Source organism: Herpetosiphon sp. NSE202 (assembly GCF_042688385.1).
GTDB lineage: Bacteria > Chloroflexota > Chloroflexia > Chloroflexales > Herpetosiphonaceae > Herpetosiphon.
In genome coordinates, this window is sequence record NZ_JBHUPY010000023.1 from 57,672 (window position 1) to 115,342 (window position 57,671).

46 protein-coding genes (2 of these 46 cut by a window edge) are annotated in these 57,671 nt (G+C 52.6%); 19 read left to right on the plus strand and 27 right to left on the minus strand.

Annotation, left to right across the window (positions count from 1 at the left end; translation table 11 throughout):
* Positions 1-139: the 3' end of an ATP-binding protein gene (locus tag ACFMKP_RS22290; protein ID WP_382295294.1), read on the plus strand. It extends 1,328 nt beyond the left edge of the window; only the last 139 of its 1,467 coding nucleotides appear in the window; its start codon lies beyond the left edge, outside the window; the stop codon is at positions 137-139.
* Positions 140-518: 379 nt separating this feature from the next.
* Here the strand turns inward: ACFMKP_RS22290 and ACFMKP_RS22295 are convergent, their stop codons facing one another.
* From ACFMKP_RS22295 to dprA, 17 genes are all read right to left on the minus strand, one after another.
* A complete protein-coding gene (locus ACFMKP_RS22295) occupies positions 519-2,459 on the minus strand; it encodes a protein kinase (protein ID WP_382295297.1) in 1,941 nt (646 codons plus the stop codon).
* Between the two features lie 132 nt (positions 2,460-2,591).
* Positions 2,592-4,541 (minus strand): protein kinase, encoded by a 1,950-nt coding sequence (locus ACFMKP_RS22300; protein WP_382295300.1) that lies wholly within the window; start codon positions 4,539-4,541, stop codon positions 2,592-2,594.
* 94 nt (positions 4,542-4,635) lie between these two features.
* Complete coding sequence (locus ACFMKP_RS22305) at positions 4,636-5,958, minus strand: glycosyltransferase family 87 protein (protein ID WP_382295303.1); 1,323 nt, start codon at positions 5,956-5,958, stop codon at positions 4,636-4,638.
* 107 nt (positions 5,959-6,065) lie between these two features.
* A complete protein-coding gene (locus ACFMKP_RS22310) occupies positions 6,066-8,198 on the minus strand; it encodes a serine/threonine protein kinase (protein ID WP_382295306.1) in 2,133 nt (710 codons plus the stop codon).
* A 15-nt stretch (positions 8,199-8,213) separates the two neighbouring features.
* Complete coding sequence (locus tag ACFMKP_RS22315) at positions 8,214-9,101, minus strand: zinc ribbon domain-containing protein (RefSeq protein ID WP_382295309.1); 888 nt, start codon at positions 9,099-9,101, stop codon at positions 8,214-8,216.
* A 72-nt stretch (positions 9,102-9,173) separates the two neighbouring features.
* Positions 9,174-10,268, minus strand: coding sequence for a histidinol-phosphate transaminase (hisC, locus tag ACFMKP_RS22320; RefSeq protein ID WP_382295311.1), 1,095 nt, complete (start codon positions 10,266-10,268; stop codon positions 9,174-9,176).
* A gap of 78 nt (positions 10,269-10,346) precedes the next feature.
* Positions 10,347-11,138 (minus strand): inositol monophosphatase family protein, encoded by a 792-nt coding sequence (locus ACFMKP_RS22325; RefSeq protein ID WP_382295314.1) that lies wholly within the window; start codon positions 11,136-11,138, stop codon positions 10,347-10,349.
* A gap of 86 nt (positions 11,139-11,224) precedes the next feature.
* Positions 11,225-14,425, minus strand: coding sequence for a hypothetical protein (locus ACFMKP_RS22330; RefSeq protein ID WP_382295317.1), 3,201 nt, complete (start codon positions 14,423-14,425; stop codon positions 11,225-11,227).
* A gap of 474 nt (positions 14,426-14,899) precedes the next feature.
* A complete protein-coding gene (locus tag ACFMKP_RS22335) occupies positions 14,900-15,361 on the minus strand; it encodes a nucleoside 2-deoxyribosyltransferase domain-containing protein (RefSeq protein WP_382295320.1) in 462 nt (153 codons plus the stop codon).
* Between the two features lie 2 nt (positions 15,362-15,363).
* Entirely contained in the window at positions 15,364-16,158 is a 795-nt protein-coding gene (locus ACFMKP_RS22340; RefSeq protein WP_382295323.1) for a DNA adenine methylase, read from the minus strand.
* A 54-nt stretch (positions 16,159-16,212) separates the two neighbouring features.
* Positions 16,213-16,761 (minus strand): DUF1349 domain-containing protein, encoded by a 549-nt coding sequence (locus tag ACFMKP_RS22345; protein ID WP_382295326.1) that lies wholly within the window; start codon positions 16,759-16,761, stop codon positions 16,213-16,215.
* A 56-nt stretch (positions 16,762-16,817) separates the two neighbouring features.
* On the minus strand, positions 16,818-17,717 hold the full coding sequence (locus ACFMKP_RS22350; RefSeq protein ID WP_382295329.1) for a hypothetical protein: 900 nt from the start codon (positions 17,715-17,717) through the stop codon (positions 16,818-16,820).
* Positions 17,714-18,553, minus strand: a complete 840-nt coding sequence (locus tag ACFMKP_RS22355; RefSeq protein ID WP_382295332.1) for a PHP domain-containing protein — start codon at positions 18,551-18,553, stop codon at positions 17,714-17,716. The genes ACFMKP_RS22350 and ACFMKP_RS22355 overlap by 4 nt, the downstream gene beginning before the upstream one ends.
* Before the next feature lie 76 nt (positions 18,554-18,629).
* Positions 18,630-19,757 (minus strand): DUF4349 domain-containing protein, encoded by a 1,128-nt coding sequence (locus tag ACFMKP_RS22360; protein ID WP_382295334.1) that lies wholly within the window; start codon positions 19,755-19,757, stop codon positions 18,630-18,632.
* Positions 19,758-19,885: 128 nt separating this feature from the next.
* A complete protein-coding gene (locus tag ACFMKP_RS22365; RefSeq protein WP_382295337.1) occupies positions 19,886-21,031 on the minus strand; it encodes an AI-2E family transporter in 1,146 nt (381 codons plus the stop codon).
* 30 nt (positions 21,032-21,061) lie between these two features.
* Entirely contained in the window at positions 21,062-21,505 is a 444-nt protein-coding gene (locus tag ACFMKP_RS22370; RefSeq protein ID WP_054534714.1) for a Fur family transcriptional regulator, read from the minus strand.
* Between the two features lie 20 nt (positions 21,506-21,525).
* Positions 21,526-22,635, minus strand: a complete 1,110-nt coding sequence (dprA, locus tag ACFMKP_RS22375) for a DNA-processing protein DprA (protein ID WP_382295340.1) — start codon at positions 22,633-22,635, stop codon at positions 21,526-21,528.
* A 147-nt stretch (positions 22,636-22,782) separates the two neighbouring features.
* Between dprA and ACFMKP_RS22380 the strand changes: the two genes are divergently transcribed.
* Positions 22,783-25,668 (plus strand): PAS domain S-box protein, encoded by a 2,886-nt coding sequence (locus ACFMKP_RS22380; protein WP_382295343.1) that lies wholly within the window; start codon positions 22,783-22,785, stop codon positions 25,666-25,668.
* 36 nt (positions 25,669-25,704) lie between these two features.
* Positions 25,705-25,911 (plus strand): hypothetical protein, encoded by a 207-nt coding sequence (locus ACFMKP_RS22385; protein WP_382295345.1) that lies wholly within the window; start codon positions 25,705-25,707, stop codon positions 25,909-25,911.
* A 259-nt stretch (positions 25,912-26,170) separates the two neighbouring features.
* Here the strand turns inward: ACFMKP_RS22385 and ung are convergent, their stop codons facing one another.
* Positions 26,171-26,848 (minus strand): uracil-DNA glycosylase, encoded by a 678-nt coding sequence (ung, locus tag ACFMKP_RS22390; RefSeq protein WP_382295348.1) that lies wholly within the window; start codon positions 26,846-26,848, stop codon positions 26,171-26,173.
* 147 nt (positions 26,849-26,995) lie between these two features.
* On the opposite strand from ung, the gene ACFMKP_RS22395 reads away from it, so the two are divergent.
* On the plus strand, positions 26,996-29,242 hold the full coding sequence (locus tag ACFMKP_RS22395) for a CHRD domain-containing protein (RefSeq protein ID WP_382295351.1): 2,247 nt from the start codon (positions 26,996-26,998) through the stop codon (positions 29,240-29,242).
* A 49-nt stretch (positions 29,243-29,291) separates the two neighbouring features.
* Here ACFMKP_RS22395 and ACFMKP_RS22400 read toward each other — a convergent pair whose 3' ends face one another.
* The gene (locus ACFMKP_RS22400; protein ID WP_204755715.1) at positions 29,292-29,486 is read right to left on the minus strand and encodes a hypothetical protein; all 195 of its coding nucleotides are present in this window, start codon (positions 29,484-29,486) and stop codon (positions 29,292-29,294) included.
* A gap of 411 nt (positions 29,487-29,897) precedes the next feature.
* Here ACFMKP_RS22400 and ACFMKP_RS22405 point away from each other — a divergent pair, with 411 nt between their 5' ends.
* The 4 genes from ACFMKP_RS22405 (at position 29,898) to ACFMKP_RS22420 (ending at position 33,144) form a co-directional block, all read left to right on the plus strand.
* Positions 29,898-30,488, plus strand: coding sequence for a hypothetical protein (locus tag ACFMKP_RS22405; RefSeq protein ID WP_382295354.1), 591 nt, complete (start codon positions 29,898-29,900; stop codon positions 30,486-30,488).
* Positions 30,485-31,177 carry an HAD family hydrolase gene (locus ACFMKP_RS22410; RefSeq protein ID WP_382295357.1) on the plus strand — a complete coding sequence of 231 codons (693 nt, stop codon included), beginning with the start codon at positions 30,485-30,487 and terminating at the stop codon, positions 31,175-31,177. The genes ACFMKP_RS22405 and ACFMKP_RS22410 overlap by 4 nt, the downstream gene beginning before the upstream one ends.
* A complete protein-coding gene (locus tag ACFMKP_RS22415) occupies positions 31,161-32,000 on the plus strand; it encodes an SDR family NAD(P)-dependent oxidoreductase (RefSeq protein ID WP_382295360.1) in 840 nt (279 codons plus the stop codon). The genes ACFMKP_RS22410 and ACFMKP_RS22415 overlap by 17 nt, the downstream gene beginning before the upstream one ends.
* A gap of 436 nt (positions 32,001-32,436) precedes the next feature.
* Positions 32,437-33,144 carry a class I SAM-dependent methyltransferase gene (locus ACFMKP_RS22420; protein WP_382295363.1) on the plus strand — a complete coding sequence of 236 codons (708 nt, stop codon included), beginning with the start codon at positions 32,437-32,439 and terminating at the stop codon, positions 33,142-33,144.
* 241 nt (positions 33,145-33,385) lie between these two features.
* Here ACFMKP_RS22420 and ACFMKP_RS22425 read toward each other — a convergent pair whose 3' ends face one another.
* Positions 33,386-34,951: a CHAD domain-containing protein gene (locus ACFMKP_RS22425; protein WP_382295366.1), complete on the minus strand. Its 1,566-nt coding sequence runs from the start codon at positions 34,949-34,951 to the stop codon at positions 33,386-33,388.
* Positions 34,952-35,143: 192 nt separating this feature from the next.
* On the opposite strand from ACFMKP_RS22425, the gene ACFMKP_RS22430 reads away from it, so the two are divergent.
* Positions 35,144-35,863, plus strand: coding sequence for a twin-arginine translocation signal domain-containing protein (locus ACFMKP_RS22430; protein WP_204755709.1), 720 nt, complete (start codon positions 35,144-35,146; stop codon positions 35,861-35,863).
* A gap of 162 nt (positions 35,864-36,025) precedes the next feature.
* Complete coding sequence (locus ACFMKP_RS22435) at positions 36,026-37,042, plus strand: hypothetical protein (RefSeq protein ID WP_382295370.1); 1,017 nt, start codon at positions 36,026-36,028, stop codon at positions 37,040-37,042.
* Between the two features lie 44 nt (positions 37,043-37,086).
* Here ACFMKP_RS22435 and ACFMKP_RS22440 read toward each other — a convergent pair whose 3' ends face one another.
* The 7 genes from ACFMKP_RS22440 to ACFMKP_RS22470 form a co-directional block, all read right to left on the minus strand.
* The gene (locus ACFMKP_RS22440) at positions 37,087-37,551 is read right to left on the minus strand and encodes a barstar family protein (RefSeq protein ID WP_204755707.1); all 465 of its coding nucleotides are present in this window, start codon (positions 37,549-37,551) and stop codon (positions 37,087-37,089) included.
* The gene (locus tag ACFMKP_RS22445) at positions 37,548-38,138 is read right to left on the minus strand and encodes a ribonuclease domain-containing protein (RefSeq protein WP_382295373.1); all 591 of its coding nucleotides are present in this window, start codon (positions 38,136-38,138) and stop codon (positions 37,548-37,550) included. The genes ACFMKP_RS22440 and ACFMKP_RS22445 overlap by 4 nt, the downstream gene beginning before the upstream one ends.
* 70 nt (positions 38,139-38,208) lie before the next feature.
* Positions 38,209-39,285: a sugar ABC transporter substrate-binding protein gene (locus tag ACFMKP_RS22450; protein WP_382295375.1), complete on the minus strand. Its 1,077-nt coding sequence runs from the start codon at positions 39,283-39,285 to the stop codon at positions 38,209-38,211.
* A 37-nt stretch (positions 39,286-39,322) separates the two neighbouring features.
* A complete protein-coding gene (locus ACFMKP_RS22455) occupies positions 39,323-41,146 on the minus strand; it encodes a M3 family oligoendopeptidase (protein ID WP_382295378.1) in 1,824 nt (607 codons plus the stop codon).
* Between the two features lie 54 nt (positions 41,147-41,200).
* Entirely contained in the window at positions 41,201-42,895 is a 1,695-nt protein-coding gene (locus tag ACFMKP_RS22460) for a peptide ABC transporter substrate-binding protein (protein WP_382295381.1), read from the minus strand.
* A gap of 4 nt (positions 42,896-42,899) precedes the next feature.
* Positions 42,900-43,127, minus strand: a complete 228-nt coding sequence (gene secG, locus ACFMKP_RS22465) for a preprotein translocase subunit SecG (protein WP_054534693.1) — start codon at positions 43,125-43,127, stop codon at positions 42,900-42,902.
* A gap of 368 nt (positions 43,128-43,495) precedes the next feature.
* A complete protein-coding gene (locus tag ACFMKP_RS22470; RefSeq protein ID WP_382295384.1) occupies positions 43,496-44,563 on the minus strand; it encodes a deoxyguanosinetriphosphate triphosphohydrolase in 1,068 nt (355 codons plus the stop codon).
* A gap of 227 nt (positions 44,564-44,790) precedes the next feature.
* Here ACFMKP_RS22470 and ACFMKP_RS22475 point away from each other — a divergent pair, with 227 nt between their 5' ends.
* The 9 genes from ACFMKP_RS22475 to ACFMKP_RS22515 form a co-directional block, all read left to right on the plus strand.
* Positions 44,791-45,588, plus strand: a complete 798-nt coding sequence (locus tag ACFMKP_RS22475) for an NYN domain-containing protein (RefSeq protein WP_204755701.1) — start codon at positions 44,791-44,793, stop codon at positions 45,586-45,588.
* A gap of 12 nt (positions 45,589-45,600) precedes the next feature.
* Complete coding sequence (gene fni / locus ACFMKP_RS22480) at positions 45,601-46,635, plus strand: type 2 isopentenyl-diphosphate Delta-isomerase (protein WP_382295387.1); 1,035 nt, start codon at positions 45,601-45,603, stop codon at positions 46,633-46,635.
* 21 nt (positions 46,636-46,656) lie between these two features.
* Positions 46,657-47,166, plus strand: coding sequence for a GNAT family N-acetyltransferase (locus ACFMKP_RS22485; RefSeq protein ID WP_382295390.1), 510 nt, complete (start codon positions 46,657-46,659; stop codon positions 47,164-47,166).
* A gap of 141 nt (positions 47,167-47,307) precedes the next feature.
* Positions 47,308-50,397: a transglycosylase domain-containing protein gene (locus ACFMKP_RS22490; protein WP_382295393.1), complete on the plus strand. Its 3,090-nt coding sequence runs from the start codon at positions 47,308-47,310 to the stop codon at positions 50,395-50,397.
* 114 nt (positions 50,398-50,511) lie between these two features.
* Positions 50,512-51,279, plus strand: coding sequence for a 5'/3'-nucleotidase SurE (gene surE, locus ACFMKP_RS22495; protein ID WP_382295396.1), 768 nt, complete (start codon positions 50,512-50,514; stop codon positions 51,277-51,279).
* On the plus strand, positions 51,280-53,871 hold the full coding sequence (locus ACFMKP_RS22500) for a hypothetical protein (protein WP_382295399.1): 2,592 nt from the start codon (positions 51,280-51,282) through the stop codon (positions 53,869-53,871).
* Positions 53,872-53,884: 13 nt separating this feature from the next.
* Positions 53,885-54,967: a redox-regulated ATPase YchF gene (gene ychF / locus ACFMKP_RS22505; protein WP_382295402.1), complete on the plus strand. Its 1,083-nt coding sequence runs from the start codon at positions 53,885-53,887 to the stop codon at positions 54,965-54,967.
* 284 nt (positions 54,968-55,251) lie between these two features.
* A complete protein-coding gene (locus ACFMKP_RS22510; RefSeq protein WP_382295405.1) occupies positions 55,252-56,841 on the plus strand; it encodes a leucine-rich repeat domain-containing protein in 1,590 nt (529 codons plus the stop codon).
* Between the two features lie 92 nt (positions 56,842-56,933).
* A protein-coding gene (locus ACFMKP_RS22515) for a leucine-rich repeat domain-containing protein (protein WP_382295408.1) crosses the window boundary here: on the plus strand, positions 56,934-57,671 show its beginning. 852 nt of this gene lie beyond the right edge of the window; 738 of the gene's 1,590 nt are visible here — the first part of the coding sequence; it begins with the start codon at positions 56,934-56,936; its stop codon lies beyond the right edge, outside the window.

Here is a 57,671-nt window from a genome sequence, read left to right on the forward strand (position 1 = left end):
CTTGGTCGAAATGAATCATGGCTCGATTTATTTCGAGAGCATTGAAGAAGCAGGCACAACGTTTTATGTGGCCTTTCCGCTGGCCTTGGTATGCGAACCCTTGCCCCACAATCCTGCCAGCGGCGGTGAAGTTGTTTAGTTCCCTCACCCCAACCCCTCTCCCGTGGCGCGGGCGAGGGGCTTTTGGTTGGATGGATTTGGCATGAATGGTGGTTGATCGATGATTTGTGGTTCTCCCATCGAGCTCCCCCTCACCCGCGTTTTCGTGGGAGAGGGAGTTCTTACAAGGGTCGGTTGTTAAGATCCCCTCACCCCAACCCCTCTCCCGTGGCGCGGGCGAGGGGCTTTAAACGGGTGGTTCTGACGCAGTTCTTGGTACCACTGGTCGGCTCCCCCTCGCCCGCGTTCAGTGGGAGAGGGGGCTGGGTGGGTGAGGGAATGAAACATGCCACATACTTTTACATTTGTTAAAAACCTACCCTTGAAAGGAGAGGGGTTGGGGTGAGGGGCTTTTAACCTTAGCGTGGCCCCCAACCAAGCCCAAATTTATTCGCATCGGAGATCGTAAACGGTTGCGCAGGCCCACCCTTGGTCGAAACAACCCACAAATTGAAGCGCGGGCGATTATTTTGCAGATCGTCGGGCATGCCCCACTTGGCCAAAAAGACAATCCATTTGCCATCGGGCGACCAACGCGGCTGGGTTACGCCGCCAATGCTCTTGGTCAGCGGGTGCGGATTTGAGCCATCGGCGTTCATCACCCAAATTTGGCGCGTGATTGTGCGCTGACTATCGCCAGCAACATAGGCGATTTGCTTGCCATCAGGCGACCATTCGGCATAATGTTCATCGCGATCACGGGTTGGGTTGATAATTTTTAGCTCGCTGCCGTCGGGCTGAATAATCGCCAAGCCCAATTGCTCGATATTCTCGACAATATCACGGCTGGTGAACACGATGCCTTGCTCGCCCCAAGTTGGCATTGTGCCCCACATTTTGCTTACTTGCTGGCCTTCAGCTTGGTCAAGCCGTTGGATGTAGATCGTTGAGCTATTTTCCTTCAAATCGTCCAAGCGGCGGTGGGCGTAGGCTACACTTTGGCCATCTGGCGACCAACTAGGGTATTCGCAACGCCCAACATCAGTCGTAATGCGCCGTTGATTGCTACCATCAACATTCATCACATACACTTGCTCGCGGCCATCGCGCTCGGAAGTAAAGGCGATTTGTTGGCCATCAGGCGAAACCACCCCACCATAATTTGCGCCAAGCGTGGTTAATTGCTGCGGCTCGCCGCCCATCGCCGGAATTCGATAGATTTGATATTCGCCATCTTTGGCGCGCATACCAACAAAGAAATAGCCAGTTAGGCCAGCAACCAAGGGTTGCACTGTCGAGGTTGGGGCTGGTGTGCTAGTTGGCGCAGGTGTGCTGGTTGGCGCTTGCGTTGGCGTGAACAACGGGGCCGAAGTGGCACTATTATTTAACAATGCAGGAAAATAGATTTGCGAATTGGGCGAAGCTTCAGCAGCATTTTGTTGTCGAACCAGGCTCCAAATTGTGGCACTAAACCCGCCCAAACTCAGGCTGCCAATCAAGCCAAGCCCAAGCCAATGCCGCCACGTGCGTGGCTGAATCAAGGGTTGGGTGCGAATGAGTGGCAATTTGGGACTAGCTGGCTGAATCGAACGCCACGCGGTCATCAATTCTAAAGCCAATTGGCCAGCAGATTGCTGCCGATCCTCCGGCTCCAAAGCTAAACCGCGCAATAATGGCTGATCCAACACGCTTGGCAGGCTGGGCCGCAGGGCAGAAGGAGCTGGTAAGGCTTCGCCAATTAAGCGGGCTGGGGCTGCCAAAGGAGCGCGGCCAGTCAGTAAGGCATAAATCGTTGCCGCCAGTGCATAAATATCCGAGCGCGCATCAGTCTGGCCGCGATATTGCTCTGGCGGCGAATAGCCAGCAGTTACCGCACGCCGCAAGCCCAAGCTCGAAACCTTGAGGTCGCGGGCAATCCCAAAATCAATCAGCACCAAGCGCCCATCAGGCGTGAGCTTAACGTTCGATGGCTTAATATCGCGGTGCAGCACTGGTTGCGGCAGGGTGTGAATATATTGGACGGCGGTGCACAATTGTTGCGCCCATTCGACAACCCGCTTGGGAGCAATGCCATCGTGCTCGGTAGCCAACAAGACATTCAGATCAACGCCCTCGATGTAATCCATCACGACACAGGCATGGCCTTCGTGCACAAAGTGATCGCGAATTCGTGGCAACGATGGATGGGCCAGCCCAGCCAAAATCGTGGCCTCTGCTTCCAACATCTCAGTAACTTCTGCTTCGGCGGCAATACTTTGTTTAACCGCGCATAGCCCACCGATTTGTTTATCGTAGGCGAGCCAGACGGTCGCAAAACCACCTTTACCAAGTTGTTCTACAAAGCGATAGCGTTCACGCATAGTCAGTATTGAAGAGCATAGAACATACAAATTATGATTCAAACTCTAAGCCAATATAATAGCCTTATCTTCGTGCTCTTCGTGCTCTTCGTGGTTTCGTTTCCCTTTCTCCTGAAAGCTATTATACTCGCATTACCATGAAGGCCAGCGATCGTGGCGCGTGCCATCGGAGAGCGCTTCGACTTTGCCAGTCGCCAGATTTTGCAAATAGATGCCCCAATGTTCGTTACGATAGCTCTCAAAAGCCAAATAGCGGCCATCGGGAGACCAGCGCGGCCAGCGGTTTTTGCCATTGCCAAGCGTGGTCAGTTCGCGTGGCTCGCCGCCGCTGGTTGGCACAGTATAAATTTTGGTGCGGCTATCGTTATCGCCAGTCATAAAGGCAATCGTTTGGCCATCGGGCGACCAATCGGCCCAAAAGGCGCTATCATCGACGCTCGCCAACAAATATTGCTTGTTGCTGGTTAAATCAAGCACCACAATTTCATATAAATCGCTGGTTTGGCTATGAAAAGCCAGCTTGCTGCCATCAGGCGACCAAGCAGGGCCGCCTTGCCAGCCACCTTCAGCAGTCACGCGCTGCACATTCGAGCCATCTGCATCCATAATATAAATATCGAAGCTGTTGTTAGTGCTGCGGTCGCGATCGCTTTCAAAGGCGATTTTGCTGCCATCAGGCGACCAACGTGGAGCGCGGCTTTCGCCTGGAGCCGAGGTTAATTGCTGCTCATCAGTGCCATCGCCATTAATCGTAAAAATCTGTTCAAGCCCATCAACGCCATGCGAATAGGCCACCCGACCATCGCTGCGGCGACGCGAGGCAATTGCATTATCATCGTGATGCGGCACAACCGCGCTCACATTGCCCGACGGAATATCCAAACTCAGCACATTGTATGCGCCACTGTTGCCTACGCGCGAAGAAATAATCAAATCGCCAGCAGCACTATCAGGCAAGGCACTGAGTTGGGTTGGCACCAGCGGCGTTTGCAGTTGATTAGAGCGATTCAGATACCACCAGCCTGCGCCACCACCAACCACCAGCACCAGCAGCAGCACCCATGGCCAAACCAGCGTTTTGCGCGCAGCAGGCACAGTTGGAATTGGCGTTGCTTGGATCGGCTGGGGCGTAGCAACATCCTGGCTATAGCGTGGTTGGGTTTGTACCTGAGGATTGACTCGCGTTGGCGCTTCGGCTCCGCGATAGGGCGCGGCTTGCGGCAAAATCGCAAATGGATCAGCGATTGGTACAATTGGCAAATCGCGAATGCGCTCTAGTTCAGCGCGCACAACCGCTGCCGACGCAGGCCGTTCATCAATGTGCAGCGAGGTTAATTGGGTAATTAAGCTATCGAGAGCAGGCGAAACCCAATCGACGCTTTGGCTAACTGGCGGCAAGCGCAGGCCACTGGTTACGCGCTCGTTGGTCAACAGCACATACATCGTTGAGCCAAGGCTATATAAATCGGAGCGTGGCTCGGTTTGGCCGCCATATTGCTCAGGAGGAGCATAGCCAGGCGTGCCAATTTGAATCGTATCTTGATGTTGGCCCTCTTTGAAACGCCGCACAATCCCAAAATCGATCAAAAGAACTTTGCCTTCTGGCGTGCGCATAATATTGGCTGGCTTAAGATCGCGAAAAATCAGTGGCGGGCGTTGATTGTGCAAATATTCCAATACATTACATAACTCAATCGCCCAATCGACCACTTGTTGCTCGCCAAACGGGCCGTTGAGCCGTTTTTGCAAGGCCGCCAATGATTCGCCTGGCACATAGCCCATCACCAACATCCAACCATCGTCGACAGCAAAATAATCGAGCACTGGCGCGAGGTTGGGGTGGCTCAAACTGGCCAAGGTATGGGCTTCTTGCTGAAACAAATGGGCCAGCGAATCACGTTCTTCTGGGCGCATATGAGCCGTAGCAAAATATTTGATCGCTACATTGCGCTGCCCCAAGCGACCATCGGTGGCCAAAAAGACCGCTCCAAAGCCACCACTGCCCAAGGGCCGCACAATCGTATAGCGATCTTGAATAATTGTGCCACTTTTCAACATGCCAATTGCCTCACCACATTGCACTTAACCATAACATTGCTATTATAGTCGATTCATTGGGCAAAATATAGGTTATGTGCTGAGGCACAGCGCAAATTCGGCGGGCGGGTAAGAGAACTTATTCCTGAATTGAAGCCTTGGCTGGTTGATAGCGCATCAGCAACCACCACACAATCAACGCTCCACACAGGCCCCAGCCCAAAAAGAGCGGTGTGGCAGCGAGGTTGAGCAAAAAGCGCCAATAGCGCTCGAGCACAATCAAACCATAGCTCGCCAACAAACCAATAATCATAGAGGGTTTTTGCTTGGGTGTAAGTTGTTGATAGCGCTGAAGCAGCCATGCCACTGGAATCAGCAACAACACCAAATAATGGCTATGCACCACCGGCAACAGCAACAAGGTCAAAATAATAATCAAGCCATAATCAAACCATAAGCTGGCTGGTGTTGAAGCGCTGCGCCAACGTCGCACAATGCTGCGCCCTGATAAAAATGCAATTGCTGCCGCCAAACCAGCCGCCAACAGCTTGCCCAACAATGGCGCTTCGATCACTGGTTTAAGCGTTAGTTCAACCAAATTATTAGCACTCAAGTAGGCATAACGATAGGTATGCTCCGTAAACAGACGCTCGAAAACTGGCCAAATCGATTGGTCGGCGGCATTGGCGGGGCCGCGTAAACTTGGCAATACATCAGTAAAGAAATGCAGCGTCGTAGCCCAACCGCCACCTGCAAAAATACCGATGAGCATTGCACCCGCCACACCAAGCAGCACCCCAAGGCTGGCAATATAGCGCCGATGTAGCAGAAAAATCAACCCAAATGCCAAGGGATAGACTTTGATCACCGCTGCAACGCCAATCAACGCGCCTGCCAAAAGATCGCTGCGATTGCTTGGTTTAGCGCGCAACAACAGAGCTAACGCACCAGTTAATAAGGCCAGCAGCAATATATTGACTTGGCCCAAGAGCAGCGTATCGTAAAACGGCGGGGCTAGCAGCAACAGCCCTAAACCAAGTAAACGCTGTTGCCAAGTAAGCTGCGCCAAATGGCCAAGCAGCCACCACATTGCAGCAAATACGCCAATATTGGCCAAAAACCAGATCGTTTTGGCTTGGGCGAAGGGTAAGCTGGCCAATGGTCGCAGCACTGCTGCAAAAAATGGCGGGTAAATATATAACGGATGCGCCATATGTTGGCCATCAATTGTCGCTGCCCGTTGCATCGCCGCGCCATCATAGAGGGTTTCGTGCTGGTTCAAGGCCCGCGCAGCCACATAATAGGCCGCAAAATCATAATGATCGGGCACGCGAATTAAGCTTGGCAATACGCGCACAAAGCCAACTGCTGCCAAGGCCAAGCCCAATAATCCGAGCATTGCATACATTCCATACGGTCGAGCCAACCAACGCCGCCAATGTGTCCGCAAACCTTGTACCATCAGAATCTCCCTAGCAATTAAAGCAAACTGCCAGAGAGTGTACCACGCAACTGCTTAAACAAAAAAGCCTCTCGCTCGGTAACGAGAGGCCAATCAAGCGTGATTGCTTATGGTTCTTCGCGCAAATCAACGCTCAGAATATTCAGCACTGTCCATGGTGCGCCGATTGCTGTGCGGCTCGGATTACCAAACCACAACACTTTCGGCTGCGCTCCAATCTTTTCGGTAAATAGCTGATTGCCATCGAGAATGAAGGTTTGCTCGCCATTACGCTGTTGAATCGTCAAGTTGTGTTCGGTTGTATCAATTTGGCCGTTGGTATAGGGCAAACGAATATCTTTCAGCTCAGCATCTGCTGTTTGGTCACGATGGAATTCAACAATCAGGCCTTGATTTTCATCCTGCCAAATGCCGCTCCAGCTGGTGCCAGCCCGATCAGTTTCGCCACACGGCGTAGCCATTGCATCGGCCAGCATAAAGCCCGTACCCAAGGCCGTTACATCGGAATAGCGGAAGGTGATGTTGAGCGTAAAGTTGTTGGCCGGAAAGAGCGTATCGGTGATCGTGCGCACGACTGGATAGCAATTGGCACTAGTTGCAGCCAGTTGCAATTCACCATTATTCAACTGAATGCTGCCATCGCGGGTTTCGCTAGCCCACAAACGTGGGTCAAGCGTGCTGCCATTGAAGGTATCGCCAACAATCTGGCCAACTGGCGTGGCGGTGGGCGTTGGCGGTAATGCGGTTGCAGTTGGTTGGGCAACGGCGGTTGCCGTTGCCACCGCAACAGTGGTTTGTTGCACGTCTGCGGTAACAGTCGCATCAAGAAAAATCTTAATTCGGTCGCGCCGCGATTGGGTATCTTTATAAAATGGGTCTTGGCGCAAAATTTCGTCGTATTCGCTCAAGGCCAAGCCATATTGGCCGGTTTCTTCGTAGGCCGTGCCCCGCTGATAGCGCGCCTCTAAATCGACGTTAAACGCAGCTTCGGTTGCAGCAGTAAACGTCTGAATCGCATCGGCGGTAGCTCGCGGCACATCCAGGGTTGGAATTTGGGTTGCAGGTGGAATTGCCGCCAAAGCAGTAGCAGTTTTGGCACTATCGCTCAGCAAAATCCCTTCATCACGGGTAACGGTTGGCAAGCCATTGTTGGCAATTTCGGTTGCATTAACAAACGCATTGCTCTTGGGCTTGAAAATAAACCATGCTCCAGCCAACAAGGCTAAGCCAATAAACACACCTAGCACAATCAAGCCCGTACGATTGTTGCTTTCAACTGGGCGTTGCGGCAAGGCCGAGGTCGCTGGCCCAAGATCGCGGTCGGGCAAGAGCAATTGCTCAAGCATCGCCTGATCATATTGCGAGGTTGTGCCGCGGCCTGGTGGCACCGGAATCGGCGAGCTTTCCGAGGGCACATAGCGTTGGGTTGGGCCATCGGCTGGTGTGCTGGGCAACATCGAGGGCGTAAAACCAATCACAGGCAAATCGCCCGCTGATTCTTGGGTGCTGCTGGTTTGGCTCAAGGCCACCACAAATTGCTCAATAGAGGCAAAGCGTTGTTGTGGCTGTTGGCTGAGCGCTTTGACAATGGCGTTGGAAACCGCAGGCGAAAGATCAGGCCGCCGCACATCGGGCGGGGCAAAGGCCATCAAGGGTTGGGTGTTGGGGTCAGTTCCGGTCAACAAATGGTGTAGCGTCGCGCCCAAGGCATAAATATCCGAAGCTGGAGTAGCATTTGCGCCGCTCCAAATTTCGGGTGCTGAATAGCGCGAACCGGCATTTTTGGGGCAACCTGCTGGAAAGCCACCAAGCAATTTAATGCGGCGGCCATCTTGCAGCACAATATTTTGCGGCTGAATATCGCCATGCACAAAGCCTTGGCTATGCAAATAGCGCAGGCCTTCGGCAATTTGCTTGGCCCACGCCAGCACCACGCCTTCACGCAAGCGCGGCCCCAGCGCCACATCGGCTAAGGTCTGGCCACGCGGATACTCAAGCACCAAATAGCGCTGGCCATGCTCCTCAAACAGATCATAGACCGAAGGCAGCGCAGCTTGGTTTAACTGCGCCAAACGCTGCAACGAAGCTGGATCTAAAACACCATCATTGAGTTGGCGTAAGGCAACTTCGCGCCCTGCCATCTTGCCATCGACCGCCAAGTACATCACGCCGCATTCATCGCGAAACAGCTCGTTGCGTACTTGGTAGCGTCCTTGTTGAAACATGGCCTGTCCACTCATAGCTGCTACATCACGCTAGCGTTGCCATTGCAACACACATCGGCCAAAACGAATTTCATCGCCAACATTAAGATTAACAATTTGGCGAGCTTGTAAGCGTTGTTTATTGACGGTTGTTCCGTTGGTGCTATCGAGATCTTCAAGTTGCACCAGGCCTGCCCGCACAAAAATGCGTGCATGGCGACGGCCAACGCCATCAGCCAAGCCATTATGCGGATTCAAATCGACATCGGGATAGTTATTCGAAACTGCATCCTCGCGGCCAACCACAATATCGGCTTTGGCAGGAAGATTAATCCGCGTGCCAGCCGCTGTGACGAGCACAAACCCCGCCAACGATTGAATGCCAACCGGCGCGGCGGCAACTGGGGCTGCCACTGGCGGCTTGGGCGTAACTGGCGCTGGCGGCGTATAAACTGGCGCAGCTGGCACTACCGGCGCAGCCTGCACTGGCGGAGTATAAGTTGGTTGTGGCGCGGGAGCAACTGGTCGGGCGGCGGGAGCGGCGGCAGGTGCGCCAGCCAACAACGAAGCCCCACAGTTATCGCAAAAGGCCTCGCCAGGAATAACCGCTGCTCGACAGCTTGGGCAGGTTGGGCTAGCTGCGTTGGCAATCGGCTGCGGCGCAGGGTAATTTGGCTGCGGCGCTGGTTGGACGCTTGGCGCAACTGGCGCAGGAGCCGCAGGTGCGGCAGCCACGCCAACATTCAGCGGCGTACCACATTCATCGCAAAATGCCTCGCCAGCAGTCGCAATATGCTTACAGGTTGGGCATTGAATGCCGCCAGCAACGGCTTTGGGTGGGGTAACAGCCGCCGCCACGGTTGGCAAACGATGACCACACATTTCGCAAAATAAGGCCCCTGTTTGGTTGGTCGCATTACAGACAGGACAAGCAATCATACAACGATCACTCCACAATCATGAAACTCTGTGGCAACGATAGCACGCCGCGTTCCTTGATGTCAATGCAATTTAGCGATAACCCAAATCGGCTAACGCTGCAAGCAAGGCATCATGATGTTCTGGCAGGCCGATACTCACGCGAATACAATTGGCTAGCTCTGGGTTGCGATAGTAGCGCAGCAAGATTCCGCGCTTGGCAAGCTCGGCTTTAAGTTGGGCAGCGTCGCCACGCTCAACTCGGCACAAGATAAAATTTGCCTGCGAAGGAAACGGCGTTAGGCCATCGATTGCTTGCAGCGCAGCGAATAAACGCTCGCGTTCAGCCACCATTACCTTGGCGCGCGCATTCAGCGCCTCAGTTTCAGCCAACGATTGCAAAACCGCTACTTCTGCCGCCACATTGGTGTTGTAGGGTTGCTTGATTTTCCACAAGTGGGTAATTAACCACTCTGGAATCAGGCCATAGCCCAAGCGCAAACCAGCTAAACCAGCCCATTTGGAAAAGGTGCGTAAAACTACCAGATTGGGATAGTGGCCAACCAAATCGGCAACACTCCCCGAACTAAACTCGGCGTAGGCTTCGTCCAACACGAGTATTGTTGGTAATTCCAATAACCGTAGGACGTGCTCACGCGCCAAAAGGTTGCCCGTCGGGTTATTGGGCGAGGGCAAAAAGACCATTTTGGCTTGATGCTCAAGCACCGCGTCGGCTACTGCTTCAATATCAACATCGAAGTTGGCATCGCGCGGTACGGCCACAAAGCGCCCGCCAACCACCCCAGTATTGAAGCTATACATGCCGAAGGTTGGCGGGCAGGCAATCACCACATCGTTGGGCTGGACCAGCACTCGCATTAACAAATCGATAATTTCATCCGAGCCATTGCCACACAAAATCCGTTGAATCGGCTGGCCAATAAATGGGCTAATCGCCCGCCGCAAACGGGTCTGATCTGGGTCGGGATAAATTGCATAAAACGGGTGATCACGCAGCGCTTCGGCAACGCTTGGCGCAGGTCCGTAGGGATTTTCATTGGCATCAAGTTTAATAATTTGCTCAATCGGAATGCCCAATTGTTCGCTGAGCACATCGAATGGTTGAATCGGCGTGTAGGCTTCCAGCGCTGCAATATCAGGCCGCACAAACTTGGTTAAATCAGCCATCAGTTGGTTCCTTCGCTGCGGGGGCTTAATCTGGCCTATGATACCATGCCCCGATCAACGCTGCTGCTTGCTTGCTGTTTAAATTGCGCCCTTGGCAAGGTCGATCATGCCGCGCATTGTTGCATAATTATCATTGCTGGCAGCAAATAATGGTTCGTTGGCCGATGAGCCTTCATAGAAGCGCTGCCAATCGAATGGCCCGCCAGAGAATGTTGATAATTTGCCGCCAGCGCGCTCCAAAATTGGCCATGCGCCGGCAATATCCCACAAGCTGGCATTGCCCAAAATTGCGGCGCAAGCGCGACTGCTGGCCACATAGCAGACATTGGCGGCGGTGCTGCCTAGCGAGCGGGTTTTGCCTGGATAGCTGATTTTATAGCGCCAATGAGCATTCGATGGCACCGCCATCCACGACTGGCTATCGAGAAAATCGGGATTTTCGGCATGAATTGCTTGGCCGTTTAAGGTTGCTGGCCCAGTCAATCCCGCCAAATAACATTCGTCGAGCACCGGCAAATAGACGCAGCCAGCAGCAGGATAGCCATCGACCAACAAGCCAATCGAGACGCACCACACGGGCAGGCGCTTGACAAACGAACCAGTGCCATCAATTGGGTCGAGCACCCAAATGCGGCCACTGCTGCTGGCCTGGCCGCCGCCTTCCTCGCCCATAATCAGGTCATCAGGAAAAGCTTGGGCAATTTGTTGGCGCAGCATCTGCTCGATATTTTCATCGACCTCGGTTACCCACGAGTTATCTGCTTTGCGGCGGGGCGCGGCAGCAGCATAATCTTGAAAAATCTCAAGCGCATAGGCACCTGCTTGGCGTGCCCACGTTTCCATCAATTGGGCTTCGTCGTGTGATTGCATTGTTCTATCCTTTATTTGCGACCAACAAAGCTACCGCGATCAGCACAATGCTGGTCACGGTAGTGGCTTCGTTGTCACAGCTTTAATTATTCGTCGTCGTCTGCTTGAATCTCAGGGCGCACGATGCGCACAGCATTGACCGCTGGATCAACACGGAGATCACCAAGCTCTGGAAATTGTACCAGCAATAGTTCGCGGCCATCGCGAATGCGGGTTTTTTGCACCACGCCCTCGCCATAGGGCACGCAATGCACCCGATCGCCTTGTTTGAAGCGCGATTCAGTTGGCTCGGCAGCGTAATTCGTGCTATTTGGCCGCGTAGTTGGTTGGGCTACTCGCGCCTCTGCTTCGCGCTGCTCCCGCAAACGACGAGCTTTTTCGAGCATGGCCTGCGGATCGGCGTTGGCTTCTACGGGCTTGGCTGGTTGCTCATTGCGCTGATAAGGCCGCGCTGGTTGCTCGGTCAAGTTTGGCTGAATTGGCCGTTGATTGGGCTGCGTTTCGCGTGGCATCGGCTTGGTTGGCTGATCATTGCGCTGATACGGTCGGGCTGGCTGTTGCTCACGCTGGGCTGGCCGCTGATTCGGCTGCGTTTCACGGGGCATGGGCTTGGTCGGCTGATCGTTGCGCTGATACGGTCGGGCTGGCTGTTGCTCACGCTGGGCTGGCCGCTGATTCGGCTGCGTTTCACGTGGAGCAGGCTGTTGCTCGCGTTGCACTGGCCGCGAGATTGGGCGCTGGGCCGCAGGTTTTTCCTGCGCGTTGCGTTGCTGAAACGGAGGCCGCTCGTAGGCTGGCGGCTGGTTGGGCGCTGGAATCACCACCGAACCACGTTCTGGCGGCAACTGATTGGTTGGCGCAGCAGTTTTGGGCTGCACCAAGGGTTGAGTCGAACGCTGTGCTTCATTGCGTCCAACGCTGGCCTTGCGGCGCGGCGGACGGGTCACATTTGGCTTGGCTTTTTCGGGTGCTGGCGGTGCTGGTGGTGCTTCGTTGCGCACCGCTGGGCGTTGATTGGTAATCGGTTTGTTTGCTGGCGGTTGCTGGGCCTCCAAGCGCATTGGTTGCGCTGGCAAGGCTGGTTGGCTCGGCAAAGGCGTTGTTGGGCGTTTGACGGCCTCGCCTTGTTTGGGCAACGAACGGGGCAACGCAAAAACATTGCCGCGCCCCCGTCGGCGCGCATTCAATTCGTTCGTGCTAATTACCATCGATTGGCGGCTGGCGCGTTCGACGCGTGGCGGCGCAATTTGGGCTGGTTCTGGCGGCATATCAGCGCGCAACGGGGCGGCCAGCGGTACCAAAATATTTTCCAGCCAGCGCAATTCTGCTTGGGCATAACTGGCGTAGAGTGGGTCTTTGCTCAAGGTACGCGCCGCCAAGCCAGCCAAATGCAGCCATGCCTCAAATTGGCTATACAATTGCTCGACGATGCCGCGTCCGCCGGGCTGCGCTTCGACCAAATATAGCTGTTGTTCGCTCAGGCAAGCGACCATAGCATTTGGTTGGCAACGCAGCAACAATGGCAGCACGCCAAGCAGAATTTCGCCCAAGCCAGCCCCTGCTTCGGGAGCGCCAAGCCACAAGGCCGGAGCATTCCACTGCAATTGAATTGGTGGCTCGAACGGCACGCGCCGCATACTCCCATCATCTGCAAGGGTGCGCCGCGCCACAATTTCCTCAGTTACCACCACGCGACCAATTGTTAGTTCGATTTCGGCGTGTGCGCCATCCAACGGGCGTTGGCCAAATTGCTCGCGCACCGAGACGCTACAGCGATGTTCGGCCAAAGTTGGGGCAGCATCCTGCAAGCGCATACCCAACGAACCATCATCATTCCAGCCAACCACCCGCCCGCCAAGCACGCTCGCGCCGCTAAACAAACGCCGCTCAACCGTCACCGAATCCAGTTCGGCCAAAAATGTGCCTTCGTGATCGACGATTTGCACTGGCACATCGCTAATCGTGGTTGGATGCAGCGTTGCGTAAATATCGCTGCGCTGCTGCAAATTGGCGACTGGTTGCCAGGTTGGGCTATCGGGCAGTTGCGCCAATTGGTTGCGCTGAGTCAGACGCTCAACTAAATCGCTCACTTCCCATGCGCTGATTTCGCTCTGCTGGAGCGGACGCTCTTCGGCGGCACAGCGCAAATGGCCGCTGCTAATGTAGTTATTTTGGGTAGCAACTGGCAAAGCTGACGGCAAATTGGGCGTGAGCAAGGCAGGTTGGGCCAAGGCAGTCTGGGCCGCAATCGACTGATCGGTTACCAACACAACTGCCCGATGGCCGCTCGCCAACAAACTTGGCAGGCTGGTTGCATTCACGCCGCCCAACATTACCAACACATGGGCCGGAGCTGCTGCCCGTGGCACAATACTTAATCCTTGGGCTGCGCCGCGTTGGGCCAAAATTGCCCGTTCTAGGCTATCGGGCGCATCAAGCTGAACGCTTAAGCCTGCTTGGCGCAAGGCGAGGGCCAATTTCAGCGCTGCATCAACTGGCTGATTGCCACCATTCCACAATGCCCAAGTTAAGGGAATGCGGGCGGTATTGGCATAAACCAGCGGCGGCAGATGATCAAACACTCGCGCCAATAACTCGTCGATCTCGGCGACTGGCGCTAAACTGGCGTAAAGCGTCAATGGCCGCGCACGCGGACGTAAGCGTTCGACCCGTCGCAACAACCAACGGCAATGGCCAAAACTGGTGCTATTGGCTTGATCAAAGGCTGGCAGCACAATCCCACTCAACTGCGGCCACATATTCGACCAACCGCGATGGTGGGTGCGCAACATTCGTTGATGCAAGGTGGTGGGTGTGGTCAAAATCAGGCGCGGCGGGCTATGCGGCGGGCGGGTGGTTTGTTCAACCACAAGGTGCGGAAAACCGCCGCCCAGCAAAGCATCGATATTATTGGCAGTTTGCGCCAAATCGTGCAAGCTAGCAGCATCGGGCGCGAGTAACAACAAACTGCCTTGATTGGCGCTAATATGCTCGGCTGCCAAGAGCAACAAACAGGCTGGGCCAAGCGGCGCAGGCGCAACCAAGGCCAAACCCAACCCACGGCGCACAGTTGCCAACGCCTCTGCTTGCCACGGCCAGCCAGTCTCGCCCAGCAAAGCTCGCCATGCCACCGCTAATTCAGGAGCTAAGGGCAACGGCTGGGTGCTGGCATCGGGCAAGGCTAATTCACCGCTGCGCAACAAGGGCGAGCGGCTGCTTTGGGCGAAGCGTTGGGCAATTTGCTGCAATACGTCGCCGATTGGCGTTGAGGCAGACGATATACTCATAGCTCTATTTTAACATGATCCTAGCCAATTGAGCGAGGGGTATTTAGGCCGATTTTGGGTCTTTAATCTTCCCTCACCCCAACCCCTCGCCCACGCGGCGGGCGAGGGGCTTTAACGCTGTGGTTCTTGCACAATTCCTTGGTAAAAATGAGTGCTCCCCCTCGCCCGCGTTCACTGGGAGCTGGCATACAAGGGTCGGTTGTGAAGATACCCTCACCCCAAGTCCTCTCCCGTCCAACGGGCTTTAACGCTGTGGTTCTTGCACAATTCCTTGGTAAAAATGAGTGCTCCCCCTCGCCCGCGTTCACTGGGAGCTGGCATACAAGGGTCGGTTGTGAGATACCCTCACCCCAAGTCCTCTCCCGTCCAACGGGCTTTAACGCTGTGGTTCTTGCACAATTCCTTGGTAAAAATGAGTGCTCCCCCTCGCCCGCGTTTTCGTGGGAGAGGGGGCTGGGGGTGAGGGAATCAGCTTCACCCTAAGCGTTTGCAGGCCGCAATTAGTGCTTCAAGGCTGGCAACTTGGGGAATCTGGTAGCGTGCACAAACAATATCAACATTGCCTTTGCGCCAGAAGCCTTCATGGCAGCAAACCAAGAGCTTGCCGCTGCTGGCAAATAAGCCCAATTCAAGCAAGCTAATTGGCGATTGGGTTTGCGGCGCAAAGTAGATGATGATCAAATCGGCCAGCGCCAAACCATCTAATTCCCATTCAACTTGGCTGCGAAACAGTGGATTATCGATCGTTTGCGCCCACGAGCTATCCCAGGCATCGCGGCGCGGGTTGAGCAACAGCAGATCATCGGCAGCTAATTGTCGCGCGATTTCTGCTTGCCAATCAATCGCGCTGCCCATCTCGATCGAGCCAGCCAAAAAAATTGTGGGCACGGTTTTGGTGGTGGGCAAGGCACTTGGCGGCTTAAGCACAATCGCCATGATTAAGCTCCTTTGAAGGCCAACATTTCGAGGGCTGGCTGACGGTCGCCATTGCAGGCGATGCGGCGAGGCGCTGGTAAAATTTCAATTTGAAACCCAAGTTGCTGATAAAGGTCTAAAATTCGTTCAGTTGCTTGATTCGATGCGACGACTGGCCCGTGATGCGCCGCCAGCCACTCTGCCAGTTGCACTTGCTCTGACCAACTAAAGCCCTGTGAACTATAGGCGCGAAATGGCACATCATAGGGTGGATCGGCATAAATAAAGGCATTTGCTGGCAGCTGAATCGCCGCAAAATGACCTTGCTGAAAAAGCCATTGGCTTAAAAGTTCGCGATAATGGCCAAAATCATAGCAATAGCCAATTCGTTTGTAGCGCCCAAATGGCACATTAAACATGCCACGTTGATTAAAACGACACAGCCCGTTATAGCCAGTTCGATTAAGATAATAAAATAAACCAGCGGCCTCTGCGGTTTGGGTTTCGCCAATTCGAATTAAGTGATTGAATTGATCACGATAGCGATAATACAGCGCTTGTTCATTGCGTAATTCAAAATCAATTAGCAAACCTTGCTGCAACCAATGATAAAAATTAATCACATGCTGATTAATATCATTCAAAAGCGCGTGTTGGGGTTGTAAGCCTAAAGCAACAGCCAAACCACCAACAAATGGTTCCACCAAGGGCCGATTGTGATACGCCTGCCAATAATTGATTAAGCGTGGAATGAGCCAGCGCTTGCCACCGGCCCATTTCAACGGTGGTGTTAATTGCGGGAGAGCTTGGGTCAGCATAGGCTTCCTGTTGGTCAATATTCGGCCCAACTATACCATACTGACACAAACATGCTACTCTTGGGGCAGCGCTTCGAGCTGAAAATCGCGGAATTCGGCGCTAAAGCCTGTTTGGATTGGTGCGGCAGCCATCGGGCCAACCTGCACAGGCAAGGCGGGTGGAAAGTAGCCCAAGCGCACCATGGTTGGCGTGGCTTCAGCCTCGGTGGCATACAGCACTTGCAGCGTGTCGCCGTTGCGCGTGACCGTCAACCACAATTCTTCAGGCGCTTCAGCCAATTTCACCACCGACCAATCCGAGTGTTCAAGGGTCAACACAGCGCTTACATGATACACGCCATCGACATATTCGATGCCACATTTGAGCCAATTATATTCATCAAGCCGCACCATCAAGCCAGCTTGATCGTACTGGTTCTGGTAGTTGGCGCGCACTCGTACGCTACAACTAAAATTATTTTCGGCCACTTGATAGTAAAAATGGCCAGAATCAAAAATAAACCCATAGTGGGTGGTGCGCCAAAAATCGCTTTTGGTTTCAGGGGTTATGGTCAGCACATTGTCGTTGGCTGCCCATTGTTGCGGTTCGTTTAACCATTGCATCGCGTTTGCTCCTTCGAAAACTAAGCAAGATCTGAGCATGTTGGCCTATTATAGCGCTATATCTCAATGCTCAGCAGATCGAGAATTAAGGGCGTGATCTGGCTAATATCTTCGACCTTGGCGGCACGTTGGGCGTTGGCCCCAACCACCAACAATGGCACAGGGTTGCGGCTGTGGCTGGTGTGTTCGATCATCTCTAAGTTGCCATGATCGCTGACCACAATCAAGCTATCGTTAGTTTGCATTTGGCTGAGCAACGCGCCAAGCATGCTATCGATCAGTTCCAGCGTGCGTTCTGGCGTTTCGGCAATTCGCCGATGGCCTACGAAATCGGGCAGATAACACTCGTAATGCACAAAATCGGCCAAACGCAGCGCTCGCCCAAGCCGCAAGCCCGCTTCGTGGGCCGAAATCGTGGGCAAGCCAGCCAACGCGCCCCATTGTTGCAAATAAGCGCCAGTTATATCCCATGTCACTGCTTGGCCGTTGCGCCACTCTGGTGTAGCAGGCAGCGCCAAATCGACAACTTGGGCAGCAAAGGCGGCGGCGGTTGCCCGTTGCTCGCGCTTGGCGACCAAATCCCAATAGTTATCGCGATGCACGGTGGCAATCAGGCTGGTGCGGCCAAGCTGTTGCACTTTGGCAAACAGGCTTTGTTCAGCAATCATCGGGCGCTGCGATGGCGCGGGATAGGCCGGATAATGCCTGCCCAACAAGGCCGAAGCGTTTACGCCCGTCCATAAACTGGTGTGGCCGGTACCACTTTGCGGCAAGCCTTCAACGCCCAACGTCGCATCAATCGCCCGAAAATAAAGATTTGGCTGATCGATCAGTAAATTGCTGTGTGGCACAGCGCCAAGCAACTTGGTGAGGCTTGGCAAATGGGCAGTTGTCCAAGGCGGCGCTGGGGCTGGCAACAAGCCAACGCCATCAATAAAACAGACAATCACACTCATCGGACATCAATCCCAAAGCGAGCCAACAACGCGCTGCAACACTCGGCAGGCTGTGGGCTGAACGGATCACGCGGGCCATGCGAATCGCCGCCAGCGCTGATCAAAAAGCCATGCAAGGCCGCTTGCTGCTCGAAAAACGCCACTTGCTCAGGGCGATGCATTGGATAATAGACCTCAATGCCATCAAGCCCAACCGCCGCCAGCGCCGCCAAATCGTCGGCAGTAGCGGGGATGGCGTAGACGCTTTTTTCGCGGCCAGGATGAGCCAAAATCGCCACGCCGCCAGCAGCCTGCGCCACCTGCACAATTTCGGCCACACTCAACGGATTGTAGGCTTCAGGCTGGTTGGTCAACAAATAGGCCATGCCCGCCGATTCAGGATCAACCCCGGTTTGGCTCGGCCAGATCCCATCGCGCACCAAGGCATGCGCCACATCGGCCAAGTTGGCTGGGCGATCGACAGCAATTTGGCCAAGGCTTGGCAGCTCGTGGCCAGCAGCCTGCGTTTGCTCCAGCAAGCGTTGAGCATCGGCGTGGTTGCGGCTCACAACCGCCTCGCACAAGCCCAAAATTCCAGCATCGTTGGGGTTTGCACCGTAGACCAAGGTATGCCAAAGCTTGCCATTGAAGGCGCTATCGAACTCAACGCCGCCGATGAAATGCAGGCCAGCAACCTGCGCCGCCTCGGCAAAAGCGGTTATTTGGCTGGTCGTATTGTGGTCGGCAATCCCAATCACGCCAATTCCAGCAGCTTGGGCTGCCGCGATTAATGCGCTTGGTGTCCAATGTGAATGATGGGGCGTAGCAATTGTATGACAATGCAAATCGAGCAACATTTAACCCTCCCAACACAAAGGGCCAAGAGCACTAGCTCTTAGCCCTGCGATGGCGTTGCCAAAATGGTACCACAATTTAGGGTTGATTGACGGTCGGATTTGGCGTATTGATTGGGTTATTTTGGCTTTGGCTATATTTGCGCCATTTGCGCCAGCCAAACCAAGCAACCAACAGCAATGGCAACCAAATTGGAATCCAGACGGCCCAAACAACCAAGGTTTCGGCCAAATCTTTGCCGATTGCCAAAACATCGTCCCATGCGCCAGTCGCGGCAGCAAGCGGAGTCCAAGCTGGTTTTTCGGCGCGGGCAATTGCGTTGCGCACATTTTGGCCAATATCAAGCGTGGTAAGAATGTTATATTCGGTGACTTTTGGCCGAATCATCAAGGTAACTAAGCTCATTGAAGCGCTATCGCCCAAAAATTTCTGACGGCCCTTGATAACTTCGATTTGGCTTTCGTATTGAGCTAAAGTTTCGTTAATTTTAATCGTGTCGGCGATGGTTTCAGCTTTGGCTAGCAATTCGCGAATCCGGGCGGCGGTTGCTTCTAAATTGGCTAAGCGCGATTGATTATCGACAAATTCTTCGGTAACATCTTGGCCTGAGACTTCGCGGCGCACAACTTCCAGTTTATTTTCTTCAAAGGCATTCAGGGCTTTTTCAAATTGATCGGCGGGAACTCGAAATGCCAGCGAGATATAGGCTTGGGCTTCGTCATTGCTGCTCGCATCATCGGTCGAAACGATAAAGCCACCCAAACGCAGCACCATATTTTCAATTTGGGTACTGGCTAAGCGCATTTGCTTGTAATCGATCAGCGCTTCAACATTGGCATTTTTAATCACCAAGCGTTCAGTAGCTTGGCTTGGAGCGGCATTTTGCTGTTGTGGTTGCTCGCCCTTGCCTTCGCTCTCAGTTGGCGCAGCAGCCCCGCCAAGTGCATTCGAACCAGTGCCTTCAGGCGATTGCGACAATAACAAATCGGAATTGGCAGAATCTTTGAGACTCAGTTCTGGGGTAGGCATCGCACCTGAATACTGTCTTGCACTAGAAGCAGGTTCCTCTAAAGTACTGCCAACAGTCTGTAATTTTCGCCCAGCATTTCCCGAACCATTAAACATTTGCGTAACGATCAAAAAGACAACCAAAACAGCAGCGCCAATCGCCAATACACGTTTGCGTGAACGAATTTGAGCTAACATAGCTATTTCCTTTCGCGGAATGGGTCAAATTTTGGTTTGTCGCGACATTTCTATAGCATCAACGCCAGCAATGATTAATTTGTTCCCTTGATCAATAGCTATTTAGCGATCTCTTTAAAAATTGCTGCCTAGACTCCTTGGCGCTTGCGCAGATTTGGGCGGCGACGTAACTGGCTGCGCCGAATGAGGACTGGGGCAGCTTGCACGGGCAGCGATTTTTCAACAGTATTAGCTTCGCGAATCCGCTTAATCCAAAATTCTTCGACTAACGCTTGGCCAACCACCGCCAACGGAATCGCAATCACGCCGCCGATAATGCCAAGTAACTCAATGCCACTAAACAAGGCCAAAATCGTCACGACCGGATGGGTTTCGACCGCGCGACCCATTACCTTGGGCGCAATGATATGAACTTCGACATTACCAACAATTAGGTGCAACACCAACACCCAGACCGCCAGAATTGGCTGCACCGTAAATGCAACCAGCATGGTGATTAGGGTAGCCACAAAGCCGCCAACATAGGGAATTAGTTCCAGCAAACCGCCGATAACGCCTAGCGCCACCGGATATGGCACGCCCAACAGCCACAAGCCCATGCCAAAACAAACAGCATAGAAAGTTGCGACCGTCAGTTGTGCCCAAACCCAGCGCCCTAAGCGGCGGCCAATTACGTTCGTAACATTAATCAAGCGCTCTTGAAAGCGATTGGGAATCATCAATTTGATGAAATTGCTGGCCACATTGGCGCGGCTGACCAAGAAAAACGCCAACACCAACACCACAATAAAATTGATGATCACGCCCATCAAGGTGCGACCAAAGGTCAAGGCTGCGCCACTAAACCCGCCAACCATTGTGCCAGCATAATGGGCAGCTTGGCCCGCCAAATCGCCGGTTGGCAAGCTCTCGCGCAAAGTCGGAAACTGCTCGGCAATCCAAGCGCTTGCTTGTTGGGTTGGTTGGCGCACCAAATCGGGGAATTGTTGTGCCAGAATGCGCACCTGTTGATTGACCATCGGCACCAGTACAAAGCCCAAGCTGACAAACATCGCAATAATGATCGTGTAAATTACCAAAATTGTGATTGGGCGGGCAATTCGCAATTGTTCAAAGCGCTGCACAACCCCAGAAATGGCCACTGCGAGCAAGATTGCTACGAAAAACAACACCAGCACATGATGCAGCAGAATCGTAATCCAAACCCCTGAAAAAATCAGCAGAGTCCAGCCGACCGTGCGGGCACTGACGCGCACTGTTAGTTCTTTGGGCATAAGCCGCTTACCTTCCAGCGCTCCGAGAAGCTAGCCCAAACGTGGAGTTAGGCGCAGTTCTGGGCGATTATGTTGACATTGGCCACACAAGCCAAATGCTTCGAGCGCATGGCCATGAATCACAAAGCCTGTCGATTTGCCAAGTTGGCTCAAAATGCCATCGAGGTCGCAGGTGTTGAAGGCAACCGCCGTGCCACAGCGGGTACAAACCAATTGGTGTTGATGCGGATGAGCTGGCAAATAGGCGTGGTCGCCCTCGTCGTGGTGAATGCGCGCCAACCAATGGCTGGCCGCCAACATATCCAAGGTGCGATAAATCGTGGCCCGCCCAACATCGGGCAATTCGGCTACCAACTGCTCGGCGGTAAACGGCTCGCGCCGACTGGCAATCGTGCGCACAATCAAACGCCGTGGGCCAGTCATACGGCAGCCTTGCTCATTCAGCGAGCGTAAAACATCATGTTCCCAAGCCATAGATTAAATTCCTTGCTAGGTTAAGAAAGATCATAGGATGCGGGCTTTTCCCGCGCCAGCACATAGTGCATTCCACCAACATGGCGAACCATACCTTTGAGTTCCATCAGGCCCAACGTCGCCGAAAGATCATGGGCGGCCAAACCACAGGCCCGCCCTAAATCGTCGATATGGGTTGGCTGACCACTCAAATAGGGCAAGAGCAAGGCCTCGGCTGGTGTTTCTGGCACAATGCTGCTGACCGTTTGTTGGGCTTGGGCTTGATGCAGATTAAGTTGCTCAAGCACTTGGTCGATGCTGCGCAAGGGTGTTGCGCCATCAACAATTAATTGATTCGGGCCATCGCTGCTATGGCTCAAAATCGAGCCAGGCACCGCAAACACATCACGGCCTTGGTCGAGCGCAAAACGGGCAGTAATTAATGCGCCGCTGCGTTCGCCAGCTTCAACCACAATCGTTGCCAAACTTAGCCCGCTAATCAAGCGATTGCGCGCCGGAAAGTTGCCACTCAGCGGCTCGGTCGTGGGCGCATATTCCGAAAGCAAGGCTCCTTGCTGGCTGACATCGTTGGCCAATTGGCGATGTTGGGCTGGGTAAATCTGCTGCAAGCCGCTGCCAAGTACCGCCAACGTCCGTCCATTATTCTCCAAGGCTGTGCGATGAGCCATGGCATCGATGCCAAGTGCCAAGCCTGAAACGACGGTTAGGCCAGCGCGGGCTAACTCGCCAGCAAACTTATAGGTGACCTCACGCCCATATGGGGTGGGGTTGCGGGTGCCAACAATCGCCACTGCCCAGCGATCAGTTTCAATCAGCGAGCCGCGCATATACAGCAAGGGTGGCACCGGATCGATCGTTTGCAACATGGTGGGAAATTCAGGATCGCTCTGCATCACAACCGTGATGCCTTGCTCGGCGATGGTGCGAAGTTCAGTTTCAAGGTCTAAATGCTGCTGTGCATGCTGTAAGGCTTGAATTGTGCGCAGACCCAAGCCTGCGGCACGCCAATCGTCTAAGCTGGCCGACCACGCTGCTGCAGCAGAGCCACAGTGTTTGATCAACGCTTGAAGCCGTTGTGGTCCTATACCAGGAGTGAGATTAAAGGCAATGTAGGCATGACGTTCATCCATTGCAAACTCCCACGCAGGTGTAACGCTTTAATTATACATCAGTCCGATTGGTAGCAAAAGCAAATAGGAATTGCGGGCAGTTTCAAAAGCAAGTTGCTTCACGGTATAATGAACCTATTATGGCTTTTTTCCACACTGGCCGAGTTTATGAATAGTTTTAGTAATACGTCCCGGCAACCAGCCATCGAGCCACCAACGCTCACCCAGCTAAGCCAAACTATCGCCCGTTTAGAAGCCGAGCTTGCGAGCGCCCAACAAGCCTTGCTTGCCAGCGAAACGCGCAAAATGGAGTTTTTTACCCAAACTCCAGTCATCGAGTTAATTATTGAGCCGCATACGTGGCAGATTTTAGCTGCCAATCCAGCCGCTTGCCGTTTTTATGGCTATAGCCAAGCGGAGTTTTGTACTTTTAGGCTCAGCGATTTAAATGCCCAACCTGCCCAAGAACAACGCTCGGCAATTCGCAACGCAGAGCTTGGTGGCAGCAATCGCTACGATTTTCGCCATCGTTTACGCTCAGGAATGGTCTGCGATGTGGAAGTTTATATCACTGCCTTCGACTATCAGCAGCAGCCTGTACTGTGTTGTTTGATTCACGATGTAACCGCCCACAAGCAAACGATTCGCCAGATGCAACGCCAAAATAGCTACCTTGGCTCGCTGCACGACGTTACCTTAGCGCTCATCGAACAGGTTGCGCTCAACGATTTGCTCGAAATTATTGTTTGGAAGGCTACCGATTTGGTTGGCAGCGAATATGGTGTGCTCTATATTCGCAACGATGATGACCAAGCCATGCAATCGGTGGTTGGGCGCGGCGGAATGGATGTGATTCCCCGCATCGAATTGGGCCAAGGCGCGGTTGGCACGGTTGGCTTAACTGGCCAGCCATTAATTATTGATGATTATGCTGCTTGGCCAGAGCGTCTTTTTGATCCGCAAGCCGGTTTTGGCAATGGCTTGTTGGTCTTACCATTATTACGCGAACAAACCGTCGCTGGCGCATTGGTGATTATCTACGATCCCAGCCAAATTCAGATTAGCATTACCATGCTTGAAATGGTGCAACAATTTGCCCGCTTTGCCTCGCTTGCACTGGAGAAGCATATGCTCAACACCGCAGCCCAAACCGAATTGGCCGAACGTCGGCGGGTCGAACAGCAGTTGCGTTTGCTCAACGAGCGCTTTGAGTTGGCCCAAACGGTGCTCAACGGCGGCATCTACGATTGGGATATGATTCAGCAAACCACGCTGGTCAATCGCAGTTTTACCACCGTGTTTGGCTATAGTAGCGCCGAGGTGGCTAGCAGCCCAACCTGGTGGGACGAGCATATTCACCCTGATGATCGTGAGCTGTTTATGCAACGCACTGCCAAGCTATTTGCTGGCAGCAGCGACGTTTTTTCGGCAGAATATCGCTTCCGCGATCACAATCAGCAGTATCGTTTTGTGCGCGACCGTGGCCATGTGCTGCGCGATGCGAGCGGCCAGCCCTTGCGCATGGTCGGTACGCTGATCGATATTTCGGAAGAATATCGGCATATTGTCGAGATGTTGCCCTTGCCGCTCTTTGTGGTGCAGGATGATCGGATCGTCTATGCCAATCAGGCTGGTTTGGCGCTGACCCAAACTACCAGCAGCGAGCTATTGGGCCAATCGGTGCAACAGGGCTTGCGCCCACATGATCTGGCTGATTTTAATGTGCTCATTCGCCATGCCAGCACTGTGCCCACCAATTTTATTGAAACGATCTTTTTGCGCCGTGATGGCACGCTGATGTATGGCGAATGCTCAACCTCGGCGATGGTGTTTGATCATCGCAACTCAGTTCAAGTCATTATTCGCGATATTAGCGAGCGCAAGCAGGCCGAACAAAAACGCTTGGAAATTGAACAACATTTCTCCGAAACTCAAAAAATCGAGAGCTTGGGCGTGTTTGCAGGCGGCATCGCCCACGATTTCAACAATGTGTTTATGTCGATTCTTGGCAATACCCATTTGGCCTTGCTCGAATTGCCCGAACAAGCCAATGTGCGTCAATTATTAACCGAAATTGAACTATCGGCCAAACGTGCAGCCCAAATTACCAAGCAAATGGTCGCCTATACCGGCCAAAATCTTGATGTGCGGCGTAGTTTGCTGATCAACGAAGTGGTGCAAACCTCAATTCGGCTTTTGCCCTCAGCCTTGAGCCAGCAACGCCAAATCCAAAGCGAGCTAGCGCCCGACATTCCGCCAATCGAGGGCGATCAACAGCACTTGCGCCAAGCAATCAGCAATGTTTTAATTAACGCACTCGAAGCATCAAGCAGCGGCCCAATTAGCGTCAAAACCAGCGTGCGCGAGCTGCAAGGTGCGCCCGAAGGCCATACCTACACGACCGGCAGCTTTGTGCCCGCCAACTATATCGTGATTGAAATTAGCGATCAGGGGCTGGGCATGGATCACGCGACCATCTCGCGCATGTTTGACCCGTTTTTTACCACCAAGTTTACTGGGCGCGGGCTTGGTTTAGCGGTTACGCTGGGCGTTGTACGTGGCCATCGTGGCAGCATTGCGGTCAAAAGTCGCCCGCAACAGGGCACAACCATAGGAATGTATTTGCCAATTATGCCAGCAAATATCCAAAGCGAAGTCATTGCTCAGCAGCCAAATCTGACAGCTTCAGCCCCAGGCAAAATTCTGGTTATTGACGACGAGCCAGATGTGCGGATGGTGATTGATCGCATTTTACGGCGCTTGGGCTACGAAACCTTGCTTGCCGAAGGTGGCAATCGTGGCATTAGCTTGTTCCGCGAGCATTATCAAGACATTGCTGGAGTCTTTCTCGACCTAACCATGCCCGACCTTGATGGCCAAAGCACCCTCGCCGTGCTCAAGCAAATTCAGCCTGAAGTGCGGGTGGTAATTATGAGCGGCTATAATGAGCACCATGTGAGCCAACAATTTGGGACTACTGGTACAACCCAATTTCTGGCAAAACCATTTATGATTGAGGAGATCCGCGATAAGCTCGCGGCACTACGGCTCTAGCCATGCCGCGTTTGGCAACTTTTGAAAGGGGCAAGTATGTCTCGGCGTTCTCCAAAACCATCACCCTGGCCACGGCGCTTTATGTATATCACGGGCATTGTGATGGTCATTTTCTTTGCTGTAGCGCTCAATGGCTTATATAGTGGCAATTTTGCGCTGGCGTTTCCCATGTTTGCGGGCTTAACTGGGTTGATGTTGTTTATGATTATTTTGCTCTTTTTACACAATCGCATGAATCGTTAGCCCAAGCCAGTACATTCCCTCACCCCTAACCCCTCTCCCGTGGCGCGGGCGAGGGGCTTTTTTGTTTGGTGGTTCGCCCGCGTTTCAGTGGGCGAGGAGGCTGCTTACAAAGGTCGGTATTAAGATTCCCTCACCCCAACCCCGCTCCCATCCGATGGGCTTTCATGCCGTGGTTCTTGCGCAATGCGTCGGTAAAAACGGGTACTCCCCCTCGCCCGCGTTTTCGTGGGAGAGGGGGTTGGGGGTGAGGGAACTAGCGCTATAAATTCGGAATCTGCCAATCGATTGGGCTTTGGCCATGGGCTTCAAGCGCCGCATTAATTTTTGAGAATGGGCGGCTGCCAAAGAAACCATTATCAGCGGAGAGTGGCGAGGGATGCGCCGATTGAATGATCGTATGCCGATTGCTATCGATTAAGTTGGCCTTCTTTTGAGCATAAGCACCCCACAGCACAAATACCACATGCTCGGTTTTGGCATTAACTTGGCGAATCACAGCATCGGTAAATTTCTCCCAGCCCCGATTTTTATGCGAGTTGGCAGTGTGCGCCCGAACCGTCATTACCGCGTTAATCATCAACATGCCTTGTTTGGCCCAGGGCAGCAAATAGCCGTTATTCGGCACAACGCAGCCCAAATCGGTTTTGAGTTCTTTGAACATATTTTTGAGCGATGGCGGTGCTTTGATGCCAGGCAGCACCGAGAAACAGAGGCCATGGGCTTGGCCGGGGCCGTGATAAGGATCTTGGCCCAACAACAAGACCTTTGTTTGCTCAGGCGCGGTTAATTCCAAGGCCGAAAACACCTGATCCTCTGGCGGAAAAACCTGATGTTCAGCACGTTCGGCGGCAACAAATGCTTCAAGCTGGCTCCAATAGGGCTTGGTCGTTTCCTCGGCAAGCAGTGGTTGCCACAAAGTTGGAATCGTTAATGGCATTGATTCATTCCTCATATTCACACAAGTTTGGCTATTGAATCTTTATAACATGCTCATATCATACAACTCAAGCATCGCTCAACGCTGTGTCAATGGTTGTCACAGTGCTCAGGTATGGGAAGTTTCCTTTGATTAAGGAGGGTCAGTGTGCTGAATCATGTTCGGACACCTCGCAAGTTCTCGTTGATAACCTTGCTTTCGCTGTTTAGCCTGGTTGTTGGCCTGAATTTAGCCCAAGCTGCGCCACGCACTGCTCAAGGCGGTGGCGGCTTTAGCCCAGGCAATATCGTCGTTGTTCGGGTTGGCACTGGCGCTGCTACGCTTACAAGTGCTGCGGCAGCGGTTTTCCTCGACGAATATACGCCGAGCGGCTTGTTGGTTCAATCAATTGGCTTGCCAAGTAGCCTGAGTGGCAATCCTCGGCGACTTACAATGGCTGGTACTGCAACCTCAGAAGGCGCACTTAGTCTTGCTGGCGATGGGCAATCGCTGGTGCTCGCAGGCTACGACGCTGATGCAGGCACGACCAGCGTTGCTACTAACCCCAGTACAACTGTCAATCGCGTGGTGGGCCGTGTGAGTTTAAGCGGCATTATTGATCTGTCTCATACGATAAATGATGCTTATAGTGCCAATAATATTCGCGGCGCAACTGGTAATGCCACAAATAATTGGTCAACTGGGACTGGTTCCGTTGGCGGAGTGCGCTATCTCAATGGCCTTGGCTCAACCACAACCCTCATCACCCCAACCAATACCCGAGTGGTGCATACCTTTGGTGGTAATCTCTATTTCTCATCATCAGCAGCAACATCACGCGGCATTTATCAAATTGGCACAGGCTTGCCAACAAATAGCGGCCAAAGCATTACTCAAGTTGTCAGCGCAACTTCGGCCTATGGCTTTGTGTTTTTGGATCGCGAGCCAAGCGTAGCTGGGGTTGATACATTGTATGTCGCCGACGATGTTACCAACTTGCGCAAATTTTCGTTCAATGGCACAAGCTGGGTGCTCCAAGGCGTTTGGACTACTCCCAGCACTGCATTTCACGTTACAGCCCAAGATAATGGCACAAGCGGCGTTGATTTGTATCTGACCCGTGGTGGCAACACAATCAACAAATTAACCGATACTGCTGCTTATAATCAGCCAATTAATGCAGCGTCGTTGCAACCAATTGCCACTGCTGCAACCAATACTGCCTTGCGGGGTATTATTGTGATTCCGGCGGCGAATCAAGCCACCGCAACCCCAAGCGATACGGCTACGCCAACAAGCACCAACACGCCAACCGATACGGCCACGCCAAGCGAGACCCCAACCGATACGGCTACGCCAAGCGAAACAGCAACCCCATCAGCAACGCCAATTCCAAGCTGTTTGCGCTTCAACTTGAGCTTAGATGGCTTGCAGGAAGTGCCTCCATCGGGCAGCGCTGGTACTGGCAGCGGCACAGTTGATGTTGATACCGTCAACAACACCCTGAGCTATAACTTCAGCTTCCAAGGCTTGAGCGCGGATGAAAGTGCAGCCCATATTCACGGTTTTGCGCCACGTGGGGTCAATGCAGGCGTGTTATTCCCGCTACCAACTGGCTCGCCCAAAGTTGGCACCCTCAACTACAACGAAAATCAAGAAGCGAATATTTTGGCTGGCCAAACCTACATTAATATTCACACTGGCAACTTCCCTGGGGGCGAAATTCGCGGCCAGCTTGATGGCGCTACGCTTTGCCCGCCGCCAACCTCTACTCCAACCGAAACCGCCACTCCTAGCATTACGCCAACCGCCACCGAAACTGGGACAGCAACGCCAAGTTTAACGCCAATTATTACCCCACCGCCAAGCTGTATTACGATGTCGGTGATTGCCGATGGTTCGCAAGAAGTGCCACCAACGGGTAGCAAAGGCATGGCGATGGGCACGATTCAGATTCATACCGTTGCCAACACGCTGAGCTACAACATTGCCTATCACGATTTGAGCAGCGCCGAAACTGCGGCCCATATTCACGGCTTTGCGCCGCGCGGAACAACCGCAGGAGTGTTGTTTGATCTGCCGCTTGGGGCAAGCAAAGTTGGCACAATCAACTATGCCGAAAATCAAGAAGCCAATATTTTGGCTGGCCAAACCTACATCAACATTCACACTGAAAATTTCCCCGGCGGCGAGGTTCGCGGCCAGTTAGATGGAGCACAATCCTTGTGCGCAACGCCTACGCCAACCATTACGATTACTGCAACCAATACTGCCACCACTAGCCCAATTACCACCGCCACCACTAGCCCAATTACCACCGCCACCACTAGCCCAACCAACACGGCTACCGCAACTACCACGGTAACTGCCGTTTCCCCAAGCTTTACCGTTTATTTGCCATTAGTCACGAAATAAGCCAAAAAGCCGCTGGATCATTGTGATCCAGCGGCTTAATTATTGAAACTTAGTGCCAGAAATTAATTCCCAAAAATGCCAACAGGCAGCCAACCAGCAGAATGCTCGCTAGCGTAACCCCCAAAATCATAAACAGCACCAAGGCTGCCAAGACATAGCCTGCACTGAAAAAGAGAATTCCTTCCCAACCAACATCATGAGGCGGTAAATCGAAGAGCTTTGCGGGTTCTGGTGCTTGTTGCATAGGAATTGGCTACCTCGTGGTGTCTGCTTTCGGCTGGGCGGAGGGCCGGGACTCCCACCGCCGCACGCCAGTCACGGACACACCAGACCACTTCTGGTCTATAACAGTGATTATAGGCTTGTTTAAACCTATGAACTATGGTCAGATTGCCATAAGCTGACGACCAAATTATTGTTGAAAGTATACAAGATTGGGCAAGTTGTCAAACAGCGAATGCACACGCAGAATCGCGAAGCACGCGCAGCGCCCGATGGGCGAGAGATGATGAAAATCCCTTGTGTTGCCCATTTTGAGGCAAGGTGCAGAGGTAGCGAGCAACATCCAAATCCTAGAATAGCTATGACAAGCAACGATCGGCTGTGGTATACTGCTGCTAAATATTCCCCTTCGAGGCACTGCAAGGAGGTTGACGTGGCCAGTCGCAACCGCAAATCCACCGATTCGACCAACACCAAGGCTGTCGAACGAGTCGACATTGATCGCTCTTACAAGTTTATGATCATGACCTCCTTTATCCTCAACATTGTGTTAATTATTGGTTTGATCATTTTAGGGGTCGCGCTGTTTGGCTATAAAACAGGTTTAGCGCCGCTTAAACCAACCATCGCCAAATTGACCGATACGATTGATGGTCTCAACAATGCCACGATTAAAGCCAGCGTGCCTTTGAATGAGCGCTTGCCGATTAGCTTGCAAGTGCCAGTTAGCCAAAATACCAATGTGCGCGTGACCCAAGCAGTGCCTTTATCAGTGCCTGCTGATATTACGCTGCCCGGCGTGGGCTACCTCAAAGCGAGCGTGGCCTTGAATTTGCCCGAAGGCTTGGAATTGCCAGTCTATTTGAGCATGACAATTCCACTTGAATCGTCAGTGCCAGTCAGCTTAACTGTGCCAGTCAATATTCCACTGAGCGAAACTGAGCTAGGGCCGCAATTCCGCAGCTTGGGCGAGTTGGTGCAGCCGCTGGCCGACCTTGTAAATGGGAAACCAACCGAAGAATGAAACTGTTGCTCTGGGATATTGATGGAACCCTGATTCGGGGTCATGGGCGCGGTCTTGAAGCTTTCAAGGCCGCGTTTCAGCGCGTCTACGAATTGGATTTGCCCCTCGGCTCGACCGCTGGCAAAACCGATGGCTTGATCGTTCGCGAGTTGCTGCATATGTGGGAAGAAGCGGCGATTCTTGAGCGACTTGAGCAATTTTATGCAGTCTACGAAGGCGAATTACAAGCGCGATTTGCGCATTTGCAACGCGAAACCACCATTTTGCCTGGCGTGAAGGCTGCGCTGAGCCAACTTCAAGCCCACACAATTCACTCACTTTTGACTGGCAATATGCTGCGCACCGCTCGCATCAAGCTTGATGCGGTGGGCCTCAGCGCTTATTTTCGCTGGGATTGGGGCGCGTTTGGCTCAGATAATCACATCCGCAACGAGTTAGTGCCCGTAGCTTTTCAACGAGCGCAGGCTGCTGGCTGGCAAGGCTCGCTCGCCGATGTGGTGGTGATTGGCGATACGCCGTTTGATATTGGTTGCGCCAAAATTGCCGGAGCGCGCTCGGTTGCGGTGGCTAGCGGTCAATTCAGCCTTGAGCAACTTGCCGAGCACCAGCCCGATTTGTTGCTAGGCGATCTGCGCGACCTTGCGCAGTTGCAGGCATTTTTAGGAGTTGGCGATGAAACTCAGCGATAAAGTGATTGTGATTACTGGTGGCAGCCGTGGGCTGGGTTTGGCCATGGCCGAGGCAATGCTGCGCCAAGGAGCCAAGGTTGTGATTGCTGGCCGCGATCAGGCCAACCTTGAACAAGCGCTTGCTGAACTTAAACGCCATGGCAGCCATGTTTTGGCTGTCAGTTGCGATGTTGGCGATTTGGCAGCGGTCGAAGCGCTGCGCGATCAAGCACTTGCCCATTTTGGTAAGCTCGACGTTTGGATCAACAATGCTGGCGTTGCTGGCCCCTACGGTGCAACCGTGGCGATTCGCCCGCGTGATTATCGGCGTGTGATCGATACCAATATTCTTGGCACTTATCATGGCTCAATTAGCGCCTTGAAACACTTTCAAAGCCAAGGCCATGGCAAATTAATCAATTTGTTTGGGCGCGGCGATACTGGGCCAGCTCCGTTCCAAACCGCCTATGGTGCGAGCAAAAGCTGGGTGCGCAATTTCACGCTTGCTTTGTCCAAAGAACATCAGCAGCAAGGGATTGAAATTTTGGGCTTTAACCCAGGCTTGATGACCACCGATATGCTGACCAATGTTGAGGTGATGGCTGGCTACGAGGCCAAACTCAAAGCCCTCAACACAATTCTGCGCATGTGGGGCAATCCGCCCAGCGTGCCCGCCCAAAAAGCAGTTTGGTTGGCATCGAAAGCAACCGATGGCCGCAATGGCCTAAGCGTCAATCTGCTTTCGCCGCCACGCTTGCTGCTTGGCGCGCTCAAAGAAGGCTTGCGTCGTTTACGCGGCCAGCCCGCCCCTGAATTGCCAATCAAACTGACAACGATCGAGTAAGTGGGGTTGGGCGACGAAACCACGAAGAGCACGAAGGGTAAGTTTTTCGCCACGAATTCCACGAATTGCACGAAAAAGTATTTTAGCCACAGATTCCCAGAGATTGTTGGAATTATGTTCTATGCTCTTCATCCCTCATCCTTCATCCTTCGTCCTTCGGTGGCTCTGCGCCTATGCGTTAAGAATCTGATCCACGAAGAGCACAAAGAGCACGAAGCACGATTTTTAGCCACAGATTATTGTAATTCGTGTTCCAAAAGCCAATAGCCTGTAGCCTGTAGCCAATAGCCATATGTTCTATGTTCTATGCTCTATGCTCTGCTTTTGTGCATCCCTCATCCTTATAAAAATCTGTCCATGATTGATCAGTACAAAATTCCCCAAGCCTGCTAGAATAGCCCAATTGAAGCTTCTTTGTGTTTTGAGGATGTTTCCCATGGCCAAATCAACAGTTGAGGCTATTCGCGCCCGCTTCGATGCCGATGTTGAGCGCTTCTCAAATTTGGAAACCGGTCAATCGGCAACCGTCGATGCTCCCTTAGGTCTGACCCTCGTTGCCCAAGCCGCCGCTGCCACCACGCCCAATGCGCGCCATATTTTGGATATTGGCTGCGGTGCTGGCAACTATAGCTTGCGCTTGCTGCAAGAATTGCCTAATCGCGATGTAACCTTGATCGATTTAAGTTTGCCAATGCTTGAGCGTGCTCAGCAACGGGTGAGCGCTGCCACAACTGGCTCGGTTACGGCCTTGCAAGGCGATGTGCGTCAGCTTGAGTTGGGCAACGAACAGGTTGATATTATCGTTGCCGCAGCGGTGTTTCACCACTTGCGCGACGATGCTGAATGGCAGGCGGTATTTGCTCAATGTTATGCAGCTTTACGCCCAGGCGGCTCGCTGTGGATTTTCGATTTGGTTGAGCATTCCAGCGAGGCGGTGCATGAATTAATGTGGCAGCGCTATGGCCAATATCTGAGCGATTTTCGTAATCAAGCCTATCGTGATGAGGTTTTTAACTATATTGAGATCGAAGATTCGCCGCGCCCATTGCTATGGCAAATTGATGTTTTACGCAGCGTCGGCTTTCAAAAGCTCGATATTTTGCACAAAAATAGCTGTTTTGCCGCCTTTGGTGGCATGAAGTAGGAATGAAGGCTATAGGCTATCGGAACATCACGTGATCCCCTCACCCCAACCCCTCTCCCGTGGCGCGGGCGAGGGGCTTTAATTCCGTGGTTTTGCACAATACGTCGGTGAACCACGGCTGCTCCCCTCGCCCGCGTTCAGTGGGAGAGGGGCTAGGGGTGAGGGCATGCTCGTGCTTTCGGCTCCAATAGCCTATAGCGATTTTTATGTTCTATGCTCTATGTTCTTCCAACCTCAAAATTTACAATTTCGAGAGAATCGAGGCCAAGCGGCGGCGGAATGGCAGATCAAACAACGGGCGCAGCGCTTTTGGCGCATTCAGCTGAAGCTGATCATGCTCGTGCTGCTTGGCTGCTTGGTACGCCAGCAATGCGCTATTATCGGGATTATCGGCTAAGGCTTCGCCAACCAATCCCAACGCCACCTCAGCATCTTGCAAATCGCCAAGGTAATCTTGGGCGGTGACTAATTGCTCAAGCAGCGATTCGTGCTCCTCGGCCAGAGCATCGCTAAATAGCTCCAGCGTATAGCGCAGATGTTTAATTTCGATGCGCAAACGGTGCAAGCTCTCAACTGGCGCATCATTCAAAATCACATCATAGGCTCGAATGCGCTCGTAGTGGCTCCAAACTGTGCTGCCAACCCAATGTCGCACCAAACTGCGCTCAACACGGCCTTCAGCAGTTTCGGCTTCGCGCACGCCAGCGCCTGCGGTCAGCACAAAATCGGTCAAGCGTTGGGCAAATTTGCTGGCTTTGCGGCTTTCCAAAAAGCCCAATAATTCAACCCGCGCCGCATCTCGCTGCTGGCTAATCGATTCGATCAACGGTTCGTAGCCTGCTTGTTCTGCTTTTTCGAGGGTTGCCCGATGCTCATCAAGCTTGCCCAAAAACACATCTGCATCGCGCACAGCGCCCAACATGCTGGCCCATTGGCGCAGGCCGCGGCGCAATTTGGCCACAATTTCTGGCTCGTAGAGCGTTTCGCCCAAAATTGCCAAAATTGTGCGCAAGCGGCGAGTTGCCACGCGCATCTGATGCACGCCCTCGGAATCATCGCCAATGACGGCTATCGGCCAAGCTTTATGCAATTTCAGCACATGTTTGGCCAAAATCGAGCGGCCTGCTTCGGCCAAATTGCTGCTCGACTCCATCGGCGTGCTCTCAACTGCTTGCTTGAGCTGGTCTTGATCTTCGGCATGGTTGAGCAACAACATGCCGCGCTGGCTCTTGGAGCGGGTTTCTGGCTCCAGCGGCAATGCGGTGGTGTAGATCGAGGCCAGCACCGCCAGATCGGCAGCAGTGCCAACGCCTTTGAGTTCAATTTCGATCTCATGGAACGGCAACGAGCGCTCGCCGCTGATCAACGATCCACGATCAAGCGCCAATTCGGCAATCTCCTCACCATCGCGCTCGATCCGCCAGAGCCGTCGCCGATTGCGCACCGTGAGCATTGGCACCAACGGCTCATCGCCAATTACTGCTTGCAGTGGTTCGCGAATCTCGCTCGGCCACAATTCAGGATGATCACGTACATTTGGCGTAATTTCGTGCTCGAATTCTTGGCGTTGATGAACTGCACCCTCAACGTTGCCCGGCAATTTGAGGGTTAGCCACAATTGCTGATCGATGCGGCGAATGCGTAAGGTATAGCGCTGCTGGTTTAATTGGCGGCTCGCGGTATCCAAAATACTATCGCGGATTTCGGCGGTAACCCGCTCGCTGAGGCTAAAAGGCGCAATATTCACAGCCTCAAGTTGTTTCGGACGGATCGGCTGCGTTGCGCGGTATTTGGCTTCTTGTTCCATGGATCATCTCCGTGACAACATCATCCATTGGTCAGTATAGCATGGCGCTTGGCTTGAGCATAGGTCAAAATATCCCCCTAAGGGGTGAGATAATCGATACATCCATAATGGGATTGGCGGCGAATATTTCCACAAGAACATCACACAACAGAATGGTGTTTGAGCATATTTTTTTGTTAGGAAGGGCAACCTATGAGTATCTCACGTCGCGGATTCTTAAAAGGTGTAGGCGGTGGAGTTGCGGTCGCAAGTTTTGCCTCGATGTTCGGTTTGCATGATGTTTCAGCAGCCGATTACAACGCTCAAAACCATGATGCCAAAGATACTCCACTCACAATCGTTTCGTTGGCCGCTACCGCCGAACGCTTGGCCATCACCTCGTATTACAACACGATCAAGGGCAATCCATTTGGGTTGGCCGACGAAGAATTGTTGTATCTGAAGTATGCGCTGAGTGCAGAATTGCATCACCTTGAAGTTGTGGAAAGTTTCGGTGGCAAGGCGCTTGCTGATAAGTTCTATGTTCCAGCCAAGTTCTTGAGCGATTTCGGGGTCAACACCAACACCTTTATGGCAGCAGAAACCGCCTTTACTGGCGCATATTTGGCAGCTACCCGCCGCTTTGCCGAGCTTGGCGAGCCACGGATTGCCGCTACCACTGCCCAACACGCCGCGACCGAAGCTGAACACTTGGCTTTGACCCGCGAAATTGGTGGCTATTTGCCAAATCCAAACACCCTGCCTGCCCCAATCTTCTACAACGTTTCCGACGCGGTTCCGGTGCTTGGGCCATTCTTGCAAGGCGGCACAGGCTTTATCGGCCCAGTCGATTACCCCGGTGCTGATGCAGTTCGCGCCTTATTGGGCAAAGACATGGCACTCAAAGTTCCTCCATTCACTCAAGTCTTCTAAGCTGTAATAGTTGCCCGTGGTCAAGTAGCTTTGTGCTTTTGATCTGCCGTAAGTTTAGTTTCCAGTTTGGCTGGCTGCTGTTACGGTGGCCAGCTTAACCTGCTTAATCTATATCACATCAAAATAATAAGCCTATATTTGTACGATAGGAAGGTGATTGATATGCCAAAGCGTGTCTTGTTAATTGTGGGGTTGCTGTTGGGGTTAACCCTTTGGCCCAAAGCCACATCGGCTCACGAGGTCTGTTTTCCCGAAGATCAAAGCCCCTATTGTCTGAGCGACCCATTTAGCGATTATTGGGAAGCAAACGGCGGCCTGCCGGTCTTTGGCTATCCAATCACCACGGTCAACCGCGAACAAAACCGCGAAACTGGGAAGGTCTATCGCACCCAATGGATGGAACGCAATCGCTTTGAGTTGCATCCAGAAAATACGGGCACGCCTTACGAAGTGCTGCTTGGCCTCTTGGGCAAAGATCGCTTGAGCCAACTTGGCCGCCAGCCAGATCCCGCTGAAGCTGGGCCAAAAACAGGCTGTTTGTGGTTCAAAGAAACTGGGCATAACGTCTGCGATCAAGGCAGTGGAATTGGCTTCAAAAGCTATTGGCAAGCCAATGGCTTGAAAATTGATGGCCTTGATGCCTACGCCCGTTCGTTGCAATTGTTTGGTTTGCCTCTGACCGAGCCAAAAATGGAGCGTAACAGCAGCGGCGATTTAGTCGAAACCCAATGGTTTGAACGCGCTCGCTTCGAGTGGCATCCCAATAATCCGAATAATTTTAAGGTGTTGTTGGGCTTGTTGGGCAAAGAAGTGCGGGCCACTGCCCCACCAACCGCGCCGCCAACCACCCAGCCACCAACCACCGCCAATTGCACCATGAACGTACCAGCAGTCGCCGAAGGTGCGCAGGCTTGGGTGGTTTATCCTGAGATTGCTAGCAACGAAACCCAAACGGTCTGTGTGCGCTTGACAATCGCTGGCAAGCCCAAGAGCGGCACAACCGCCACGGTCGAAATCGATTTGGCCAGCGGAACTCAATCGCTGATCGCGTTAACCGATAGCTCGGGCGTGGCCACGATTCAGTTCAAGGTTGGCAATCAATCAAGTGGGCGGCGCAATAATGTGCGCGCTAGCTTCAGCAGCGGCCAAACTGCGACGACCAGCTTTGTGATTAAGTAAGCTGAAGGTTGCGAGCGTTGGGATATTCGCCCAACGCTCGTTGCTTATTCGCTCAGATTTGGCTCATTCAGAACCCCAGCTAAGTCGATTAGCTCAGGCTGGCTATACTCCAAGCCGCTAAACCAGATGCTCCAGACCTGACCTTGGCTGCGCCATTGCTCAACACAGCTTTGGGCAATCTCGCAGAAAATTTGCCACGCGCCATGATCGTGACGGCGCAATTGGTCGGCCTCATAAAAAATAATAATCATGCCCGGCGCATCGAACCAACTTAAATCATTTAACGCTTCTTCGAGTGCATCCCAATTGTGGCCAACATAGCTCGGAAACTGCAAAGCTTGGGCGCAGGCATTGAGCAAATCGGGCTTGCTGCTAATTTCGCGCCCATCAAGCTCGATAAGTTGCAGATTCAGCTGTTGCACGCCCATCAATAAGCGAGCAATGTGCGCTGCTTGCACTCGATACAAGCCAGATTGAGCTGGATCGCGGGCCAAATTCAGTAATTTCATTGGCGCACCCTCCGAAAACTTGCATAATGATCATCGGTGTAATACAACTCGCCATTATCTCCAGCAACAATCCGGCGTGCCCCGCGATCGGCTGAGCCAGGCGTTTCGACCGTGTATTCGCGATAGTAGCCACGCGGCTTGCTGGGCAAAATTTGCTCGCGATTACTGAAAATTGCGCCATCTTTGCTATAGGGAAACGGCCCATCTTGCTCGATTAATTCAATCGTTTCTTGGGCTTGGATTGGCAAATCGCCAAACGCCACATAGCGCAAGCCCGCCGAATCGCGCTCGGGCATGCGGGTTGCTTGGGCGGTTGGCCGTGGTGTGGGCTTGCTGGGCACAGCGGTTTGACGAGGCCGCGTGGTTGGCTTAATTGTTGGCGTGGCAGTTTGGCGCGGTCGCGCTGTCGCTTGTTGGCGTTGCGGCGTGCTCGATGGCAAGCCACGCGAACTGCTTTCGAGGGTTGCGGCGTTGGTTGGGTTGGCGCTTGGTTGATTTGAGCTAGGCTGATTATTGAACCAAATCAAGCCAATTAAGATAATCAGGCCAAGGCCAAATTCCAAACCGCGACGTAACTTGGTTGACATAGCTATTTCCTCGCAAAAACACCCGACCGCACAGGCAGATCGGGTGTTGTGGTGTGATGTTGATTTGCGCTTAGGGCTTGATTCCTGCTGCTTCACAAGCGGGAACTAATTTGACTGGACAAAGTTGTTGCGGCGACCAAAAATTATCGCTGATAATCGTATCGTTGATGGTGGCTTTGGTCACAACGACTGGGTTGAGCAAAATTGCCGGAACATCAAGAATGCCATTGGCCACTGTGCGATTGTTGACCAAGTTGGTTGGAATCGGCTGGCCAACCAACAGCGCATGGGCAATTTTGGCGGCGGCCTCTGCTTGAGGCCGAATTGCCTTATAAATTGTCATGTGCTGCTCGCCAGTGATGATGCGTTGCACGGCGGTTAATTCTGCATCTTGGCCGGTTATTAATGGCATTGGCTCAAGTTTAGCAGCTTGCACAGCGACTAAAGCGCCGCCTGCCGTACCATCGTTGGCAGCATAAATCCCATCAATCTGATCGCCAGCTGCCAACATGCGTTCGACATATTGCTGGGCTTCTGCTGGCTGCCAATCGGGCGTATCAAACTCGCCAACAATCGTTAATTTACCTGCTGCCACCAATGGATCAAAGACCTTTTTGGCTCCCAGCTTATATTCGCTGGCGTTGTTATCGTTGAGCGCGCCGTGTAGCAGCAGAATTTTGGGATTCGTAATGCCACGGCTGGTCAAGCCAGCAACCAGGCTTTCGGCCTGCAATTCGCCGATTTTCTGGTTATCAAACGAAATGTAGGCCGTCACGCCAGGCGAATTCAGAATCAGCCGATCATAGGCTACAACCGGAATCGATTGCTCGGCTGCATGATCGGCAATCGTGCGCGAATCGACCGAATCGACCGGATCGAGCACCAAAACCCGTGCCCCAGCCTTAATTGCCTGTTCTGCTTGCTGTTGTTGCAGCATCGGATCATTTTGGGCGTTGTAATACAACACCTGACAATCATCACACAGCAACTTCATCTCGCGCTCGAACCATGGTCGATCCACGGTTTCGTAGCGCTTGGTGGTTTGCTCCGGCAACAACAGCGCAATAATTTTGGCCTTGGGAGCTTGTGCCCCACCACATCCAACCAGCACGACCATGAGCACCAATAGCACAAACCTGCGTCGCATAGCTAAAACTCCTTGTGCATTGGCGGACGTGGCTTCGTTAGTTGGCGGGAGCATCCAATAATTGCTCGCTTAGCTCAACGAAGCGGTCGATGTCGGCCTTGACCGTAGCCAAGCTTGCCCGCCAAAAATCTGGTGTCCGAATGTCAATTCCAAAGCGTTCGGCCAAGGTTGCGGCATCGGCCTTGCCCGAAGCAGCCAATAAATCATCGTATTTGGCGCGGAACTCGTCGGGTGTTGCCACATATTGGGCGTACAAGCCCAAGCCAAACAACAAGCCAAACATATAGGGATAGTTGTAAAACGAGCGTTCAGCGCTGTAGTAATGGCCTTTGACCGCCCACATATACTGATGATAATACTGTTCGTCGAGACCATCGCCATAGGTTTCAGCTTGAGCTTTGAGCATCAAATCGTTAATTTCTTGCACGCTTAGCTCGCGAGCTTGGCGGGCTTCGAACAGGCTTTGCTCAAAGATAAAGCGGCTGCTAATGTCGACGACCAACTGACAGCTATTTTGCAGCGATGATTCGATAATTGCCAACTGGGTGGCAGGGTCGGCTTTGGCCAAGGCAGCGTTGCGCACGATCGTTTCGCAAAAGATGCTGGCGGTTTCGGCCAAAGTCATGGGAATTTGGCGTTGCAATGGCGTGGCTGCGGCTAAGTTAAGATTATGATAGCCGTGACCCAACTCATGTGCAAGGGTGCGCATTCCGGCAAACGATGGCTTATAGTTGCTCAGGATGCGTGATTCATCGCCAACCAAACGCATACAAAACGCCCCGTCACGTTTGCCAGCCCGTGGCTCAGCATCGATCCAGTTTTCATCGAAGGCGCGGGCGGCGTAATCGCGCAAGCGTTGCGAATAGCTGCCGAAGTGCTCCAAAATAAAGGCTTCGGATTCGGCGTATTCCCAAGTGCTTACATCGTTGCCAATGGGTGCAAACAGATCGAACCATGGCAAGCGGTCGCCGCTACCGAGCAAGCGCGCTTTGGCCTGCAAGTAGCGCCGGAAATCTGGAAAAGTTTCGCGGGCGGCGGTCAGCATCGCATCAAGGGTTTGGCGATCAATGTTGTTATCAGCCAGCGCTTCATCCAAGGCTGTGGCCCAACCACGATGGCCTGCCAAGGTATTGACTTGGCCTTTGATGCTGTTAATTGCGCCCGCCAACGGCGTTTCGACCTGCTTCCAGCCAGCCAATTCTGCTTCGTAGGCACTTTTGCGCACCTCGCGATTGGGATCAAACGCCAAGTTGCGCACCATGCTCATGGGCATGTGCTTGGTTTCGCCATCGATTTCGACTGGCACATTGAGCTGCGAACTGACGACCGTGTGCAATTTACTCCAAGCGTTTGCGCCGCTCAAATTGAGTTCTGCGGCCAAAACTTCTTCTGCTGGCGACATCAAGTGGGTTGCTTCTTGCTTGGCTTTTTGCAAAGCATAAGCGTGATCGGCGGCCAGCGGCGATTGGGCAATTAATTGCTCAACATCCAAGCCACCAATCCAAGCCACCCAGCGAATTCCCAATTGTTGGAGTTGCATGCCCAATTGTTGCATTTCGCTAAACCGCGCTTGAGCTACAGTATTGCGAGTGTCGGTGGCGACAAAGCCCATGATGTAGCTAAATGTCGTTGCTACCGCCTCATGCGCTTGGTTGAGCGCATTGGTTACGGTTGCAAAGGTCGCGATGGTCGTTGAATCGAGCACTTGGTTTTCGCTACGCTGAATCGCATTTTGGTCAAACAAGCTTTTGAGTTCAGCAACTTGATGCTTGAGTTTTTCAAAGCCCTCGGCAAATTCAGGCGATTCGAGGCTGGGGTAGACAACTGAAAGATCCCAGTGTGGTAAGGTTTGGGTGGTCATGTGATAGATCCTTTCTCATCAACAACCCTAAAAAAAGCCGCAACGCCCAGCTGATTAGCGTGGGCGTTCGTTTTGTGGTTCATTGCGGAAGTTGGGCAACACTTGACGGGTAGTTACTTGATACCAATTGGCAATCCGGCGGAAGCGGTCGCTGTAGCGATAGAGCACTTCGGCCTGCTGATTGACTGGCGCAAGGCCCAGCACCTCAATTGATGGTGCGACTTGCTGCTCCAACAATGGCTGATAGAGCATCACCGAAGGCGCAAGGGCTAGCCATTTGGCCTGAAACTCGGCGTATAATTCGCGGCGCGTCTCTTGGTTGGTGGTTTGGCGTGCTCGCACCAATAAATCGTCAATTGCTGGATCTTCGAGTCCAGCAAAGTTGGCGGCATTGACCTGCGACGAATGCCATAATTCATAGACATCGGGGTCGCTGCCCAAATTCGACCAACCATGAATTGCCAAATCGAAGGTATGTTGGCTGAGCGTATCTTGTAGATTGCTGCTTGGCACCAATTGCAGGCTGGTTGAAACCCCAACCGTTGCCAATTGAGCCTGAATTCGCTCGGCAATGGCGCTCCGTTCATGGCTATTGGCGCTGACCAGTTCAAAGCTCAACAATTGGCCAGCTTTGCGCCGCCAGCCTTGCTCATCGCGTTGCCAGCCTGCTTGATCGAGCAAGCCATTGGCGCGGCTTTGTTCTGCATCGTCGATATAGCCAGTCAGCTCATCGGCCACGGCCCACGATGAGGGCAAAATTGGCGAAGTCAACGGCAAGGCCCGATTTTGCAGCACGTCGGCAATCAAGCTATTGGGGTCAACTGCATAATCGATGGCTTGGCGCACGCGCAAATCATCAAGCGGCGGACGACGCAAATTAATCGTTAGCACCACATAATCGGCCAAGGGTGCGCGAACGCGCCGATAGCCGACTGGCAGCGGCAATTCGCCTTGCTCAGTCACATCGTAGGCAAAGGCATCGACAGCATCGCGGCGTAACGCCTCGTGGGCTGCTTCCATGGTTGGGTACAGCCGAAACTCCAGCCGCTCCAAATTAGGGCGACTATTGGGAATATTGGGCCGATAATCGGCATTTGCCAATAATTCGATTAAATTGCCATCGCGTTGGCCAAAGCGAAAACTGCCAGTGCCAATTGGTTGCTGGTTCCAAGCTTGCCATTGTTCGGGCGTGGCGTTGCGCAACAGATGCGACGGCAACATCGGCACAGTGAGTTGATTGAGGAATGGCGCGAAGGCTACGGGCAAATTAAAGCGCACCGTTTGCGGGTTAAGCGCTGTAACCGCAATATTTTGCCAGGCCAACTTGAGGCTGGGATCGCCATTAAATTGCGGGCTTTTGATCCAGTCGATCGTCCAGATCACATCATTGGCCGAAAAAGGCGTAGCATCGTGCCAACGAACATCATTGCGCAAGGTCATCGTATAGACCAAGTTGTTGCTGCTGACCTGCCAATTTTCTGCAAGATCAGGCACAACCACACCGGTGGCCTCAACGCGGGTCAAGCCCTCGAACAACAAGCCACTCAGGTCGGCCTCGGCACGGGTTTGAGCGCTACCGCGCAAGGGGTTGAGATCGTTGATCTCGCCAACCAAAGCCTCACGATAGACCCCGCCAACGCCTGCCTCGCCGCCTGCTGTTGTTGCTAGCGCTAAGTGCGCCAACAACAACAAAATCAGACTAGCACAAACCAAGGTGGCTCCAATTTGCCAGCGAATACGTCGAACCATACGCTTAGACTGTTAATAAGAAGGGATGCAACAGCGCCAAGAGAATCAATACGCTGGCGATCACAATCGTTACGCTAAACAGGGTTTTTTCAACGCCGCGCCGAGTACGATAGGCGGCTGAGGTGTTGCGGCCACCCAACACACTGGCGCTATTGCCTTTGGCTTGTAAAAGCACCAAAGTAATCAAGGCAATGCCCAAAACAACTTCTGCCGAAAACAAATACGTTTGCACCTGGTAAACCTCCACAGTTGGCTGTGTCTAGTCAAGTATCAATAGATCGCTATTATAAACCAAGAATATAGAACGAGGGATCAGGGGTCAGGGATCAGTTTTATTTAACCACGAAGAGCACGAAGCGCACGAAGGACGAGGCGATAGGCTATAGGCTTTTGGATTGACAACCAAGCGCATGATGCCCTCACCCCAACCCCTCTCCCGTGCCACGGGCGAGGGGCTTTAACCGTGTGGTTATACAGCAATGCGCAGTAAAAAATAGTCGGCTCCCCTCGCCTGCGTTCAGTGGGAGAGGGGCTGGGGTGAGGGCATGATCCTCCTTGCCGAAAGCCTATAGCCTAACTTCTGGCCCCTGGCCCCTCGTTCTACATATCCCACGTTTTGGGAATAAACAGATCGTTGAATTTTTTGAGCGCATAGCGGTCGGTCATGCCAGCAATATAATCGATTACGGCGCGTTCGACTGGCTCGCCACGTTGTTGACCAATTGCCAGCAGATCGCTGGGCAGCGACTCTGGGTGCTGACAATAATATTCATACAAGGTGTTGATAACATAATCGACTTTGCCATCTTCGGTTTTGGCCGGGCCACGCAGGTAGACATTGGCATACATATATTCACGCACGCCGTTGGTGGCCTCTAAAATTTGCGGGCTCATGCTGATGGTTAAATCGCTGGGTGCTGGTTGCTCGCCGCGTGCCCACCAATTATGGTCGATCATATCGCAGACCATGGTATTGATGCGCTCGGCGTGGGTTGTGCCAAGCATGGCAACATAGGCGCTGGGCAAATCTCCCAGCTGCAAAATACCAGCGCGCATTGCATCATCAATATCATGGTTAATGTAGGCCACGCTATCAGCCAATTTAATAATTTGGCCTTCGAGGGTTGAGGCCGTGCCCCAGGTTGCGGTGGTAATATCTTTGCGCGATTTGGAGTGTGAATAAATGCCCTCGCGCACTTGCTGCGTCAAATTCAGCCCCTCGCCATGTTTCTCCAATAGCTCAACCACGCGCACGCTTTGCTCATTATGGCGAAATCTGCGGCCAATTGCTTTGGCTAAGGCGGCCTCGCCTGCATGCCCAAACGGCGTGTGGCCCAAATCGTGACCCAAACCAATGGCCTCGATCAAATCTTCGTTGAGCAACAAGGCTCGGCCAATCGTGCGCGCAATTTGGGTTACTTCAAGTGTGTGGGTTAAACGCGTGCGATAGTGATCGCCGATTGGCGCAATAAAGACTTGGGTTTTATGCTTGAGCCGCCGAAACGCCTTAGAATGCAAAATTCGGTCGCGGTCGCGCTGAAACTCAGTGCGCACTGGCGAGGCTGGCTCAGGCTGATCGCGTTTGGCGTTCGCGCTATAGGCCGCCAATGGCGATAAACTTCCCATTTCGGCTGCTTCAAACAATTGCCGTACAGATTGATGCTGCATATCCTGCTCCTTGACGTACAATTAACCGCAAACAACCAAATAGACCGCCCAGCAAGCCAATTATTTGTTATGATGTATATCCTATAGCATTGTGACAAGCACTAGCACATGGCATTTCTAGGTTGAATTTGCCCTCTCCGCGTTCTCCGAGCGCAGCAGTGAAAACTAAAAACGCTGATCGCCCGTAGGCTACGGGGATCATACAAACAACCAAACTGAGGCTGTGTATGCCCTATTTAATTGATGGCCATAACTTAATTGGCCAACTGGCGACAATTCGCCTAAATGACCCTGATGACGAAGCAAAATTAGTACAATTGTTGCAACGCTTTGCAATTACGCGCAAAGTCAGCGTTTCGGTGGTCTTTGACCGTGGCCAATATACCCAGCGCACGCTTGGCGGCGGTGGCGTAACTGTGCGCTTTGCCCGCTCGCCAAGCGATGCAGACGAGATGATCAAATCGCAACTTGTGCGTTTATCTCGCGCCAGCGAATGGGTGTTGGTTTCATCAGACCGCGCGATTACCTATGTGGCCGATGCAGTTGGCGCACGGGTGATCAACGCCCGCGATTTTGCCGCTCTGCTCGAATCGATGGGTGCTGCTGATCCGAATGCGCCGACGCACCAAGAGATGCATGCCCATGTGCGTCAAGATCAGTTGCCAGAATGGCTGGATTTTTTTGGCTTTGATAAAGAGAGTGCTGAGAGCAAGGTTGACCTGACGCGCAAGCCTAAGCCAAACCACCCAAGCCAGCAGCGCACAGGAACCCAAGCCAAACGGCGTTCGCCCCAGGCTGCTAAACCAATTGTTGTGCCACAACCGCCTGAGCGTTGGCAACTGCCGCCGCGCCGCAAAGACCAGCCCGACCCAATTCCGCGTGATGCTGATGGGCGGCCACGGCTCTCGCGGGGTGGCAAAAACCCGCAGGCAAGTACCGGCGAACGGCTACACAAACCACCGCCGCCAGTGCATCCCGATGAGATCGATGAATGGCTTGAATTTTTTGGGGCTGATGACGAATAACGAGGCTGGATCATGACAGAAACTGCAACCGAAGGCCGCAAAATTGATCATGTGAAGATTGTGATTAACGAAGATGTTAATGCCAAAGGTATCACAACTGGCTTTGGCAGCTATCATTTTGAGCATGATGCCCTGCCAGAATTGGATATGCACTGCATTGATTTGCGCACTACATTTTTGGGCAAAAAGCTCAATGCGCCATTTCTAATTAGCTCAATGACTGGTGGCGCTGCACCAACCGAGGAAATTAATTTACAATTGGCTGAAGCCGCCCAAGCCTTGGGTGTGGCGATGGGCGTTGGCTCGCAACGCGCGGCCATCTTCGACCCAAACGTGGCTTCGTCGTATCAAGTGCGGCGGGTCGCGCCCGATATTGCCTTATTCGCCAATTTGGGTGCGGTGCAACTCAACTATGGCTATGGCATCGAGCAATGCCAGCGCGCAGTGGATATGATTGAGGCCGATGCGCTGATTTTGCATTTTAATGCCTTGCAAGAGGCTGTACAGCCAGAAGGCGATACCAATTTTGCTGGCTTATTGGCGAAAATCGAGGCCCTTTGTCGGGCCTTGCCAGTGCCAGTAATTGCCAAAGAAGTTGGCAATGGCATTGGCGGCAAAGCAGCCAAGCGCTTGGTCGAGGCTGGCGTGCAGGCAATCGATGTTGCTGGCGCTGGCGGCACCAGTTGGAGCGAAGTCGAACGCTTTCGCCAGCCGAGCAAAACTGGTCAAGATACCGCTGGCACGTTTGCTGGTTGGGGCATTCCCACCACCGAGGCGATTAAACAGGTGCGTGCAGCCTTGCCAACAATTGGTATTATTGGCTCTGGTGGCGTGCGCAGCGGGCTGGATATTGCCAAAGCAATTGCGCTTGGCGCTGATTTGGGCGCATCGGCTGCGCCAAATTTATTGGCCCAAAACCAGGGCGGCAGCGATGCAGTCCATGCCGCAATTTCGGCAATTATTGATCAATTGCGCATCAGTATGTTTTGTACTGGGGCAGCAGATTTGGCCGCCTTGCGCCAAACACCCTTATATCGTGTTAGCTAAGTTTTTCGAGAAAGTAGTTTCATGAGTAAAAGCTTGGATATTATCATTCGGGCCTTGGAGCCAGATGATTACCTTGATCTTGCGACCATATTTAGCGGGCCAAACGTGCTTGATGGATCATTGCACGTGCCATTTCCGGCTCAGGATGTTTGGCGGCGGCGGGTTGAAAATCCCGATACCGAAACGCCACGCTTGGTTGCTACCATCGATGCCATGGTTGTAGGCGTGATTAGCCTTGAAATTGGCGAGGGTCGTCGCCGCCATGCAGGCGATTTGGAGCTGGCGGTGCGCGACGATTACCAAGGCCGTGGGATTGGCGCAGCCTTGATGGCAGCAATTATCGATTTGGCCGAAAATTGGCTTGGCTTAAGTCGGCTCGAAATTGTGGTCTTTACCGACAATACGCCAGCAATTACGCTCTACAAGCGCTTTGATTTTGCGGTCGAAGGCACTTTGCGCAACTACGCCTATCGCGGCGGCAAGCTGGTCGATGCCTATACCATGGCTCGTTTAGCGCCTGCGCTTGCCTGATGTTCAACTGATGGAGAGCTGAAAAAGCATCAATTTTTGCAACTTCCTAACTTGAGCATGGTAGAATATCCGAGGCGGCGCGAGCCGCCTTGTTATATATCCGGCGACCACACACCGAATCCAAAGGGGTATGTGTCTACTATGCGTCAAACATCTCGAAATGTAATCTCACGGCGACAACGCCGCACAACGCGTTTTATTCCCTCGCGCCTTGGCAATAAGGGCGCGCAGCGCTCGATGGGCCGCCGCATCGGCATTGCTTTTATGAGCTTGCTGGCAGTTGGGCTGGTATTTATGGCTGTTGGTGGGGTGGCGATGGCCGTTACCTACAATGGCATTGCCGCCAACTTGAAGCCACGGCTTGATCAAATCCATACCTACACCGCCTTTCAAGCCTCGAAAATTTATGATCGCAATGGCACGTTGCTCTATGAATTTGTCGGTGAAGGTCGGCGGACACCGGTTAATCTCGATGAAGTTTCTAAGCATTTGATTAATGCAACGGTCGCTGCCGAAGATGCTTCGTTCTTTGAAAACTCTGGCGTGAATTATTTCAGTATTGCGCGGGCAACCTTTGCCAACATCACCCAACAAAGCGTGGGTGCTGGTGGTGCTTCAACGATTACCCAACAGGTTGTGCGCTTAATTGTGCTCACGCCTGAGGAACGCCAAGATCCCAACGTCTATAGCCGTAAGGTTAAAGAAATTATCTTGGCCCAAGAGCTGAACACGGTTTATAGCAAAAACGAAATTCTCGAACTCTACCTCAACGAAATTCCCTATGGCAACTTGTCGTATGGCGTTCAGGCTGCGGCCCAAAACTATTTCGGCATTGATGCCAAAGACCTCGATATAGCCCAAGCGTCGTTGCTTGGCGGGATTCCCCAGCTGCCAACGACCTATGATCCAATGCCTTGGCTCGATGATAAATTGGTGCTTAAAGGCCTCAAATTGCCCAAGGATGTTTGGCTTGACCCAATGTACGATCTTGCCAACGATGTTAAAGGCGAGATTGTGCCACCCAAAGGTCGTCAGATCGAAGTGCTGCGCCAAATGGTGCGCAACAATTATGTGACCGAGCGCGAAGCACGGGCGGCGGTGGCGACCGATTTACAGTTTGATAAGCCTGAAGTCAGTTTGTTAGCACCGCACTTTGTGTTCTATGTCAAAGATTATTTGCAACAACGCTATGGCGCTGAGGTGGTTTCAAATGGTGGTCTGAGCATCACCACAACCCTCGATTTGCAAACCCAAGATTTGGCCCAAACCATCGCCTACACGCGGATTCAAGAACTCAACGCTGCTGAACGTAACATTCACAATGCGGCAGTTGTGGTTATGCAGCCCAACACTGGTCAAATTCTGGCGATGGTTGGCTCGATTGGCTATGATCTTTCTGAGACGACGACAACGCCAGGTGAAGAAGGCAACGTGCTTGATGGCAAGGTGAACGTCACCACTGCTTTGCGCCAGCCAGGCTCGGCCTTGAAACCATTCACCTATCTTTCGGGCATGGAGCAATATGTTGCCACCAAGGGCGAACGCGGCATCACGCCTGCCAGCGTCTTGTGGGATGTGCCAACGATTTTCAATCCACGTGGGGTCAAATACGAACCACAAAACTTTGATAATCAATTCCATGGCCCGTTGCGTGCACGCACCGCAGTTGCCAACTCGCTGAATATTCCAGCGGTCAAGGGTCTTAAGGCGGCAGGTATTCCCGAAACCTTGAACTTACTGCATCGCTTAGGGATTTCGCCCAACGTGTTGGCCAACGATCCCGGCTATTATGGTTTGGCGCTGACCCTTGGTGGTGGCGAAGTTACGCCATTGGATTTGGCGACGGCCTATAATACGGTTGCTAGTGGTGGCCGTTATTTTGCGCCAACCCCAATTCTTAAAATTACCGATGCGCGCGGCAAAACCTTGGAAGAATTCAAGCCAACCCCGCTCGCCAATCCCGAGAGTGATGCCGTCAGCGATACCAGCAAATGCGTGATTCCTGATGGCGAAGATTATCGCTTAGGTGCGCGTTTGCCGAATGGAACCCAATGTGTTGATGGTCGCTTAAACCATATCATCACCAACATGATTAGCGACAACGAAGCACGCCGCCCAATTTTCGGCACCAACAGCATCTTGAAACTTTCGTTGCCAGCAGCGGTCAAAACCGGTACGACCAACGACTTCCGCGATGCCTGGGCTTCAGGCTTTACACCATTTGTCACGGTCACGGTCTGGACGGGCAATAACAACAACGAACAAACCGCCCAAGTGGAAAGTACCCAAGGTGGGGGCGTGATTTGGGCGCGCACGATGGAAGCAATTTTTGCCAATGACGCAATTATGAATCGCTTGGCTGGCTTCTATGGCGGCATCGATAGTATGCCCCAAAGCTTTGCAAAATCGTATCCTGGCGTGTATCGCGAGGAAATTTGCGAAATCCCAGGCGCATTCGGCGGGCGCACCGACGAGCTGTTTATCGATGGCTTAGATTCTGGTGGGCGCTGCGACCTCTACGAGAAAATCTCGGTGGTTAGGCTCACCACAACTGATGCTGAAGGCAAACAAACATCAACTTATTGCCGCCCAGTCGCTGGCGCTGAGTATCCCGAAGGTGCGATCTCATCGATTTATGTCTGGAAGTTGCCAGAAAGCAACGACGACGAACGGATCGATCTGAGCAAATGGAAGGGCTATACCAGCGATCGCGGCGATAATGGCGAAGATTCGCCGGTGGCGGTTGATCCAGATAAGTTGCCAAGCTGCGATGCGGTTGCGCCAACGCCAACGCCAGGCACGCCAACCCCCGACCCACTGACCCCGACCGCACCAATTTTGGGGCCGGGCCAAGTGCAAATGCCAAATTTGGTTGGCTATGGCGAAAACCAAGCCCGCCAGATGTTGATGAACTTGGGCTTTACCCCCGATAAGATTGTGGTCGATTATCAAGGCCGCGATCGGCTTGGCCCTGTTTTTGATCAATTTCCAGCCTATGCGGTGGTCAGTAGTTTGCCAGGGGTTGGCTCGGCGGTGGATCTGAATACCGTAATTATTTTAGGTATTCGCTCGCCGGATACCAGCCAGCCAACCGCACCGCCAGCGCAACCAACCACGCCGCCAGTTATAGAGCCAACCGCACCGCCAGTTGTAGTACCAACTACGCCACCCGTCGTTGAGCCATCGCCGATACCGGAACAACCACAACCAACTCCGGTGGTAACGCCCTAAATGAAGCAACGGAGCGCTTGTTGGCAACGACAAGCGCTTGGCGTTTGGCATGTCGTGGCATAATGCCCTATAATGCCCGCGAATGAGCAGGCTCTGGTGGCCTGAGGAGCGATCATGAACATTTTGCTTTCCAATGATGATGGTGTGCATAGCCCTGGCTTGTTGGCCTTGAAAGGTCAACTTGAGCAGATTGGCCGTGTCACTGTTGTTGCGCCTGAGCGCAATTGGAGCGCAGGCAGCCATAGTCGCACCTTATTTGCCCCACTGCGCGTCAACGAAGTGCAGCTTGCAGATGGCAGCTCAGCCCTCGCTTGCGATGGTTCGCCCGCCGATTGTGTTGGCCTTGCTTTGCTTGGTGTGCTCGATCATCGGCCTGATTTGGTGGTTTCGGGCATTAACCTTGGAGCCAATCTTGGCCACGATGTGCTCTACTCCGGCACGGTTGCCGCCGCCATGGAAGGCCTCGTGGTTGGCATTCGCTCGATTGCAATTTCGCTGGTTGATGGCTACAAGCCGGACAGCGATTTTAGTGTGGCTGCCACTTGGGCACGGCGAATTGCCGCCAGCGCCATGGAATTGCAATTGCCCAGCGATATTTTGTTGAATGTCAATGTGCCGCAAGGCGCAGCCGAAATCGTCAACGATGCCAAAGTTACCCGCTTGGGCCATCGGATTTACCGCGACGAGTTGATCAAGCGGCTTGATCCGCGCGGTCGACCCTATTATTGGGTTGGCGGGGCCGCGCCTGAAGGCAAGCCCGATGATGGCACCGATTTTGGCGCAGTGGCCAACAACCATGTCTCGATTACGCCGCTGCATTTCGATATGACCAACCTTGATTGGGTGCAACGATTAAGTACTGCGATATGGAATAACGCTTAAATGTCACGTTATAAATTACAAACCTATCAATTTGGCATTGTCAATGGTTTGCGCCAAGATGTGAGCGATCGCATTAATAGTGCGATGCCAAATAATTTGTTCGCACCTGAGGCTCGCAAAGGCCATTTGTTTGTATTAACCGATGCAGTTAATGAAGGTGCGCGCGGTAAAGAAGCGTGTGATCTTGTTACCCAAACCGTAATCAAAACATTTTATGCCGATACTTCATTTAGTATTACCTCTGGCTTGCGTAATGCCCTAAAAGCTGCCAATACTGCCCTGTATGAATTTAATTTCAAGGCTGCACACCACCAAAAAACTGCGGTTGGTTGTACATGTGCGGTTTTGCGCAACAACGATTTATATATTGCCCAAGTGCAGCCAACCCAAGCCTATGTTGCCCATCGCGGCCAATTACGCGCTTTGCCAACCAATCCTTCGTGGCAGGGCAACGTCAGTAGCTCAACAATTATGCCGCCCAACGCGCTTGGCACGAGTTTGTTCAGCGAGCCAGAAATGTTTCGCAACGTGGTCGAAGCTGGTGATATGTTGGTGCTCTGTTCAAGCCGCTTGGCGCGGGTGCTTGGTCGTGCCGATGCCGAGCGCATGTTTTGTCTTTCCGAGGCTTCTGCTTCGCTGGAAGAATTGTACGCAATCGCACGGCGCAATAGCTTGAATGAAGCCCACGTTGCCCTAATCGATATGCTGCCGTTTGTTGACCCAAATAGCGAATTGCTCTCTGCTGAGGGTTTGGCCGAACGCGGCAAGGCCGCTGCCAGCGTGGTTGGCGAATGGATTAGCGATGTCACGGCCAATGCTGCCTTGATGGTGCGCCGCGAAAAAGATGATGAAAACGATGATCCTAGCTCGGCCATTGATGAACTGCCACCAATGCCAGCAGAGCTTGAGGAAGTCGATCCACGCGATATGGGCTGGCTCAACGAGCGCCCGCGCTATCGCCCACGTAGCTTGCGTGATGCTGAGCAATGGTTGCCCAGCGCCTATTTGGGCGAAACCAGCATGGTCGCGGCAATTCAGGCCGCCAGCAGCGCGCCAAGCATCGATTTGACCGACATGGAGCCGTTGCCGGTCGATTTTGCCGCCGTGCCTGTGCCGCAGCGCGATCCGGTGGTGCCATTGACTGGCTGGCAGAAATTCACTGCGCCATTTCGCTATTTGCTGGCAGCAATCGTGACCTATATTGCCAATTTTGGCCGCAACAGCCGCCCGATGGCTCCGCCATTGCCGCGCTTTGCCCAAGCTCGCGGTGGCGATTTATCGTATCGGCGTTCGCGACGGCGCAACATTCCATGGACATTAATCGCCTTGCTGATTGTGTTGGTTGGCGGTGGTTGGTTCTATGTGCAAGATCGGCGCACCCAAAACACCGAAGCTGCCTACCAAGATAGCTTGAATGTAGCCAATGCCAAATTTGAAACGGCGGTTAAAGCCACCGACGATCGCGCAGCCTTGGAAGAATTGGGCGAATTAGACACCCATCTCGAAACCTTGGCCAGCGATCAGGGCTATATGAGCAATCCAACCCGCAAGGCCGATTATCTGGCGTTGCGCAAAAAATCCGATAACCTGCGGGCCAGCATTGATCGCACCTCGTTTTTGACTGACCTCAAATTGGTAACGACGATGCCAACCAGCGACACGATTGGCAAGCTGATTGTCACGCCAAACACTGGCAAAAACGACTTGTATTTTATTGGCACTGAGAATGGCGCGCTTTATAGCTACACCGAAGGTAGCAGCGGCCAGCCCGTCAGCATGCTCAAAGATGGCGACGAAATTGCAGGCTTGCCAGCAGCGCCAATTCGCAGCGTGATGTTGCGCGAAGGCGAGCTAGCGGCCATCGATGCACCGCCCAATCTCAATGCCCAATCAAATATCTATTTCTATTTGCGCGACACCAAAACCTGGGTTTCGCGCACCATCCAAGGCAGCGAACTTTGGACGCGCCAGCCATTTCCTGATATTGAGACCTACGGCGGCGGCTTGTATGTCTACGATTTGGGGCGCACCGATAGCGCAACTGCTGGCGAAATTCTGCGCTATCGCTCAGGCGAGTTCGCCAACTTGCCCGAAAATTGGATCACCGAAGCAACTGGCGATTTCAACACCAAAGCGGTCGTCGATATTGCGATTGACGGGCGGATCTATATGCTTCAGCCTGATGGCACGGTTGGCATTTTCGAGGGCGGCTCGTTGATCGATACTGTAAGCGTGCCAGCGCTTGATCCGCCATTGCGGGCGCGGCGCTTGTTCGTCGAGCAAGAAGTTAGCGCCGAAACCTTCCGCGACAACCAAGGCCATTTTTTCATCGTCGATGCAGTCAATCAACGGGTGATCGAAGTCAATCGCCAAGGCGAGATTATTCAACAGCTGAAAGTGCCGAGCACCAGCACCATCAAACTCGAATTGCTCAACGACGTGGCAGTGGTTGGCAGCGGCTCCAGCAAAATGCTGTATCTTGCCAATAGCAACCGAATTTATTCGATGGTCTTGCCATCGCCACCGCCACCACGTGAAAGCTTGGGCGGCACAACCACGACACCAACGGTTCAAATTACACCAACACCATAAATAAAGGGGTTTCATGAAAATCGGGATTATTGGTTTGCCCAACAGCGGCAAAACCACGGTATTTAATGCGCTAACCCGCAATACCGCTGAAACGAACGCCTATTCATCAGGCCAGATCGAGCCAAATATCGCCATGGTCAAAGTGCCCGACGAGCGGCTTGATGCTTTGGCCAAAATGTACAAGCCCAAAAAGCTCACCCCAGCCGATGTCCAATATATCGACGTGGCGGGGATGAGCGGCAATGCCCATGAAAGCGGCGGCTTGAATCCACAGTTTCTCAATTACATCAGCCAAGTCGATGCCTTACTGCATGTCGTGCGTGCTTTTGAGGATGATGGCGTGCCCCATGCCCAAGATACCGTTAATGCTGCCCGCGACTTAGCCTCAGTCGACATGGAATTGATGTTCTCGGACATGGCGATTATCGAGCGCCGTTTGAGCCGCTTGCGTGGCGAAGTGACCAAAATGGTTGGCAAAGACCGCGAAACGCGCATGGTCGAACTGAGCGCCCTTGAGCGCTTGTATACCGGCCTCGAACAAGATGTGCCGATTCGCGCCCAAGAATTGAGCGAAGAAGAAGCCAAAGTATTGCGTGGCTTCCAATTTCTCAGCGGCAAGCCAATGTTGGTTGTTGTCAATATCGACGAAAAGCAACTCAAAACGCCGCCAGTGCTGGAATACGACAAGCCAAAGACCGCAATTGTGACTTTGGCAGGCAAAGTTGAAGCCGAATTGGCTCAGCTTGAAGATGAAGATGCCCAAATGTTTATGGACGATTTAGGCATTACCGAGCCAGCCCGCGACCGCGTGATCAAGGCCTCGTATACGATGATGGGCTTGATTAGCTTCTTGACCGCAGGCGACGATGAAGTGCGTGCTTGGACGATTCGCCAAGGCATTGGGGCTGCTGAAGCCGCTGGCACAATTCACTCCGACTTACAGCGTGGCTTTATTCGTGCCGAAATCGTGGCCTTCGACGATTTGATGAAGGCTGGCGATATGGCGACCGCCAAAAAAGCTGGCACCGTGCGGCTTGAAGGCAAAACCTACGTTGTCAAAGATGGCGATATTGCCCACTTCTTGTTCAACGTGTAGGAGCACCCGCTAAAATTTGCGCTTTCAAGGGTTGGTTCGCTCCACCCTTACGTCCCGCCAGCGGGAAACGCAGGGGGCTTTAATCCCCCTGCACCCCCTCAAAGGCAATCAGGGTCTCGCATGCAATGATTGATGAAGCATAAAATCTGTGGCTTGCAACCGAAACCGACCCTTAGAAGTATGCAAAAGCTGGGGTGAGGAAGCGCAACCAACCACTAATCGATCAGAATTAAACCGCCACTTCTTGCAGCAAAGCAGTGGCGGTTTGATTTAAGGAGCAGAAGATGAACGAGCAACTGTGTCGTGCGCGGATTGCCCACAATGCCCAAACCCGTAAGCCAACCCTCGATCTTTCGTATCTCAATCTCACCAGCTTACCAGAAACAATTGGCGAGTTAACTCACCTCGAAGTATTGGATTTGTCGAGGAATCCTTTGCAAGAACTGCCAGATGAACTTGCCAAGCTAACCAACTTGCGCAGTTTAGATCTTAGTTTTTTCAACCTCGATACGATTCCCGATTGGCTTGACCAGTTAACGGGCCTTGAAGCATTGGATATTCGGGCGAACCCAACCACGGGTATTCCCGCTGTTTTAACGCGCTTACCACATTTACAGAAACTTAATCTCTATCTCGATGGTTTTGAAGCATTGCCACGCGAATTGCTCAACCTACCGACGTTGCACATGCTCGATATTGATGGATTAGAAAAACTGACAACATTTCCGGCTTGGTTAAGTGAGTTACCAATTAAACATTTGGTTTATTATCCAAGAGGTATCGCCAATGAGCATGTAATTGGTACAATGACCACGCTCGAAGCACTTGATTTATGGCATAACCACGATGAGTTAACAGCTTTTCCTGAATGGCTTAGACAGATGCATCATTTACGCTGGCTCTGTTTTAGTGCCAACGCTGTTGTGCCAACATGGCTCATGGAATTATCCCAACTGACCTATTTGGAAAGTTATAGCGATTTTGGCAAGCTTAGCCAAATCTGGCATGCATGGGAATCGCTTGAACAGCTCAAGTGTCGGAATGTGGGCGATACGGCTTTTCCGCCAAACCTCAAAACCTTAGACCTCGGGATTAATCAAGCGACATTTCCTGAATCAATACGGACATTGCGCTACCTTGAAGAACTTCATATCGAAGGTGAAGGCTTTCGCGCGTTGCCTGGCTGGGTTTTAGAATTGCCCAACTTGCACACGTTGGATATTCGTAACACACAAATTGATCATGTGCATTCGCCAGATAAGCCCAACAATAGCTTGCGTAAGCTATGGATGAATAGTTACTCTTGTAGTTATAATCACACTTGGGATGGGCTACGCAGCCTACACATGCTCGAAGAATTATGGCTGAGTAATCATACACTTGGACAACTGCCAGCATGGTTGCACGAGTTGCAGCAGCTGCGCGAGCTTTCGATTGATAGTTGTAGATTGACCAATCTTGACCCAAGGTTGGGCCAACTCCAGCAACTTGAGGAACTGTATCTTCATGGTAATGATATTCCCATAGCGAGCTTGGAACGCATTTTGCCAACGCTCACTAAACTCAAACATCTATCATTTGGATTATCAAGTGATGAGCCATTTCCTGCCAGTATTCGCGAACTGTCGCAACTGCGGAGTTTGTATCTCAGAATCGGGCCAAACCATGTAATTCCTGAATGGCTGAATCAATTGACCAAGCTCGAAAGCATAATGCTTGGCTACAACATTCAGCCTACTCAACTACGATGGATCGAAGGTTGGCTTGAATTGCCGAAATTACGCCAGATCGATATTCATATCGAGCCAGAATTGTTTGATCCTGAATTATTGCAACGCTTTACGCAACGTGGCGTGGAAGTTGATTTGGGCTAAATTGTATTCTCTCGCCGCCTAGCAGGCAGGAGGCAATGATCTCTTACGCATTGGTTGGATGAGAAAGAATTGCTTAGTTTAAGGAGTAGAAGATGAACGAGCAATTGTGTCGGGCGCGGATTGCCCACAACGCCCAGACCCGTGAACCAAACCTCGATCTTTCGTCTCTCAAAATTACTATGCTACCAGAAACAATTGGCGAATTAACCCATCTTGAACACTTGGACCTATCAAGGAATCGTTTGCAGCAACTGCCAGCTGAACTTGCCAAACTAACGAAGTTGCGCAGATTGGATCTTAGCTATAACGATGAAATTGAAGTATTAGAGCCATGGATTGGACAGTTATCAAATCTCGAAGAACTGCATCTCCGTGAATTATCAGTCAGCGAACTGCCTGAAAGTATGGCACTGCTGCACCAATTGCACACGCTTGACATGAGTTATACCAATCTGAATGAACTTCCCCGTTGGTTAGATGAGCTGCCAACATTACAAACGCTCAATATTAGTGGCTTAAATATAGGCGAGATACCTGCGTGGTTTGCGAGCCTTCAGCTCAAACAATTACTCTATGATCTAAAAGGTATTCCTAATGAGCATTTGATTGGCTCCATGAGCACGCTTCAAGAGCTTGATCTAATGTATGATCATCGTAATCCTACGACTTTGCCTGAATGGCTGAGGCAGATGCATCATTTGCGCCGACTCTGTTTTAGTGGCAACATCGTTGTACCGCTGTGGCTCATGGAATTGTCTCAACTGACCTATTTGGAAAGCTATAGCGATTTTCAAGAAATTGGCCACGTTTGGCACAACTGGCAATCACTT

Coding starts and splice junctions, on each gene's coding strand:
- ACFMKP_RS22295 (WP_382295297.1), bottom strand. CDS start 2,459: ATGCGTGAACGCTATCGCTTTGTAGAACAACTTGGTAAAGGTGGTTTT.
- ACFMKP_RS22305 (WP_382295303.1), bottom strand. CDS start 5,958: ATGGTACAAGGTTTGCGGACACATTGGCGGCGTTGGTTGGCTCGACCG.
- ACFMKP_RS22310 (WP_382295306.1), bottom strand. CDS start 8,198: ATGAGTGGACAGGCCATGTTTCAACAAGGACGCTACCAAGTACGCAAC.
- ACFMKP_RS22315 (WP_382295309.1), bottom strand. CDS start 9,101: ATGATTGCTTGTCCTGTCTGTAATGCGACCAACCAAACAGGGGCCTTA.
- hisC (WP_382295311.1), bottom strand. CDS start 10,268: ATGGCTGATTTAACCAAGTTTGTGCGGCCTGATATTGCAGCGCTGGAA.
- ACFMKP_RS22325 (WP_382295314.1), bottom strand. CDS start 11,138: ATGCAATCACACGACGAAGCCCAATTGATGGAAACGTGGGCACGCCAA.
- ACFMKP_RS22330 (WP_382295317.1), bottom strand. CDS start 14,425: ATGAGTATATCGTCTGCCTCAACGCCAATCGGCGACGTATTGCAGCAA.
- ACFMKP_RS22335 (WP_382295320.1), bottom strand. CDS start 15,361: ATGGCGATTGTGCTTAAGCCGCCAAGTGCCTTGCCCACCACCAAAACC.
- ACFMKP_RS22340 (WP_382295323.1), bottom strand. CDS start 16,158: ATGCTGACCCAAGCTCTCCCGCAATTAACACCACCGTTGAAATGGGCC.
- ACFMKP_RS22345 (WP_382295326.1), bottom strand. CDS start 16,761: ATGCAATGGTTAAACGAACCGCAACAATGGGCAGCCAACGACAATGTG.
- ACFMKP_RS22350 (WP_382295329.1), bottom strand. CDS start 17,717: ATGAGTGTGATTGTCTGTTTTATTGATGGCGTTGGCTTGTTGCCAGCC.
- ACFMKP_RS22355 (WP_382295332.1), bottom strand. CDS start 18,553: ATGTTGCTCGATTTGCATTGTCATACAATTGCTACGCCCCATCATTCA.
- ACFMKP_RS22360 (WP_382295334.1), bottom strand. CDS start 19,757: ATGTTAGCTCAAATTCGTTCACGCAAACGTGTATTGGCGATTGGCGCT.
- ACFMKP_RS22365 (WP_382295337.1), bottom strand. CDS start 21,031: ATGCCCAAAGAACTAACAGTGCGCGTCAGTGCCCGCACGGTCGGCTGG.
- ACFMKP_RS22370 (WP_054534714.1), bottom strand. CDS start 21,505: ATGGCTTGGGAACATGATGTTTTACGCTCGCTGAATGAGCAAGGCTGC.
- dprA (WP_382295340.1), bottom strand. CDS start 22,635: ATGGATGAACGTCATGCCTACATTGCCTTTAATCTCACTCCTGGTATA.
- ACFMKP_RS22380 (WP_382295343.1), top strand. CDS start 22,783: ATGAATAGTTTTAGTAATACGTCCCGGCAACCAGCCATCGAGCCACCA.
- ACFMKP_RS22385 (WP_382295345.1), top strand. CDS start 25,705: ATGTCTCGGCGTTCTCCAAAACCATCACCCTGGCCACGGCGCTTTATG.
- ung (WP_382295348.1), bottom strand. CDS start 26,848: ATGCCATTAACGATTCCAACTTTGTGGCAACCACTGCTTGCCGAGGAA.
- ACFMKP_RS22400 (WP_204755715.1), bottom strand. CDS start 29,486: ATGCAACAAGCACCAGAACCCGCAAAGCTCTTCGATTTACCGCCTCAT.
- ACFMKP_RS22410 (WP_382295357.1), top strand. CDS start 30,485: ATGAAACTGTTGCTCTGGGATATTGATGGAACCCTGATTCGGGGTCAT.
- ACFMKP_RS22415 (WP_382295360.1), top strand. CDS start 31,161: ATGAAACTCAGCGATAAAGTGATTGTGATTACTGGTGGCAGCCGTGGG.
- ACFMKP_RS22420 (WP_382295363.1), top strand. CDS start 32,437: ATGGCCAAATCAACAGTTGAGGCTATTCGCGCCCGCTTCGATGCCGAT.
- ACFMKP_RS22425 (WP_382295366.1), bottom strand. CDS start 34,951: ATGGAACAAGAAGCCAAATACCGCGCAACGCAGCCGATCCGTCCGAAA.
- ACFMKP_RS22430 (WP_204755709.1), top strand. CDS start 35,144: ATGAGTATCTCACGTCGCGGATTCTTAAAAGGTGTAGGCGGTGGAGTT.
- ACFMKP_RS22435 (WP_382295370.1), top strand. CDS start 36,026: ATGCCAAAGCGTGTCTTGTTAATTGTGGGGTTGCTGTTGGGGTTAACC.
- ACFMKP_RS22440 (WP_204755707.1), bottom strand. CDS start 37,551: ATGAAATTACTGAATTTGGCCCGCGATCCAGCTCAATCTGGCTTGTAT.
- ACFMKP_RS22445 (WP_382295373.1), bottom strand. CDS start 38,138: ATGTCAACCAAGTTACGTCGCGGTTTGGAATTTGGCCTTGGCCTGATT.
- ACFMKP_RS22450 (WP_382295375.1), bottom strand. CDS start 39,285: ATGCGACGCAGGTTTGTGCTATTGGTGCTCATGGTCGTGCTGGTTGGA.
- ACFMKP_RS22455 (WP_382295378.1), bottom strand. CDS start 41,146: ATGACCACCCAAACCTTACCACACTGGGATCTTTCAGTTGTCTACCCC.
- ACFMKP_RS22460 (WP_382295381.1), bottom strand. CDS start 42,895: ATGGTTCGACGTATTCGCTGGCAAATTGGAGCCACCTTGGTTTGTGCT.
- ACFMKP_RS22470 (WP_382295384.1), bottom strand. CDS start 44,563: ATGCAGCATCAATCTGTACGGCAATTGTTTGAAGCAGCCGAAATGGGA.
- ACFMKP_RS22475 (WP_204755701.1), top strand. CDS start 44,791: ATGCCCTATTTAATTGATGGCCATAACTTAATTGGCCAACTGGCGACA.
- fni (WP_382295387.1), top strand. CDS start 45,601: ATGACAGAAACTGCAACCGAAGGCCGCAAAATTGATCATGTGAAGATT.
- ACFMKP_RS22485 (WP_382295390.1), top strand. CDS start 46,657: ATGAGTAAAAGCTTGGATATTATCATTCGGGCCTTGGAGCCAGATGAT.
- ACFMKP_RS22490 (WP_382295393.1), top strand. CDS start 47,308: ATGCGTCAAACATCTCGAAATGTAATCTCACGGCGACAACGCCGCACA.
- surE (WP_382295396.1), top strand. CDS start 50,512: ATGAACATTTTGCTTTCCAATGATGATGGTGTGCATAGCCCTGGCTTG.
- ACFMKP_RS22500 (WP_382295399.1), top strand. CDS start 51,280: ATGTCACGTTATAAATTACAAACCTATCAATTTGGCATTGTCAATGGT.
- ychF (WP_382295402.1), top strand. CDS start 53,885: ATGAAAATCGGGATTATTGGTTTGCCCAACAGCGGCAAAACCACGGTA.
- ACFMKP_RS22510 (WP_382295405.1), top strand. CDS start 55,252: ATGAACGAGCAACTGTGTCGTGCGCGGATTGCCCACAATGCCCAAACC.